This window comes from Pseudoalteromonas sp. J2K-J979 (genome assembly GCF_058169715.2).
Map to the genome: position 1 here is coordinate 2,416,028 of NZ_CM200281.1, position 57,671 is coordinate 2,473,698.

59 protein-coding genes and 1 other annotated feature (2 of these 60 running past the window's edge) are annotated in these 57,671 nt (G+C 40.0%); of the genes, 20 read left to right on the plus strand and 39 right to left on the minus strand.

Annotated elements, in window-relative coordinates; translation table 11 throughout:
* On the minus strand, positions 1-265 hold the 5' portion of the coding sequence (locus AC3KVK_RS11185) for a type II toxin-antitoxin system RatA family toxin (RefSeq protein ID WP_490312835.1). Its footprint begins 173 nt before the window's first position; the window shows 265 of its 438 coding nt (coding positions 1-265); its start codon is at positions 263-265; its stop codon lies beyond the left edge, outside the window.
* 117 nt (positions 266-382) lie between these two features.
* Here AC3KVK_RS11185 and smpB point away from each other — a divergent pair, with 117 nt between their 5' ends.
* Entirely contained in the window at positions 383-862 is a 480-nt protein-coding gene (smpB, locus tag AC3KVK_RS11190) for an SsrA-binding protein SmpB (protein WP_490312890.1), read from the plus strand.
* A gap of 268 nt (positions 863-1,130) precedes the next feature.
* On the plus strand, positions 1,131-3,749 hold the full coding sequence (locus tag AC3KVK_RS11195; RefSeq protein WP_490312836.1) for a TonB-dependent receptor plug domain-containing protein: 2,619 nt from the start codon (positions 1,131-1,133) through the stop codon (positions 3,747-3,749).
* Between the two features lie 91 nt (positions 3,750-3,840).
* Here AC3KVK_RS11195 and AC3KVK_RS11200 read toward each other — a convergent pair whose 3' ends face one another.
* A complete protein-coding gene (locus tag AC3KVK_RS11200) occupies positions 3,841-4,446 on the minus strand; it encodes a peroxiredoxin C (protein WP_490312837.1) in 606 nt (201 codons plus the stop codon).
* Between the two features lie 352 nt (positions 4,447-4,798).
* Positions 4,799-5,512, minus strand: coding sequence for a fatty acid metabolism transcriptional regulator FadR (gene fadR / locus AC3KVK_RS11205; protein WP_490312838.1), 714 nt, complete (start codon positions 5,510-5,512; stop codon positions 4,799-4,801).
* Between the two features lie 451 nt (positions 5,513-5,963).
* On the opposite strand from fadR, the gene dsbB reads away from it, so the two are divergent.
* Positions 5,964-6,479 (plus strand): disulfide bond formation protein DsbB, encoded by a 516-nt coding sequence (gene dsbB, locus AC3KVK_RS11210; RefSeq protein ID WP_490312839.1) that lies wholly within the window; start codon positions 5,964-5,966, stop codon positions 6,477-6,479.
* A gap of 9 nt (positions 6,480-6,488) precedes the next feature.
* Positions 6,489-6,794: a DUF6170 family protein gene (locus AC3KVK_RS11215; RefSeq protein WP_490312840.1), complete on the plus strand. Its 306-nt coding sequence runs from the start codon at positions 6,489-6,491 to the stop codon at positions 6,792-6,794.
* Between the two features lie 36 nt (positions 6,795-6,830).
* On the opposite strand, the gene AC3KVK_RS11220 is transcribed toward AC3KVK_RS11215, so the two are convergent.
* Positions 6,831-7,136: a ComEA family DNA-binding protein gene (locus AC3KVK_RS11220; RefSeq protein ID WP_490312841.1), complete on the minus strand. Its 306-nt coding sequence runs from the start codon at positions 7,134-7,136 to the stop codon at positions 6,831-6,833.
* Positions 7,137-7,351: 215 nt separating this feature from the next.
* Here AC3KVK_RS11220 and AC3KVK_RS11225 point away from each other — a divergent pair, with 215 nt between their 5' ends.
* Positions 7,352-7,654 (plus strand): YebG family protein, encoded by a 303-nt coding sequence (locus tag AC3KVK_RS11225; RefSeq protein ID WP_490312842.1) that lies wholly within the window; start codon positions 7,352-7,354, stop codon positions 7,652-7,654.
* 29 nt (positions 7,655-7,683) lie between these two features.
* On the opposite strand, the gene AC3KVK_RS11230 is transcribed toward AC3KVK_RS11225, so the two are convergent.
* The 4 genes from AC3KVK_RS11230 to AC3KVK_RS11245 all read right to left on the minus strand — a co-directional run bounded on the left by AC3KVK_RS11230 (position 7,684) and on the right by AC3KVK_RS11245 (position 11,692).
* The gene (locus AC3KVK_RS11230; protein ID WP_490312843.1) at positions 7,684-8,871 is read right to left on the minus strand and encodes an amino acid aminotransferase; all 1,188 of its coding nucleotides are present in this window, start codon (positions 8,869-8,871) and stop codon (positions 7,684-7,686) included.
* A 113-nt stretch (positions 8,872-8,984) separates the two neighbouring features.
* Positions 8,985-9,653 carry a GAF domain-containing protein gene (locus tag AC3KVK_RS11235; RefSeq protein WP_490312844.1) on the minus strand — a complete coding sequence of 223 codons (669 nt, stop codon included), beginning with the start codon at positions 9,651-9,653 and terminating at the stop codon, positions 8,985-8,987.
* 75 nt (positions 9,654-9,728) lie between these two features.
* Positions 9,729-11,384, minus strand: a complete 1,656-nt coding sequence (locus AC3KVK_RS11240; RefSeq protein ID WP_490312845.1) for an ATP-binding SpoIIE family protein phosphatase — start codon at positions 11,382-11,384, stop codon at positions 9,729-9,731.
* A 2-nt stretch (positions 11,385-11,386) separates the two neighbouring features.
* Entirely contained in the window at positions 11,387-11,692 is a 306-nt protein-coding gene (locus AC3KVK_RS11245) for an STAS domain-containing protein (RefSeq protein ID WP_490312846.1), read from the minus strand.
* A 240-nt stretch (positions 11,693-11,932) separates the two neighbouring features.
* Here AC3KVK_RS11245 and AC3KVK_RS11250 point away from each other — a divergent pair, with 240 nt between their 5' ends.
* Both AC3KVK_RS11250 and AC3KVK_RS11255 read left to right on the plus strand, forming a co-directional pair.
* Entirely contained in the window at positions 11,933-12,262 is a 330-nt protein-coding gene (locus AC3KVK_RS11250) for an SUI1 family translation initiation factor (RefSeq protein ID WP_490312847.1), read from the plus strand.
* A gap of 1 nt (position 12,263) precedes the next feature.
* A complete protein-coding gene (locus tag AC3KVK_RS11255; protein WP_490312848.1) occupies positions 12,264-13,064 on the plus strand; it encodes a response regulator in 801 nt (266 codons plus the stop codon).
* Here the strand turns inward: AC3KVK_RS11255 and AC3KVK_RS11260 are convergent.
* Positions 13,061-16,060 (minus strand): bifunctional diguanylate cyclase/phosphodiesterase, encoded by a 3,000-nt coding sequence (locus AC3KVK_RS11260; RefSeq protein ID WP_490312849.1) that lies wholly within the window; start codon positions 16,058-16,060, stop codon positions 13,061-13,063. The genes AC3KVK_RS11255 and AC3KVK_RS11260 overlap by 4 nt on opposite strands.
* A gap of 201 nt (positions 16,061-16,261) precedes the next feature.
* Positions 16,262-16,382, plus strand: a sequence feature (Phe leader region).
* 26 nt (positions 16,383-16,408) lie between these two features.
* Here AC3KVK_RS11260 and pheA point away from each other — a divergent pair.
* Complete coding sequence (pheA, locus tag AC3KVK_RS11265) at positions 16,409-17,590, plus strand: prephenate dehydratase (protein ID WP_490312850.1); 1,182 nt, start codon at positions 16,409-16,411, stop codon at positions 17,588-17,590.
* 66 nt (positions 17,591-17,656) lie between these two features.
* On the opposite strand, the gene tyrA is transcribed toward pheA, so the two are convergent.
* The 6 genes from tyrA to ffh form a co-directional block, all read right to left on the minus strand.
* Positions 17,657-18,796: a bifunctional chorismate mutase/prephenate dehydrogenase gene (tyrA, locus tag AC3KVK_RS11270; RefSeq protein WP_490312851.1), complete on the minus strand. Its 1,140-nt coding sequence runs from the start codon at positions 18,794-18,796 to the stop codon at positions 17,657-17,659.
* A gap of 253 nt (positions 18,797-19,049) precedes the next feature.
* Positions 19,050-19,409: a 50S ribosomal protein L19 gene (gene rplS, locus AC3KVK_RS11275; RefSeq protein WP_086742822.1), complete on the minus strand. Its 360-nt coding sequence runs from the start codon at positions 19,407-19,409 to the stop codon at positions 19,050-19,052.
* Between the two features lie 33 nt (positions 19,410-19,442).
* Positions 19,443-20,210, minus strand: coding sequence for a tRNA (guanosine(37)-N1)-methyltransferase TrmD (gene trmD, locus AC3KVK_RS11280; protein WP_490312852.1), 768 nt, complete (start codon positions 20,208-20,210; stop codon positions 19,443-19,445).
* Positions 20,210-20,740: a ribosome maturation factor RimM gene (gene rimM / locus AC3KVK_RS11285; protein WP_490312853.1), complete on the minus strand. Its 531-nt coding sequence runs from the start codon at positions 20,738-20,740 to the stop codon at positions 20,210-20,212. The genes trmD and rimM overlap by 1 nt, the downstream gene beginning before the upstream one ends.
* 17 nt (positions 20,741-20,757) lie before the next feature.
* The gene (gene rpsP, locus AC3KVK_RS11290) at positions 20,758-21,006 is read right to left on the minus strand and encodes a 30S ribosomal protein S16 (RefSeq protein ID WP_009838798.1); all 249 of its coding nucleotides are present in this window, start codon (positions 21,004-21,006) and stop codon (positions 20,758-20,760) included.
* A 236-nt stretch (positions 21,007-21,242) separates the two neighbouring features.
* Positions 21,243-22,616: a signal recognition particle protein gene (gene ffh, locus AC3KVK_RS11295; RefSeq protein WP_490312854.1), complete on the minus strand. Its 1,374-nt coding sequence runs from the start codon at positions 22,614-22,616 to the stop codon at positions 21,243-21,245.
* 195 nt (positions 22,617-22,811) lie between these two features.
* Here ffh and AC3KVK_RS11300 point away from each other — a divergent pair, with 195 nt between their 5' ends.
* The gene (locus AC3KVK_RS11300; RefSeq protein WP_490312855.1) at positions 22,812-23,618 is read left to right on the plus strand and encodes a cytochrome C assembly family protein; all 807 of its coding nucleotides are present in this window, start codon (positions 22,812-22,814) and stop codon (positions 23,616-23,618) included.
* Positions 23,619-23,680: 62 nt separating this feature from the next.
* Positions 23,681-24,949: an HlyC/CorC family transporter gene (locus AC3KVK_RS11305; protein ID WP_490312856.1), complete on the plus strand. Its 1,269-nt coding sequence runs from the start codon at positions 23,681-23,683 to the stop codon at positions 24,947-24,949.
* Positions 24,950-25,046: 97 nt separating this feature from the next.
* Here the strand turns inward: AC3KVK_RS11305 and AC3KVK_RS11310 are convergent, their stop codons facing one another.
* From AC3KVK_RS11310 to AC3KVK_RS11320, 3 genes are all read right to left on the minus strand, one after another.
* The gene (locus AC3KVK_RS11310) at positions 25,047-25,655 is read right to left on the minus strand and encodes a transglycosylase SLT domain-containing protein (RefSeq protein WP_490312857.1); all 609 of its coding nucleotides are present in this window, start codon (positions 25,653-25,655) and stop codon (positions 25,047-25,049) included.
* A 107-nt stretch (positions 25,656-25,762) separates the two neighbouring features.
* The gene (gene gshA, locus AC3KVK_RS11315; RefSeq protein ID WP_490312858.1) at positions 25,763-27,337 is read right to left on the minus strand and encodes a glutamate--cysteine ligase; all 1,575 of its coding nucleotides are present in this window, start codon (positions 27,335-27,337) and stop codon (positions 25,763-25,765) included.
* A 70-nt stretch (positions 27,338-27,407) separates the two neighbouring features.
* The gene (locus AC3KVK_RS11320) at positions 27,408-28,376 is read right to left on the minus strand and encodes an NADP-dependent oxidoreductase (protein ID WP_490312859.1); all 969 of its coding nucleotides are present in this window, start codon (positions 28,374-28,376) and stop codon (positions 27,408-27,410) included.
* Positions 28,377-28,538: 162 nt separating this feature from the next.
* Between AC3KVK_RS11320 and AC3KVK_RS11325 the strand changes: the two genes are divergently transcribed.
* The gene (locus AC3KVK_RS11325; RefSeq protein ID WP_490312860.1) at positions 28,539-28,958 is read left to right on the plus strand and encodes a DUF4124 domain-containing protein; all 420 of its coding nucleotides are present in this window, start codon (positions 28,539-28,541) and stop codon (positions 28,956-28,958) included.
* A 67-nt stretch (positions 28,959-29,025) separates the two neighbouring features.
* Here AC3KVK_RS11325 and clpB read toward each other — a convergent pair whose 3' ends face one another.
* The 3 genes from clpB to rluD form a co-directional block, all read right to left on the minus strand.
* Entirely contained in the window at positions 29,026-31,602 is a 2,577-nt protein-coding gene (gene clpB / locus AC3KVK_RS11330; protein WP_490312861.1) for an ATP-dependent chaperone ClpB, read from the minus strand.
* A gap of 91 nt (positions 31,603-31,693) precedes the next feature.
* Positions 31,694-32,434, minus strand: coding sequence for a peptidoglycan editing factor PgeF (gene pgeF / locus AC3KVK_RS11335; RefSeq protein ID WP_490312862.1), 741 nt, complete (start codon positions 32,432-32,434; stop codon positions 31,694-31,696).
* A complete protein-coding gene (rluD, locus tag AC3KVK_RS11340; protein WP_490312863.1) occupies positions 32,424-33,401 on the minus strand; it encodes a 23S rRNA pseudouridine(1911/1915/1917) synthase RluD in 978 nt (325 codons plus the stop codon). The genes pgeF and rluD overlap by 11 nt, the downstream gene beginning before the upstream one ends.
* A gap of 124 nt (positions 33,402-33,525) precedes the next feature.
* On the opposite strand from rluD, the gene AC3KVK_RS11345 reads away from it, so the two are divergent.
* A complete protein-coding gene (locus AC3KVK_RS11345; protein WP_490312864.1) occupies positions 33,526-34,278 on the plus strand; it encodes an outer membrane protein assembly factor BamD in 753 nt (250 codons plus the stop codon).
* 38 nt (positions 34,279-34,316) lie between these two features.
* On the opposite strand, the gene glnB is transcribed toward AC3KVK_RS11345, so the two are convergent.
* Entirely contained in the window at positions 34,317-34,655 is a 339-nt protein-coding gene (glnB, locus tag AC3KVK_RS11350; protein ID WP_490312865.1) for a nitrogen regulatory protein P-II, read from the minus strand.
* 176 nt (positions 34,656-34,831) lie between these two features.
* Between glnB and AC3KVK_RS11355 the strand changes: the two genes are divergently transcribed.
* Together AC3KVK_RS11355 and AC3KVK_RS11360 are read left to right on the plus strand one after the other, a co-directional pair.
* Entirely contained in the window at positions 34,832-35,353 is a 522-nt protein-coding gene (locus AC3KVK_RS11355) for a GspH/FimT family pseudopilin (protein WP_490312866.1), read from the plus strand.
* A 47-nt stretch (positions 35,354-35,400) separates the two neighbouring features.
* Positions 35,401-35,913: a GspH/FimT family pseudopilin gene (locus AC3KVK_RS11360; protein WP_490312868.1), complete on the plus strand. Its 513-nt coding sequence runs from the start codon at positions 35,401-35,403 to the stop codon at positions 35,911-35,913.
* Positions 35,914-35,950: 37 nt separating this feature from the next.
* Here the strand turns inward: AC3KVK_RS11360 and AC3KVK_RS11365 are convergent, their stop codons facing one another.
* The 13 genes from AC3KVK_RS11365 to murJ all read right to left on the minus strand — a co-directional run bounded on the left by AC3KVK_RS11365 (position 35,951) and on the right by murJ (position 50,498).
* The gene (locus tag AC3KVK_RS11365; protein WP_490312869.1) at positions 35,951-36,343 is read right to left on the minus strand and encodes a type IV pilin protein; all 393 of its coding nucleotides are present in this window, start codon (positions 36,341-36,343) and stop codon (positions 35,951-35,953) included.
* Between the two features lie 9 nt (positions 36,344-36,352).
* Positions 36,353-39,349, minus strand: coding sequence for a PilC/PilY family type IV pilus protein (locus AC3KVK_RS11370; protein ID WP_490312870.1), 2,997 nt, complete (start codon positions 39,347-39,349; stop codon positions 36,353-36,355).
* 47 nt (positions 39,350-39,396) lie between these two features.
* Positions 39,397-39,882 carry a pilus assembly PilX family protein gene (locus AC3KVK_RS11375; protein ID WP_490312871.1) on the minus strand — a complete coding sequence of 162 codons (486 nt, stop codon included), beginning with the start codon at positions 39,880-39,882 and terminating at the stop codon, positions 39,397-39,399.
* On the minus strand, positions 39,870-40,850 hold the full coding sequence (locus AC3KVK_RS11380) for a PilW family protein (RefSeq protein ID WP_490312872.1): 981 nt from the start codon (positions 40,848-40,850) through the stop codon (positions 39,870-39,872). Before AC3KVK_RS11380 ends, AC3KVK_RS11375 begins: the two co-directional genes overlap by 13 nt.
* Positions 40,847-41,395, minus strand: coding sequence for a type IV pilus modification protein PilV (gene pilV / locus AC3KVK_RS11385; protein WP_490312873.1), 549 nt, complete (start codon positions 41,393-41,395; stop codon positions 40,847-40,849). Before pilV ends, AC3KVK_RS11380 begins: the two co-directional genes overlap by 4 nt.
* A 105-nt stretch (positions 41,396-41,500) precedes the next feature.
* Positions 41,501-42,208 carry a LytR/AlgR family response regulator transcription factor gene (locus AC3KVK_RS11390; protein ID WP_490312874.1) on the minus strand — a complete coding sequence of 236 codons (708 nt, stop codon included), beginning with the start codon at positions 42,206-42,208 and terminating at the stop codon, positions 41,501-41,503.
* Entirely contained in the window at positions 42,205-43,224 is a 1,020-nt protein-coding gene (locus tag AC3KVK_RS11395; RefSeq protein ID WP_490312875.1) for a sensor histidine kinase, read from the minus strand. The genes AC3KVK_RS11390 and AC3KVK_RS11395 overlap by 4 nt, the downstream gene beginning before the upstream one ends.
* Before the next feature lie 24 nt (positions 43,225-43,248).
* Positions 43,249-44,178, minus strand: a complete 930-nt coding sequence (gene ispH / locus AC3KVK_RS11400; protein WP_490312876.1) for a 4-hydroxy-3-methylbut-2-enyl diphosphate reductase — start codon at positions 44,176-44,178, stop codon at positions 43,249-43,251.
* On the minus strand, positions 44,178-44,618 hold the full coding sequence (gene fkpB, locus AC3KVK_RS11405; RefSeq protein WP_490312877.1) for an FKBP-type peptidyl-prolyl cis-trans isomerase: 441 nt from the start codon (positions 44,616-44,618) through the stop codon (positions 44,178-44,180). Before fkpB ends, ispH begins: the two co-directional genes overlap by 1 nt.
* Positions 44,611-45,108 (minus strand): signal peptidase II, encoded by a 498-nt coding sequence (gene lspA / locus AC3KVK_RS11410; RefSeq protein ID WP_490312878.1) that lies wholly within the window; start codon positions 45,106-45,108, stop codon positions 44,611-44,613. The genes fkpB and lspA overlap by 8 nt, the downstream gene beginning before the upstream one ends.
* A 9-nt stretch (positions 45,109-45,117) precedes the next feature.
* A complete protein-coding gene (gene ileS, locus AC3KVK_RS11415) occupies positions 45,118-47,946 on the minus strand; it encodes an isoleucine--tRNA ligase (protein WP_490312879.1) in 2,829 nt (942 codons plus the stop codon).
* Positions 47,947-47,976: 30 nt separating this feature from the next.
* On the minus strand, positions 47,977-48,897 hold the full coding sequence (gene ribF, locus AC3KVK_RS11420; RefSeq protein WP_490312880.1) for a bifunctional riboflavin kinase/FAD synthetase: 921 nt from the start codon (positions 48,895-48,897) through the stop codon (positions 47,977-47,979).
* Between the two features lie 65 nt (positions 48,898-48,962).
* Positions 48,963-50,498, minus strand: a complete 1,536-nt coding sequence (gene murJ / locus AC3KVK_RS11425) for a murein biosynthesis integral membrane protein MurJ (protein ID WP_490312891.1) — start codon at positions 50,496-50,498, stop codon at positions 48,963-48,965.
* A gap of 326 nt (positions 50,499-50,824) precedes the next feature.
* Between murJ and rpsT the strand changes: the two genes are divergently transcribed.
* Positions 50,825-51,085 (plus strand): 30S ribosomal protein S20, encoded by a 261-nt coding sequence (rpsT, locus tag AC3KVK_RS11430; protein ID WP_086742793.1) that lies wholly within the window; start codon positions 50,825-50,827, stop codon positions 51,083-51,085.
* 63 nt (positions 51,086-51,148) lie between these two features.
* On the opposite strand, the gene AC3KVK_RS11435 is transcribed toward rpsT, so the two are convergent.
* A complete protein-coding gene (locus AC3KVK_RS11435) occupies positions 51,149-51,544 on the minus strand; it encodes a response regulator (RefSeq protein WP_490312881.1) in 396 nt (131 codons plus the stop codon).
* A gap of 116 nt (positions 51,545-51,660) precedes the next feature.
* Between AC3KVK_RS11435 and AC3KVK_RS11440 the strand changes: the two genes are divergently transcribed.
* The 3 genes from AC3KVK_RS11440 to smrA all read left to right on the plus strand — a co-directional run bounded on the left by AC3KVK_RS11440 (position 51,661) and on the right by smrA (position 53,124).
* Positions 51,661-52,116 (plus strand): hypothetical protein, encoded by a 456-nt coding sequence (locus AC3KVK_RS11440; RefSeq protein ID WP_490312882.1) that lies wholly within the window; start codon positions 51,661-51,663, stop codon positions 52,114-52,116.
* An 87-nt stretch (positions 52,117-52,203) separates the two neighbouring features.
* The gene (locus tag AC3KVK_RS11445) at positions 52,204-52,443 is read left to right on the plus strand and encodes a hypothetical protein (protein ID WP_227009348.1); all 240 of its coding nucleotides are present in this window, start codon (positions 52,204-52,206) and stop codon (positions 52,441-52,443) included.
* Positions 52,444-52,542: 99 nt separating this feature from the next.
* Positions 52,543-53,124, plus strand: coding sequence for a DNA endonuclease SmrA (gene smrA, locus AC3KVK_RS11450; RefSeq protein ID WP_490312883.1), 582 nt, complete (start codon positions 52,543-52,545; stop codon positions 53,122-53,124).
* A gap of 14 nt (positions 53,125-53,138) precedes the next feature.
* Here smrA and AC3KVK_RS11455 read toward each other — a convergent pair whose 3' ends face one another.
* A complete protein-coding gene (locus AC3KVK_RS11455) occupies positions 53,139-53,276 on the minus strand; it encodes a hypothetical protein (RefSeq protein ID WP_490312884.1) in 138 nt (45 codons plus the stop codon).
* A gap of 122 nt (positions 53,277-53,398) precedes the next feature.
* Complete coding sequence (locus AC3KVK_RS11460) at positions 53,399-54,316, minus strand: 2-hydroxyacid dehydrogenase (protein WP_490312885.1); 918 nt, start codon at positions 54,314-54,316, stop codon at positions 53,399-53,401.
* 101 nt (positions 54,317-54,417) lie between these two features.
* Here AC3KVK_RS11460 and AC3KVK_RS11465 point away from each other — a divergent pair, with 101 nt between their 5' ends.
* Both AC3KVK_RS11465 and olsF read left to right on the plus strand, forming a co-directional pair.
* Positions 54,418-55,206, plus strand: a complete 789-nt coding sequence (locus AC3KVK_RS11465; protein WP_490312886.1) for a UDP-2,3-diacylglucosamine diphosphatase — start codon at positions 54,418-54,420, stop codon at positions 55,204-55,206.
* Between the two features lie 93 nt (positions 55,207-55,299).
* Positions 55,300-57,018, plus strand: a complete 1,719-nt coding sequence (gene olsF, locus AC3KVK_RS11470) for a bifunctional ornithine lipid synthase OlsF (protein ID WP_490312887.1) — start codon at positions 55,300-55,302, stop codon at positions 57,016-57,018.
* Between the two features lie 36 nt (positions 57,019-57,054).
* Here olsF and AC3KVK_RS11475 read toward each other — a convergent pair whose 3' ends face one another.
* On the minus strand, positions 57,055-57,671 hold the end of the coding sequence (locus tag AC3KVK_RS11475; protein ID WP_518526909.1) for an IS4 family transposase. The gene runs 712 nt beyond the window's last position; only the last 617 of its 1,329 coding nucleotides appear in the window; its start codon lies beyond the right edge, outside the window; its stop codon occupies positions 57,055-57,057.

Consider the following 57,671-nt stretch of genomic DNA (forward strand, 5'->3'; position numbering starts at 1 on the left):
CGCCACTTAAACTTTTAAAGGGTCCATTGAGTAATTGCATTTGCACAGATTGATTTTCGATAAGGATATTTTTAGTGGTAAACCACTTTTTTAAACCTGCTTTGGAAATCTCAAGGGCAGCAGTCATTTCACCAGCTGATTGAGCAATAATTTTTGCGTCTGAACAATGAGGTAAAAACTCGGCATACGCACTGACATCATTCACCAAGTGATACATTTCTTGGGCACTGTACATCACCAGCGCATTTCTACTGATTTGAGGCATAACATCTCCAATTTAATGCGGGGATTCTAGCAAGGTTTACCACTAAAAAAAATACGTTCTCGAAGCACTAAAAAAATGGATGTAAATATTAAAACATTCCGTATAATAATCGCCACTATGGCAAATAAAAAATCAAAACCAGGTAGCAATACCATAGCGCTTAACAAAAAAGCGCGTCACGAGTACTCGCTCACAGATAAAATTGAAGCTGGCCTTGAATTACAAGGCTGGGAAGTAAAAAGCATTCGTGCGGGTAAAGTTAATATTTCTGATACCTATATTCACCTTAAAAATGGTGAAGCATTTTTATTGGGTGCTCAGATTCAACCTTTAAACAGCGCATCAACGCATGTTGTCTGTGACCCTTATCGTTATCGTAAGTTATTGTTAAAAAAACGAGAGATAGACCGTTTAGTCGGTTCAACCGAGCGTGACGGGTTTACTCTTGTAGCAACTGCTATGTATTGGAAGAAATGCTGGGTTAAGCTTGAGTTTCACTTAGCCAAAGGTAAAAAACTCCATGACAAACGCGCGGATGGTAAAGATAAAGATTGGGCACGCGAAAAAGAGCGCACTATGAAGCATTCTGCAAGATAAAAACACTGTCAATAAAAGCCGCTTTACACAGGCGGCTTTTTTATTTGTTGGCCTCACCAATATTCCCCCAGAGCCATATTACTTACTGCCCCACTTTTTTGCTTGCACTCTCTCCCTCTAAACCACCGTTAGTTTACTTACTTGTTTCTATTTTAAAATGAACCGACAACTTGTAACAAAACAGTTAATTGCAACAGGTTATTTTACATGGTATTAATATAATTGAGTTTTTTACTCACATTATTATAAAGTAATAAGGATATCTATCATGTCACGCGCTACTCAATTTAGTCTCAGTAAACTGGCTATTGCAATTTCATCTTGCTCTTTACTTCTCACTGCCAATACGCATGCCCAAGAAGAAGAAATCGAAAAAATTGAAATCACAGGCTCACACATCAAAAGAACCGATCTCGCAGGGCCGTCACCGGTCACCACCCTCTCTGCTGCGGATATCGCCAATACAGGAGCCACAGATTTAATTGCACTCTTTGCTAAGTTACCAATTTCTGGGCAAGGTACTTTCTCAACCCAAGCCAACAGCAGTGATGATACTGCCAATGGTGGTTCGAGTGTCTCACTTCGTGGTTTAGGAGCCGATTCAACCCTCATTCTAGTGAATGGCCGACGAGTTTCTGTTAGCCCATTTGCTAAAGGGATCGACACTGCATTTGTAGACATTAATAATATCCCTGTATCAGCGATTAAACGTGTCGATATCTTAAAAGATGGTGCTTCAGCAACTTATGGTTCTGACGCTGTTGCTGGTGTAATTAATATAGTGCTAAGAGACGATATTGATGGCGCTGAAATTTCAGGAAAAATAGGGGGTACATCTGATGGTGGTGGCGCTGAAGACAACTTAAGTATTGTTTGGGGTAACACAACTGATAAGAGTAATCACACCTTTATTTTAGACTACTTTAGCCGTGATGAAGTTTTATATGCAGATCGTGATTATGCTAAATCATCCAACCAAACAGCACTAAACCCGAATGACCCGTTTGCCACTGATTTTAGAAGTTCTTCAGGTATTCCTGGCACTATCGCATTAAAATCAGATCCAACCAATCGCATCCCCGACACATTCGGTGACGATGTCTGTCCTGCGGAAGATATCGTCGGTACGCTTTGTCGCTACGATTATGCGCCACATATGACGATGGTTCCTTCCACAGAACGCTTTAGTTTTAACTATCTGGGCAAGTATGAAATAAACGACTCATTCCGTGCGTTTGCAGAATTAAATGGCCAAAATTCAAAAGTCACCATCAAAGGTGCCGGTAGCCCAAGCTTTAATGAATTATTTATGGATGGCGATAATGTTAACCACCCTTTTGCCAACATGCCTGACCATGAATTCTTTGGCCAAGATCTAACTATGAGACGTCGTATGGTTGATATTGGTAACCGTAAAAAAGAAGTCGATTCTGATTACCTGCGCACTGTATTAGGCCTTAAAGGTGAAATCGGTGACTGGAACTGGGAGGCTGCTTACAGTTACATAAAAAGTAAATCTGTTGAGCGTGGTGTTGATGGTTTCCCTAACTCACGCCGTGTTCAAGAAGCCATTGATAATGGTTCATGGGACCCGTTTGAGCCTTCAAAAAACTCACAGCAAGCTCTTGATTTTATTGAAACAACGACAACTCGCGTTGGTAAGTCAACCAATAGAATTTGGGATGCAAAAATTTCAGGCCCGCTAATGGAAATATCCACAGGTGAAGTCATGGTTGCTGTGGGTGTAGAACACAGAAAAGAGACCATCAGTGATAATCCTGATGACCAGTTCTTACGAGGAGAAGTATTTGGTACGGAAGCCACGCAAGCAAATGGCGAACGTGACAACACAGCTGTGTTTGCTGAGCTTGCCGTTCCAATTATGGATAATTTCGAAATGCAATTTGCAATTCGACATGAAGATTATAGTGACTTTGGTACAACAACTGATCCAAAAGTTTCTTTCTTATGGAGTGCGACAGAAGATGTATCACTTCGTGGCTCTTGGGGTACCGCATTCCGCGCACCTTCATTAGCACAATTAGGGCTCGGTCGTACGGATGAATCGCCAAATTTAGTTGATAAACTTCGTTGTGATGCGATTGGCAACATAGGTAAGGCATGTGAACCGCAAGAATACACGGCTATTTTTGAGGGTAACCCTGATTTAGGACCTGAAGAGTCACAAAGCTATAATCTTGGCCTTATTTATAATGTAACCGAAAACTTAGACTTCTCAGTTGATTACTACAGCTATGATATCGAAAACATTATTGATTCTGACACCCAGCACCTACTCAATACTAAAGGGCTTGATTCCACTGTAGTACAGCGTATTCCGACCGGAATTGCCGGTGATCCTGGTGAAATAGTACAGATTTTTGACCGTTTCCAAAACATTGGTGATTTATCGACGACTGGTCTTGACCTTGATTTGAAATACCGCTTACCAACGGAAATGGGCGATTTTAAATTCTCGTATATTTTAAACTACGTTCTCGACTTTAAAGATGAGCGTCCTGATGGGCAAGGTGGTAAACGTACCAACATCGCTGAAGGTGATTTTGAACAGCCACAATATCGTTGGACCGCAGGTGTTGACTGGTCTCAAAATGATATGAGTGCATACCTAGGGATTAACTTTATTGATTCATTTGAACAACAAGCAGCCGTTCAAAAAGAGGGAATGAGTGACGTTGATTCAATGATGACCGTTGACACATCATTTAATTATCACGGTATCGAAAATACAGTCTTTACTGTCGGTGTGACCAATTTACTCAATGAAGAACCTCCTTTTGCATACCATGATTTTATGGGCTTTGCGGTGAATGTTCATAGTGGCCAAGGTCGTTTTGCTTATTTGCAAGCAAGCTATAAGTTTTAATATCAATAGCAAGCCATACTGGTATGGCTGATATAAAAAAACCGCTTAACAGCGGTTTTTTTATATCTTAACGAAAACAAATGCTAAATAATTATAGCTCGCCTTCATTTTGAGATAGGTAAGCCGCAACACCTGCAGGGCTTGCGTCCATACCTTTTTTACCTTCAGTCCAACCAGCAGGACAAACTTCACCGTGCTCACTATGGAATGCTAGTGCATCAACCATACGTAGCATTTCGTCGATGTTACGACCAAGAGGTAAGTCGTTAACTACTTGATGACGCACGTTACCTGCTTCATCGATTAGGAAAGAACCACGGAATGCAACGCCTGCTTCTGGATGCTCCACGTCATATGCTTGACAGATTTCGTGTTTAACGTCAGCAACAAGTGCATATTTAACTGGACCAATACCACCTTCGTTAACAGGCGTGTTACGCCATGCATTATGAGAGAATTGTGAATCGATAGAAACACCAATAACTTCAACACCACGTTTTTGGAATTCTTCAAAACGCTTGTCAAAAGCAATTAGTTCAGATGGACAAACAAAAGTGAAATCTAGCGGGTAAAAGAAAATAACTGCTTTTTTACCTTTAATTGTTTCGTGAAGGTTATAGCTATCAACGATTTCGCCATTACCTAGTACTGCTGCAGCTGTAAAATCAGGAGCCTGACGGCCAACTAATACACCCATTGTATTCTCCAATAAATTGAAATGATTATCGATTAAGAGCTAAGCTCTTGTTGCTGTCATTATTATTGTGGCAAAAAAACAAAACCCAACCCCGATTTTAAAATTAAAACCAGTTAATAAGTTTTTAGACCAAACAATACCAACCATTCAGTGGTTTGATGCCGTTTAATTCATTTTATATCAAACGAATAACCAAGCACACAACTGAGGCAGTATCCTACTGAGCTAGTTACTTAAAAGACAATCGGATTTTACGATGGGTATGATTGAAAAAATAGAAGGAAAAAAGATAACTCCGTGTATAAACGAAAAAACCCTGCAATGCAGGGCTTTATAATGAAGCGTTAATTCGTTAGTCCATGATATTTTCAGGGATTGAATTGCGTAACTCGTGCCAAATTTGGCCCGAATTCAAACCATATTTACGCATTAAGAAAATCGCTTCATCAAATTTATTTTGCTCAGCTAATGCCATAAGATCTTTATAAAATTGGCGTGCTAAGTCACGAGTGCGAACGTCTGAAAAGTAATGCTGCGCAATTTTAGAATACAATCCGCGAAAGCCATTCAGTGTTAACACATAAATCGGGTTACCACACGCTGATGCCAACTCGTGATGCATACGGTAGTCGTACTCTGCTAGTGCTTGTGGTGTATCTTCAATCTCTTCACTACGCTTTAGGATTTCAATGACTTTTTCAGGATTGTTTTTAATCGCTGCACGAGTATAAATAGCACTTATGTTTGTTCGTGCAGACAAAAGCTGATCAATCAGGTCTGGCATTTTATCTTCATCTAGTCGAGCTAATGTTTCGAGAATATTAAGGCCAGAGGTTTCCCAGAAGTCATTGACTCGTGTTGGCTTACCATGCTGAATTGTTAACCAGCCATCCCTCGCTAGACGCTGTAAAACTTCTCTTAAAGTGGTACGTGTGACGCCGATTAATTCTGAAAGCTCCCTCTCTGCTGGCAAAATAGAACCAGGAGGAAACTCACCATTCCAAATTGATTCAACTATGTATTCTTCAGCAAATCCGGCAGGGCTTTTCGCTTTGAAAATTCTCATCAACATCCCACTTTTAATAATTATATGCTACTTCATCAAAGACTGATTGTACCAGATGAGGCGTAACTAACAAGAAAATGTATCAAGATATCGTGACTCTGAATCTTTTAATAAAAGTAGATAAGTGTTCACTTTTGTTTAAGCACATAGTTTTAATTGACTTCACTCGCACTTGCTAGCAGATTTTATCTGCTCACATAAAATCAGTGATTAAACACAGCTACTTTTTTCATTATAAGGTCTCAATATTCCTTCAATTTATGTTGAATTGTAGCCCTTTCATACATGTTGGTTCTTTTAACTCTTTAGTTTACGTCGTGGCTTTTACACATCTTATCTGAAACACACTTCCACTATCTGTTATAAGTATGGTTTAATCAGCAGATTAAATTAATAGACATCGGATGGGTTTGCCCCACCCTTAAAAACTCTTTCTACAAACAGGTTATAAATGAATTTTATTGCATCTCTTCCAACTTCTCGGGCTGCATGGTTGTCACTGGCCGCGACCGCTTTTATACTCGAAATATCAGCATTATTTTTCCAGTATTTCTTGAATCTAGCTCCCTGTATCATGTGTATTTACCAACGCACCGCAGTGCTAGGGTTAGTGTTCTGCGCGATAACAGCAATTAACCCTCATAATCTCTTGCTGCGCGTGTTTGGGTACCTGTGCTGGGCTATTTCAGCTTTTTGGGGATGGAGTATTGCCAATGAGCATATCGCCATGCAAGAAAATACTAACCCGTTTGCTTTTAGCTGCGAGATAGTGCCTAACTTCCCAAGCTTTATGCCTCTACATCAATGGATACCAAGCTTTTTTGAAGCGACAGGTGACTGCGGTGAAATTAGCTGGTCTTTTTTAGGGATGAGTATGCCTGGATGGATGCAAATAATTTTTGGCCTTTATAGTAGCGCGTTTGTTTTGGTGCTAATGACTCGATTTTTTATTAAAAAATCAGTTTAAGGAGAAGAAATGATTTTTTTCACATCTCGGAATATTCCTGAACTCAAAGGGTTGAGATATACAGAACGCGCTGAAATTATCAAACTCGCGCAAGGAAATTTAACCACACCTCAAAAGACGGTGTTAAATATTATTAAATTACTATTTCTAACACCTTTGTTTTTATTGTTAGCAAATATAGAGAGTTGGTGGCTATTACTTTATTTGTTTATTTTAGTGATTAGCTACCCAATCGTGACCAATCCTATAACCTTTTATTTTATTAGACACACCCTCGAGGGTGCAAAAGATGAGTATTTCAAACTGACTCAATAAATTTAAGAAAAGGGCTGGAGACAGCCCTTTTATCCATTAAAACTTCACTTTCCCTTCTAATTTTGCAATCGCTTTATCACCAATCCCTTTCACATTTTTCAACTCTGTAAGAGATGTAAATTCACCAAATTGATCGCGATAAGCAATAATAGCTGCAGCTTTAGATTTACCAACTCCAGGTAACACTTCAAGTTCCTTCGCGCTGGCTTTATTTACATTAATTAAACCTTCTTGGCTGATTGCCGTATCAGGATTAATCACAATTTCCTCACCTGCAATCACGACAGGGCTCAACATTGCGAATGTAAATATAACTAAGAATAAAGATGTCATTAACTTCATTGTATTTCCTCCTTGATGTCCACCATGGACTGACTGTCAGCTCATTTAGCTAACATATTAACTAAAGAACATGGTCATAAATTTGTCAAAAGGAAGTGATATGGAGAAATTGCTCACGCAAGTGTACAATTAAATGAAGCTGTTAAAATTTTACACTTGAAAAAAAACACCAATAAAGTTACTGTATAAAAAAACAGTACTCTTAGGAGAGAATCATGGCCGTTGTTGTCAAATATGTTGTAGAAAGAAATGGAGTAGAGCGGATGACTTTTACAAGTAAAAAAGATGCTGATGCTTATGACAAAATGCTTGATATTGCAGAGTCTTTAGAATCAATTCTTTCAACAATCGATGTCCCCTTAAGTGAACAACAAGTGGAGTCTCTTGCACTCGAAATGGCCAAAGATAAAGATAATATTATTAATGCCCTAAAAGGTATTAGCAAAACTGCAACTAAAACGACTAAAGGCAAAAGTGAGTCTTCAGGGAAAATTGCAGAGATAAAACAAGCAGGATAAAGCGGGTTACCCCGCTTTTACAATCACACTCATTTTAAAACTTCGGCTACAGCCTTCGAGAAGTAATCGATATTTGTTTGGCTTATTCCTGCCACATTGACTCGGCTTGAACCCACAATATAAATACCAAACTCCTTTTGTAAACGGTCAATTTGTTCTTTATTAATACCTAAGAAAGAAAACATACCATGCTGGTGTTTGATAAATGAAAAATCTTGATCTGTCTGTTTATTTAAAGAATCAACAATTAAGTTACGTAGACCATTTATACGATCACGCATTTCGGCTAACTCTTCATGCCAAAGTGAGGTTAATTCTGTACTACCTAAAATAGTATCAACTATCGCTGCGCCATGTGCAGGTGGCATCGAATAAATACTGCGTACAACGCTCAACAAAACAGAATTAGCAATATCTGCAATAGCCGGAGTTTGTGAAATAATTGAACAGGCACCAATACGCTCTCTGTATAAGCCAAAGTTTTTCGAACAAGATGAACAAATAATCAACTCATCAACTTTATCAGCTAATAATCGAAGGCCAGCAGCGTCATCATCAAGACCTGTGCCAAATCCTTGGTATGCAATATCAACCAAAGGTGTAAAGCCTACTTCTGCAGCAATATCAGCAACAATTTCCCACTGCGCCTGATTTAAGTCCATTCCACTTGGGTTATGGCAGCAAGCATGTAATAAAACGACATCACCCTTAGGGATTTGCTTTAAGGTTTCAACCATTTCATCAAACAATAACCCTTTATTCTCATAATCGTAATAAGGATACTCTTTGACTGTTAAACCTGCAGCTTCAAATAAGCTAATATGATTGGCCCAAGTAGGAGTGGTAACCCACACTGTCGCTTTTGGATTACAACGAACAATAAATTCTGCTGCAACACGTAATGCCCCCGTGCCACCAGGTGCTTGCGCTGTTCTTACACGATTCGCTAGTAATGCACGATGCTCGCCTAAAAGTTGCTGTTCAATTTTACTACAAAAACCAAGATCACCCGCTAAGCCGATATATGACTTCGACGTTTCATTTTCTAAACGAAATGCTTCTGCTTTTTTCACAGCTTTTAGAACAGGTGTATTCCCTAGTTCATCTTTATACACGCCTACACCCAAATCAATTTTGTTTGGATTTGTATCTTGGCGATAAGCGGCCATTAAACCTAAAATAGGATCGGTTGGTAACGGTTTCAAAATCGAAAACATTGCTGGTATCTCTTTACTCGGGGTTAATAAAATACTAGCTTAACATAAACTCATCTTTTGTAAGCTAGCTTTAAATGGATATTTATTCTCTACTACTTTCAATCACTTTACTGCTAATTAAGTAGATATTTTGGGATAATAAGACATGCAGCAATTAACAATGCACGCTGCTCATCATCAAAAAAGTGTAATTTGAATGCTTCGGCATCAATAATCCCTAGTAATTGATTATCTTCATTGAGTATTGGTAAACAAGACTCAGCCAGTACTTTAGGATCACATGTATAATACTCCCCCCCCTCAGATAGATAGGCAGGAATATCGTTGATTACGCGGGCTTGTTTCGACAGCCCTACTTTGACGTTATTGCTCAAAGCGGCAAATACTGAATTCAAAGGAAAACAAGCTCGACTTTCTGCGCCAAAATAAGCTAGCTTGACTAACTGCTCTTGTTCATCATGCGTAACTTTTTGATAAATTCCAAACCAATCAACCTGCGACTCCTTCACAACGCAATCTACGATTGTTTGCAAACTATTAAGGCGTTTAAGATTCAGACTATCTGCAATATTGACTATTGAACTCAACTCAAACGGCTCAGCTTGTAAGTGCCCGAATAGACTACAACTCCCACCTTCTCCCAATTCAGGAACGTAAAAACTAAGTGGGGCTTGAGTATCTTGTGCATGTTCACTCAGATATGTTTGAATAAGCTCGATTTTGCTTTCGATTAATGAAACCGGGCATTCAAGCCCTGAAATTGTTAAATATGAAGAAATCATTTAGCCATCAATACATCTAAAAATAGAGAATTGATACTATCATGGCAAAATAGGAAAAAGTAGCAAACAGATCGCTTAATTATTAATTAACTGATAACGAATCGTTATGGTATTTCCAATCTCGTTATAAGTGACTTCTTTGGCAATTTCAGCCATCAACCCTACCCCCCTACCATGTTCATGTTCATTATCAGTGCTGGTCAACTGGGTTGCTTTTTTAAAGCCTTTACCTGAGTCTGTAACAATTAATTTGATTTCTTTTTCTTGTGGTTCATAGATAGCGTTTAAGCTGATTTCACCACTACTTAACGCTTCTAATCGCTGTGCTCTCAACTCATAAAACAGTATAAAACCATCATCTTGATTTTTTAAGTTTGAATCTAACTCTAATAAACCATGATCAACGGCATTATTATAAGCCTCAGAAAGTAAAAGAAATAAATTTGAGCGATGCTCAGATGCCCCTTCAATACTTGATATTAAATTAACCATTTGAATCACAGGATCAGTGGTTTTTAGTAAACTCGCATCAAGGCTTAATGAAAATGATACTGGAATATCACAATAGATTTGTTCTTTTGGCTTTGAAAGAGGACTCGGCTTGCAATGCAATAAAGCTAAGCTCAAATCATCTTGTTGAGCGACATCTCCACTAAACTCCTTGACTGCATCAACAATTTCTAAAATACCCGCTTGCTCAGAACTAGCGATGACGTCAAGCACTCGGTCTTCACCAAAGTAATCATCATTTCGATCTGCAGCCTCAATGATGCCATCAGTAAACACTAAAATACGATCTGTATTTTCAACCTCAAAATGGACGATATCTCGCTCAAACTCATGATCATCTAATATACCCAATGCCATGTGTTGTGACTCAAGTACGCGTTTAACTAGACCACTTTGATTAAGAACATAACAGTCTGGCAACCCACCTAACCACGCTGAAAAGCTCCGCCCACTGCTACTCAATTCAATAATCGTTGCTGCACAAAACATATGCTCAGGCAACAACTGTGTAAGTACTGTATTGAGTTCTGCTGCGATATCACCGACAGATAGACCTTTATGCGCCATCGTATAGAAGACTTTCGAAGTCGGGAGTGCGCCAATGGCAGCTGCGAGTCCATGTCCAGTAAAATCACCTAACAGCATATAAATACCACCAACTGGACTCGGTGCAACTAAAAATAAGTCCCCGTTAAACATCGAGGCAGGTGACATGTGGTAATCAATAAGATCTGGAACAACAAGCCGATCTTGCAGGGCATTTGCAAAAATATGCTCAACAATTTCATGCTCTCTTTCTGTTTCATTTTGATGATATTCAAGCAATTGATTTTGTTGATAGGACTTTTTACTTAACTCTCTTGTCCGACTATGCGCTTTGATTTTGGCCGATAGAATGACTTTATCAAACGGTTTATTTAAGAAGTCATCTCCTCCTACTTCTAAACAACGCTGTAGACTGTTTTGATCATCAAGGGCAGTAATAAAAATAATCGGAAGATACACATCCTTCGATAACTCTTTGATAAGTGGCGCGGTCTCATAACCATCCATTACTGGCATCAACACATCGAGCAATACTATATCCGGTTGATAAATCGGTATTTTTTCTAGTGCAAGTTGGCCATTTTCAGCTGTTTCTACATCATAACCTTCCGCATTGAGCATAAAAGTTAACAGCTTTCGGTTTAGCTGCTGATCGTCAACGACTAATATTCTCATAATCAGTCGATATCAAACTTTTTATCAAAACGCGATATCTGTAATATTTTCTTAATTTGGGGGCGACAGTTTGCGATTTGGATAGCAGAAACACTCTCTCCAAGCGATTTTTTCATATTTAACAGCATGCCTAACGCAGAACTGTCCATGTAATCTGTTTCACGTAAATCAACTATTACTTTAGGTGTTTCATTACCAACTTCTGCATAAGCGGAGCGGAAAGATTGAACTAGGTTAAAATCAAACTTCCCTTTTATTTGAATTGTGAAAACTTTACCGTCAGATGAAAGACTTTTATTTAAGCTCATCCACTTCTCCTTATTATCAAAGCATTTTGGCATTTAACCTGATTAATGTCCTTATTAACTAAAGTCGCTAATGGCAAAATTATCAATACAATTGTTCGGATTTCTTTAGCTTTTTTTCAATTATTCCAGCTAACTAGCGACCGAAACTATTATTCATCTATGTTTGCACCTATTCTTCTATGGTATTAATATCCATTAATTAAAATCAAAGATCTGAACTGAGTGATAAAAGGTAGTAATATGAGCGACTCTAATCTAGTTTATTCAACCGATGGTGGGCGAATAGCGCAACCAGCAGAAAAAGCGCCACTTGAAGTGAAACTTTTTTCTGATGGCTTTATTCGTATAGAGCGTCAGACTAAAGGTCGAAAAGGAAAAGGGGTCATGCTTGTTGTCGGTATCGATCCTGAAATACACGATTTGAAGGCTTTGGCTAAAATATTAAAAACTAAAATGGGTCAAGGTGGATCACTTAAAGAAGGCGTCATTGAGATTCAGGGTGATGACCGAGAAAAGCTCAAAACACTTCTGCAAGCAGCAGGATTTAAAGTTAAACTAGCTGGAGGTTAACATGATTGAACTCTCCCCATCAGATTTACATATATTACTTGTTGAACCATCATCAACACAGCGTAAAGTCATTGCAAAAGAATTAAGTTTAGAAGGCATTACCAATATTGATTTTGCCGATACTATAATCTCTTGTCTCGAACAAATTAAACAAAGTACCCCCGATTTAGTAATCAGCGCACTCCATCTGGCCGATGGGAGTGCACTGCAATTACTCGAGGATATCAAAAATCACACCACCTTGGCTGGCTTACCTTTTATGCTTATTTCGAGCGAGACAAGAAAAGAACAACTTGAACAATTTAAGCAATCTGGCGTCATTGCTATTTTGCCAAAGCCATTCACAAGAGAAAACTTAGGTAGAGCCATCAATGCAACACTTGATGTATTAAGTCCACAAGAGCTCGAGCTAGATTTTTACGATGTGCATGATATACGGGTGTTGGTTGTCGATGATTCACGTTTGGCACGAAATCATATTCGTCGCGTTTTAACAAATTTGGGCGTTCAACATTTTGTCGAAGCTGAAGATGGTCAAGAGGCGATTGATATATTGCAATCGCAAATGTTTGATTTATTGGTGACTGACTTCAACATGCCACAAATTAATGGTAAAGAACTAACTGAGTATATACGCAACAGCTCAGAGCATTCTCACCTTCCGGTTTTAATGGTTACATCTGAGGCAAACGATACTCACTTATCGAACATTGCCCAATCAGGTGTCAATGCAATGTGCGATAAGCCTTTCGAGCCTCAAACCGTCAAGCAACTGCTTTATCAACTATTAGATCAAGGTTAGTGCTGTTTTAATGCCAGTTGCTGGTATAAGCCAGCAACATCCCCTTCAGCCAAAGGTGGACTAAAGAAATAACCTTGTACAATAAAACAATTATTATTCTTCAAAAAGTCAATTTGTTCTTTTGTTTCAACGCCCTCTGCCACTACGTTTAAATTCAACTTTTGTGCCATAGCAATAATCGCAGCGGTGATTTCCATATCATTACTATCTTGAGGGATATCTTTTACAAATGAGCGGTCAACTTTAAGAATATCAACAGGAAAACGCTTTAAATAACTCAAGGAGGAGTAACCCGTGCCGAAATCATCAATAGACAATGAAACTCCTAGAGTCTTAAGTTCATGCAACTGGTTTATCGCAATCTCAACATCCCCCATCAGCATACTTTCAGTTAATTCAAGATGAAGGCTTCGAGGACTAATCCCCGTTTTAATAATAATTGTCGATAATAAAGCTTTCAGATTTGAGTCTTTAAACTGCCTAGCTGATAAATTAATTGAAATATTATTGCCTTTACCTTGTTCATCTAGACGTTTTGCAAACCGGCAAGCCTCCCACAACACCCACTCACCAAGTTCCACAATCAAACCTGTTGACTCTGCAATAGGAATAAATTTAACTGGTGATATCATCCCTTGCGTTGGATGAAACCATCGAATTAATGCTTCAAAACCAACGACCTCAAGAGTCTGGCAATCAACTTGTGGTTGATAAAACAGTTCAAATTGCTGCTCTTTGATGGCAATACGCAGCTCATTCTCAATCATCAACCGCTCTTTTGCCGCAGCATTGAGTTCTTGATTATAAAAATGGTAGGTATTGCGCCCTTTTGCTTTTGCTTCGTACATCGCTAAATCAGCATGCTTAAGTAATTGATCTTCTTCCGGGCTGTCATCCGGCGCCATTGTTATCCCAATACTGGCGCTGATAATTACTTCGTTACTACCTAGTTTAATGGGTTGGCAAATTGTTTCTTGAATTGTCATCGCTACTTCAGCGGCTTTATCTTTATCATCAATTCCACTGAGTAATACAGCAAATTCATCACCGCCTAAACGGGCAACGGTATCTTCGGCACGAAGCCGCTGCTTTAAACGATTTGCAACTTGCAATAACAGCTGATCACCCGCATCGTGTCCCAATGTATCGTTGATCCGTTTAAACTCATCTAAGTCAAAATAAAATAACGCGAAGGCATAATGCCCTCGCTCAGCTAAAGCCATTGACTTTCGCAACTGCATGCGAAAAAAAGCACGGTTTGCAAGCCCTGTTAATGTATCAAAGTAAGCAAGTTGCTCCATTTTACGCTGGCTTTCTTTGACAAAAGAGATGTCTTGAGCCGAAGCAACATAACTTGAAATACTGTTATCTGCTTCTCTAATTGGAGAAACACTTAACGATACCCAAATTGGGTGATCATCAATGCTCTTTAAAACCGTATCGCCACGCCAATGATGACGAGAACGAATATCCATATCAATGTCATCCAACAAAACTTGCATATCGTTAGAAATAATACTGAGAAGAGGAGAGCCTAAGAAGTCCTCTTTTTCAAAACCACTCATCTCAATCAACTTTGGATTAACATATTCGATTTCGAAGTTCGCGTTGGCAATCACCACGCCGCTTCCTGAAAACTCCACCGCTTTTGATAATCGATTTGCAGCTTTTTCTGCTTGCTCTTTTTCTTCAATCCGCTGATTTAATCCATCAACCAACTTATTTATATCCAGTGCCATCACTTGAAATGCACTGTTGAGTGAGCCGATCTCATCTTTATTAACTGCAGGGAATTGCGTGTTGAATTGGCCTTTACCAAAGCTCGAAACAGATTGAACCAGCGTATAAATACGCTTCAATACGAGCTGAAATAAAGCTTGATGCAATAATAATGCGACTAAAACAGCGTATAAAAGAAAGAGTCCAAAAAATTTGATTTCTAACTCATCTAAGGCAGATAGTGCACGAGAACGTTGTTTATACACGCCTACGTACCAATTAAGAGACTCTATTTTTCGAATATTAACTAAATGAACTTCACCATCTTCAATAAAATCATCCGACAAATCCTTAAAATCCATAGCGACAACACTTTTTATTAAGCCATTTAGCTCGTCAGCTATCTTACTTGATGTTTCAAGCAACTCATTCATTTTTCCTTCTTGCTGAAAAATCTGATGATTCAGCTTTGGATGGGCAAGCACTTCTCCTCTTTCGTCAAAAACAAAAAACTGCTGCTCCCGGTCTGATAGAGGAAAATTCTTGATTAAATTACTGAGCTCCAAATCACTACCGGTAACCCCGATGAATTCACCTTTCACATAGAGAGGCACTATTAAACTGGTGACCCACTTATGCCAAATATCATCATAATAAACAGGGGTCCATACTGCATCTCGAGATGGGTTATTTTCACTTGATGCGATGGTGAAAAAAATATCATCCGAAAACTGATGTTCGGCTTCAACCTGCAAAGCCCAATTTGGAGGAGATATTCGTATAAAATTATTGGTCGAAATGAAATAAAAATTGAAAAATTCTTCTGTTAATGTCGGTGATATTTGCTGCCAAAGAACTTCACTATTATGAAATAAATTTTTGTAATGATCATTGTAAACTGAGCGAGGTAAGAATGCGGCCGATAAACCATCAGGAGCAGCACTGCGCACACTGCCATCACCTACGAATGAAAGAGGGGTCTTAGGAGTTTCAGCATTGGTTAGCCCTAAATCAAAGAGCTGTTTTTTAACAACTTGATTCGCCTTTTGTGCAATCGCTTCTTTATTATGAATAACCCTATTGAATTGATTAATAAAGCTTTCACTGGAATGTTTTAATGCGTCATGCTCTTCAAAAATCAATTGTTTACGTTCAGATTTAAGCATTAACACCGCAGCACTGATCCCCGCAATCAAACAAATCGCAGAAATTAAAATTGATAATTTAATACTTAACGAATGAATGCCAAAACGCGAAGGCAACCGACTGTATCCCAAAACAAAACCTTCCAAAAATTTGTGCGTGATTGCTTTATTTAACTCTGTGAATATAAAAGAATATCACATTTAGTCATACCTTTTTTTACTATTTTATTGCTTCGATTGATCAGTAGGTTAAAACCTTAATTAATATATCAGCAACTGAAAAGAAGTGTTGACATTTTCAGTAAGTATTTTTACATTGAAGTCTATGAAACAAATTACGCGTATTTACTTTTTTAGCTTTTTTATGCACCACCAAAATATTGGAGGCGATTCAGTCACGGCATAAAAAAGTCAAATACGAATTCAAGCCTCCCAACTGGGAGGCTTTTTTTTTGCAACATTGGGAATGAGGAAAAAACCATGGCAAATGATGTGCTCGACGCATTAAGAAAAGACATCAATGAAATAGATGCAGAATTATTGGTGCTTTTAGCTAAAAGACGCAGGATCAGCCATTCGGTGGTTGAGTATAAAATCGCCAACAATAAGCCGATCCGCGATGAAGAGCGCGAATTAATTGTTTTAGAGAAATTAATCTCTTATGGCAAATCACTTGGTTTGGACGGATATTATGTCAACAATGTCTTTCAAACGATTATTGAAGATTCAGTACTGCACCAGCAGGCTATGCTCCAACAAAACCTTAACCCTGAAAGCCTAAACGAAACAAATCGTGTTGCTTACTTAGGTGGTCAAGGTTCATATAGCCAATTAGCATGCCACAAGTATTTTAGTCGTCGTCCAGGACAAGTCATCGAACTTGGATGTGATAGCTTCCAAAAAATTACTCAACTGGTAGAGACTGGTCAAGCTGATTACGGCCTACTGCCAATAGAAAACACCTGCTCTGGTAGTATCAATGAGGTGTACGATTTACTGCAGCATGCACAAGTTTCAATTGTGGGTGAACTTACCCAATCTGTTGAGCATTGTTTAATTGCACAGCCCGGTGTTGAATTGAGTCAAATAACCAAAGTTTTTGGACACCCCCAGCCTTTTGCCCAATGTAGCCAGTTTATTCAAGGTTTAGGCAACATGCAGTTGTCATACTGTGATTCAACCTCAAGTGCAATTCAAGAAGCCTTAAATACCGAAAACAGTGCCGCGATTGCATCAGCTCAAGCAGGAAAAAATGCTGGCTTGGAGGTCGTCAAATCGGCCGTCGCAAACCAACCTGACAACCACAGTCGTTTTATTGTTGTCGCTCGTAAAACCATGCAAGTGTCGAAACAAATTCCGACCAAAACAACACTGATTATGGCTACCGCTCAAAGTGCCGGGGCGTTAGCTGATGCATTAATGATTTTCAAACAACAACAGATTAATCTGGTTAAACTTGAATCTCGCCCCGTGCCTGGTAACCCTTGGGAAGAAGTATTCTATGTTGATTTAGAAGCCAATCTCGCGCAGAGCAACGTAAAACGAGCTTTGGAAGAATTAAAAGAAGTGACTGAATATATTAGAATTCTTGGCTGTTACCCTAGTGAGTCAATGAAAGCCGTTGAAGTTAAAGCACAGCCGTCACAAGCGGTCGAAGTTTAATATTTTTGGGGTTAAAAAAATAAAACCGCAGTGGAGCACAACTCCATTGCGGTTTTATTTTATCCGCTAATCAAGCACTTTGGCATCATTTGCTTTATTAAGTAATGCTTTACTTTGTTTTAAGAAGTGCTTCGCTGAATCTGAAAAAAAGTCTTTCGCTTGACTAAATGATTCTATCAATGCTGTTTTATCACCCGCTTGTAATTTTGCTAAAGTTGTTTGATATGTTTCTTGGTAAGAATCTAAAAGAGGCGCCACATTATCAAACTGGGCTAGCATAATATCTGCGTACAATTCTGGTGATTGTGCAAACAAACGGCCAACCATCATTAGCTCTAATTGATAAATCGGTGACGAGCATGCTTTGATTTCTTCTAAGCTATGAGGTTGTTTAGCCAAAAACTGTCCATAAACAAACGTAGTTAAATGTCGCATAACTTGCACAATTTGCATTGCTTCATCATGTTTATCTGCTGGCATATCTACTAACTGGCTGCCCCACACCGCTAACTGAGCCAATAACTGTGCAGACTTCTCACCTTGTCTGCCCTGACAAACAACGATCGTTTGTTTTACCCAATGTTCGATATCTGGGCCGAACATTGGATGTAACCCTAAAACTTCACCACTATGAGCGCTTAGCATTGCTTGTAGGGGTTTGGCCTTGACACTGGTTATATCCACTAACAAGCAACCAGGATCTAAAGCAGGTAATGATGACACGACTTGACTGACTGCATTAATTGGGACTGAGACTAACACTAATTTAGCCCCAAACAATATCTGTTTTTGGTCAACCTGCTCGGTTTTATCTAAAATTCTGACTTCAATCCCCGATCGTTGCAGCTGTTTAGCAAACAGTCGCCCCATCGCCCCATTTCCACCCACAATCACAGCGGGAGATAAGTCGGGCGCGACACAGGCAAGTCCAGACTGTTGATTTTGATATGATTCACGCATCATACGTCGTAGAATATCTTCAACCAAATCAGGGTTGACCCCTTGCTTTTGTGCTTGATCACGACGCGCTTCAATCAACTGAGCTTCTCTGCTTGGAACGTAAACTGGTGCTCCAAATTCTTTTTTCAGTAATCCGACTTGTTCCGTCAAGCGATTACGTTTTGCCAACATTGCGACTAGTTCGGTATCACATAGATCAATTTCTTCTCGAAGAAGAGTCAATTGCGATTGAAGATCATTATTCATGTAAATTAATCAGTACAGCAGTAAATAATATATTACAGATACTAACAAGATTCTGATTTAAGTAAAACCCTAAAAGCAGAACCAGAACCAGTTATGGAAAGTAAAATGGTTAATTAAGAACAAGCTTAAGAAAGTGTATGATCGTTAGAACCACAGAATATAAGAAGTTTGCTTGAGAGTCTTGTATTACCAAAACGAAACAGGCCGATGTTTTGCAACATCGGCCTGTTTTTGCATCTGAAAATCAGACGTATTAGTTAAGTTTTTCTCTAATACGTGCAGACTTACCAGAACGCTCACGTAGGTAATAAAGCTTAGCACGACGAACTGCACCGCGACGCTTCACTTCTACGCTATCAACTAAAGGGCTGTGTGTTTGGAATACACGCTCAACACCTTCACCGTTCGAAATTTTACGAACTGTGAAAGATGAGTGTAGACCACGGTTACGCTTAGCGATTACCACACCTTCAAACGCCTGTAGACGCTCTTTAGCACCTTCTTTAACTCGTACTTTTACGTTAACCGTGTCACCAGGGCCAAACGCAGGTACGTCAGTTTTTAGTTGCTCATCTTCGAGCACTTTGATCAAATTTTGGTTTACTTTTGCCATTATATTTCTCACTTTCCTAGGTGTAACTGTCTTCTAGCCACAAACAGAGTTATGTTCTTGCTGAAACTCAGCAAGTAGCTCAGTCTGCTCCTCAGTCAGAGCTAGGTTATACAACAAGTCTGGACGTCTTAACCAAGTTCTCCCTAATGACTGCTTTAGCCGCCATTTCGCGATTGCTTGGTGGTTACCACTGAGTAAAACAGTAGGAACTTGTTTACCATCCAATATTTCCGGCCGAGTATAATGAGGACAATCTAACAAGCCATCCGAAAATGAATCTTGTTCTGCTGACTGATTGTGTCCTAACACTCCAGGCACTAATCGAGCGACTGTGTCGATTAATGTCATTGCAGGTAGTTCACCACCACTCATTATAAAATCACCTATTGACCATTCTTCGTCAACGTATGACTCTATAATTCGCTCATCTATACCTTCATAGCGACCCGCTACGAGGATCAGCTTTTCTTGCTTGGCAAGTTCTGCCGCGCCTTGCTGATCTAGTTTACGCCCTTGAGGGGACATATAAATTACTTTTGCACCGTCACCTGCTGCCGCTTTTGCTTGCGCAATTGCTTTTTGCAGTGGTTCAACCATCATTAACATTCCAGGTCCCCCCCCATAAGGGCGGTCATCAACAGTACGATGCTTATCTAAAGCATAATCCCGAGGATTCCAACAATGGAAATCAATTAAACCTTGTTTCACTGCTCGACCAGTCACGCCTTGTTTAGTAATTGCATCAAACATTTCTGGGAAAAGGCTTATCACCCCTACCCATAACTGCGAATTATCTACCATTAAAAGCTTGGATCCCAATCGACCGTAATCTCCCTAAGCTCTGCATCCACATTCTTAATAACTGAATCTGTTAAATATGGAATTAAACGCTCAGATTGACCAAAACCGTCGTTACTATTTGCTTTAACAACTAGCACGTCGTTTGATCCTGTCTCCATCAAGTCATCGACAGTCCCTAAGCTGTAACCTTTATCAGTTACAACAGACATACCGATGAGGTCTCGCCAATAGAATTCACCTTGCGGCAATTCTGGTAATTGCGATTCAACGACAGCGATTTCAGCGTTTGTATAAGCAACCGCTTGATCTCTATCATCGATATTCGCAAACTTAGCGATAAATCCTTTACTGTGACGACGCCAGTCGACCACAGCAAGAGATTGCCATTTACCTTGTTGACCTATCAACCATGGGCTGAAATCGAAAATCCCTACGGGATCATCAGTAAATGAATGTACCTTAAGCCAGCCCTTTATACCGTAAGGGGCTCCGAGCTTTCCTACTACTATTGAGGTGTTCTCTTGACTCATGGTTACACTTACGCCTATTAAGCCGCTTTACGAGCGTCTTTAACAATTTTAGCTACGCGATCTGTAAGAGATGCACCTTGACCTACCCAGTGTTCAACACGAGTAAGATCAACACGAATTTTCTCTTCTTGACCTTGAGCAATTGGATTAAAGAAACCTACTTTCTCGATGAAGCGACCGTCACGCGAGAAACGGCTATCCGCAACCACAATTTGATAGAAAGGACGCTTTTTAGCGCCACCACGTTGCAAACGAATAGTTACCATACCGTCCTCTAAATAGATTGACTGTTTTCATTAATATTAAACTCTCCTATTCGGAGAGCTGGAGAATTGTACGAATTTTTACTATTAATGCAAGTAAGAACTGCGTTTTATGACAATTTTTATTGCGAAATTTGAACGAGGTACTGTTTTATATACAGTTTACTCACAGAGTAATATTTATTACTAGACTCAAAAAAGAGGCTTTTAGCCTCTTTTTTGTTTTTAAATGAATTATTTTAAAATTTCGGGCCGCCCATCATGCCTGGAGGCATCATGTTTTTCATTCCGCGCATCATTTTCATCATGCCGCCTTTGCCTTTCATTTTCTTCATCATTTTTTGCATTTGCGTAAACTGTTTAAGTAGCTTATTGACGTCTTGAACTTGAGTCCCTGAACCTGCCGCGATACGTTTTTTGCGCGAGCCTTTAATGATTTCAGGACGAATTCGTTCTTTCACGGTCATTGAGCTAATTATTGCTTCCATTTGTACAAATGATTTATCACCCATTTGATCTTTAACCGAATCTGGCAAGTTAGCCAAGCCCGGTAATTTATCAAGCATCGACATCATGCCGCCCATATTTTTCATTTGCTTTAATTGTTCAGCAAAATCTTCTAGGGTAAAGCCATCGCCTTTAAGCACCTTATTAGCAACCTTGGTTGCTTGTTCCTTATCAACTTTCATTTCGACTTCTTCGATTAATGAAAGTACATCGCCCATGCCTAAAATTCGTGAGGCAATACGATCGGGATGAAATGGCTCAAGTGCATCGGTACGCTCGCCTACCCCCATAAACTTGATAGGTTTGCCTGTAATGTGACGAATAGATAATGCAGCTCCCCCTCGCGCATCGCCATCCGTTTTAGTTAAGATCACGCCAGTAAGAGGCAGAGCCTCATCAAATGCTTTGGCAGTATTGGCAGCATCTTGCCCTGTCATCGAGTCAACAACGAATAGTGTTTCAATCGGTTTTACCGCTTGATGAAGGGCTTTAATTTCATCCATCATATCGCTATCAACATGAAGTCGACCTGCGGTATCGAGAATTACTACATCGATGAATTTGCGTTTAGCATGATCGATTGCAGCGTTTGCAATATCAACTGGCTTTTGAGAAATGTCGCTTGGGAAAAAGTCCACCTTTACTTCTGTCGCAAGCGTTTCAAGCTGTTTAATCGCCGCTGGGCGATACACATCGGCACTGACAACCAAGACTGACTTTTTCTTACGTTCTGTTAAAAATTTCGCTAGTTTTGCAACACTGGTTGTTTTACCAGCACCTTGTAAACCTGCCATCATGATGACTGCAGGAGGCTGAGCATTAAGGTTTAGCTCTTCATTTGCTTCACCCATCGCCTTTTCTAATTCTTGGCGAACAATTTTGACGAATACCTGACCGGGGCTTAGGCTTTTGGTTACTTCAGCACCAACAGCGCGTTCTTTTACTACCTTAACAAAATCACGAACTACGGGTAACGCTACATCAGCTTCAAGCAATGCCATGCGCACTTCACGCAACGTGTCTTTAATATTCTCTTCAGTTAAGCGACCTCGGCCACTAATATTCTTTAGGGTTTTACCTAAACGTTCCTGTAAGTTTTCAAACATGCAAACTTATCCGCTAATGCTACAAAATTAAGGCGATTATACCTAAGAATCACAATTAGAAAACATCCACGATAGAAGATAAAGAGATAATCTTTAACAATTAACGATATACACTATGCAAGTGGGCCCGCTTAAAATACAATAAGGATACAATTTGACTCTGTGGCACGCTTTGGTGTCCTGAAACGATTTAGCATGTTATTACTTAGTTTAACTTTTATCGCGTTTATATTTTACAGTTTAGCCAGCATTCACGTTATGGGACGATTGTTTCATAAAGAAGGTCCTAGCCAGAAGAAAACCATTCTACTGAGTACTGTCGCGATACTGGCGCACATGACACTGTTGGTGAATTCAGTTTTTACTGAAAGTGGTCAAGATCTCAGTTTTACTAATGTTGCGTTGCTCATTTGCTGGATGATTGTGGTTTCTGTGACCACCGTTTCATTGCGTTTTCCTGCGACACTGTTGCTTCCAGTCGTTTATGGCTTTGCCGCCATTTTACTCGTGGTTAGTTTATTTATCCCTCATCACATTGTATTGCAAACAATTGATATTAATGTTGGATTAGTCACCCATGTATCGCTCTCATTTTTAGCTTATTGTGTATTAATCATTGCCACCCTGTACGCAGTTCAGTTTTATTTTATAAATAAAAGACTGAAACAAAAAGATCTCTCCATTGTTTATAGCCACCTTCCACCGCTAATGCTGGTTGAAAAACAGTTATATCAGTTAGTAACGGTCGGGACAGCCTTATTAACTTTCGCTTTAATCTCTGGTTTTGTCTTTTCTGAAAATATGTTTGCAAAAGCATTTATCCATAAGACGACTTTGTCTTTAATTGCTTGGATCATCTTTACAACCGTGGTCTTTGGTCACCACTTTAAAGGGTGGCGTGGGAAAGGGACTGTTATCACCATTATCAGTGCCTCAACCATACTGACTCTCGCATATTTTGGCAGTCGTTTTGTCAAAGAAATTCTTCTCACTCAGTTTTAACTTGACTCGAGCATTAAGCTAAGCCTTAATAACCATCCCTAATCGTTGAAGGAAAATTTTAGTTGGACGACATATCTACCAGTACCTTATTTATTATCTTAACAATCTTGGTGCTTATTTCAGGTTACTTTTCAAGTTCTGAAACTGGCATGATGTCCCTTAATCGTTATCGATTAAAACATCTTGAGAAAGAAAATCATAAAGGTGCGTTGCGTGTCAGCGCCTTACTTAAACGCCCCGATCGTCTTATCGGTTTAATCTTAATCGGTAATAATTTGGTGAATATTGCTGCATCGGCCGTTGCAACCATTATCGGTATGCGCTTATACGGCGATGTAGGTATTGCGATAGCAACATTCGCCTTAACATTTATTATCCTTATCTTTGCGGAAGTGACGCCAAAAACACTGGCTGCTATCTATCCAGAAAAAATTGCCTTTCCCAGTTCAATTATCCTTAAATGGTTATTAAAAATATTATATCCGCTTGTAGTTGTTATTAATTTAATCACTAACGGGCTACTAAAGCTATTTGGAATCAGCCACAAAGATATTGAAGAGCACAGCTTAAGTACAGAAGAACTTCGTACTGTTGTATATGAATCAGGTTCCTTAATTCCTGAGCACCATCAAAATATGTTGATGTCTATTTTAGACCTTGAGCAGGTGACGGTTGAAGACGTCATGATCCCTAGGAATGAAATTATTGCAATTGATATCAATGATGAGTGGAAATCAATCATGAAACAGTTGACTCACGCTCAGCATACCCGCGTGTTACTTTATCGTGATCAAATTGATGATGCCGTTGGATTTATCCACGCCCGCGATGCGTTACGCTTATTAACAAAAGAGCAATTTACCAAAGCAACGTTGTTACGAGCAGTTCGTGAAATTTATTATATCCCTGAAGGTACTTCATTAAATACGCAATTACTGAAATTTCAACAGAGCAAAGAACGTATCGGCTTAGTCGTCGATGAGTATGGCGATATCCAGGGCTTAGTGACTTTAGAAGATATTCTTGAAGAAGTGGTTGGCGACTTTACAACAACCATGGCTCGCTCGGTCAGTGAAGAGGTTCATTTGCAACCTGATGGCACCTATTTAGTGGATGGTGGTGCGAATATTCGTGATATCAATAAGGAAATGAATTGGGAGTTTCCAATTGATGGTCCCAAAACATTTAGCGGATTAATTGTGGAGTTTTTGGAAGAAATACCTCAAGCTAATGTTGGGTTACGTATTGCGGGATACCCAATTGAAATTGTGGAAGTCAAAGAGAACATGATAAAAACAGCGCGAGTGCTTCCTGATCATAAGACAGATTAATCTCACTCGTAACGAAATAAAAAAGCTTCCCTTAGGAAGCTTTTTTATTTCGGCCGTGAAAATACGGCTCGTAATATATCGTGGCAGCATCACTTTATTATGTAAATAACCTCATAAACCAGCCCTTTTCTAGTTCTGCTTCACACTTTTTCAATTGCGCTGAATACTGACTAGCTCGACGCTTCACTTTATGAGATGTATTCATTAACCATTTTTTTGATTTATATGAGCCTCTTTTATACCCACCCCATCCCTCGTGGTAATTGAGGTATTGAGCATATGCATCCCACTTTGAGATACCATTAACTTTATGGGTTTTATAAACAAACCACCCCATGAAATCGACAGCATCATCAAAATCATCTCGGTCAGCCCCACTGTTACCGGATTCGCGAACATAATCTTGCCAGGTGGGTGTTTTGGCTTGCGAATAACCATAAGCTGAGCTAGCTCGCCCAATTGGAATAAAACCTAAAAAATATTCCATGGGTGGTTGTGCATCATGCTTAAATGAACTTTCTTGAAACATCATACTCATTAAAACATGCTTTGGCGCCCCCCATTTTTCTTGTGAATCTTTTGCCGCATAATACCAATCTCTTTTTTCGGTAAAAATATCACAGATATCATGAGGGTTTTCTGGCGGTGCTGTCGCACAAGCACTCAGTAAACTGGCTAACGAAATAATTAAAATTTTTTTCTTCATTTTATGAACTTTTTAAAAAACCGGTAGTCAGAGTTTATGAATGCTTTAATTAGCGTTGTTTTCATCCCTGAAGAATCCCTTTACGCAGCTCTCTGAGCTGCGTTTTTTTATGCCTTGAAATAATTTGCCAAAAATTCCGTAAAGTCGAGCGTATCGCTTTGCTCTATTTGATTACGTTGTTGATCAGAAATTTTTGCCATTTGCTCAAACTCCGCCTCTGAATAAACACTATAATCAGACTGTGCAAAATAAGATTTGTATTGCTTGGCAAGCTCAAAGGCATAATGCCCGTTATCTAACCCAGAATTGAGCACCTGTTGCATATATTTGCCAGAGTAGGTTTGTTCGGGATCAGCGATGGTTTTTTGTAGAGATTCAATCACCGCCACATAATGCGTTTCATTATGTGCGGCATCTAAATAGTGTGCGACCGCAAGCAAGTCGGTAAATACTGTTTGCCCCCATTGCTGCAGCGAAATAGACTGCCCATCTTCGACTAAACAAAGCTCAAGATCGCGCCCTTCATTTACAACTGCTTTTAAATTTTCTTGAGTTTCTTGTTGTTGTTGCGCGGACATCTCAGGAGAAGGCATCAACGCACAATAAGTTAAAAAGACATCAAGGAAATAAACTTGCTCTAGGTTAATACCAACTGGTGAAAATGGGTTCACGTCTAAGGCTCGTACTTCTATATATTCAATCCCTCCACGCGCTAATGCTTCGGTCGGTTTTTCACCCGGGTGGGTATTTCTTTTCGGTCGAATTGGTGAATAAAACTCGTTCTCAATCTGTAAAATATTATGATTAAGCTGTTTTAATCGTCCATCGGGATAAGTACCAATATTACGATAAAGTGCAGATTCAGTCGTAATGGCACTTTTTAAGCCACTTATATATTGGTCTAAATTATTATAAGTCACATTCAACGCCGATTGCGCGCTATTCGTATAGCCTAAATCACCTAAACGTAATGCAGTACCATACGGTAAATAAAGGCTACCTTTACCAAATGACTCAAAAGCTAGTTTTGTGTCACGTCCTTGTAAAAAAGAACTACATAAAGCCGGAGAAGCACCAAATAAATAACTAATTAACCACAAATTTCGCTTAAAGTTTCTGATCACACCTAAATATGAATCAGATATAAATGCTTGCTTTGACTGGGTGTCGTTTTGAATTTCCTGTAAAATTTTCCAAAATGATTCAGGAAATGAAATATTAAAGTGCACGCCTGCAATAGCTTGCATCATGCTCCCGTAACGATTCTTCAAGCCTTCACGATAAAGCGTTTTCATTTTAGCTGTATTTGAAGTGCCATACTGAGCAAGGGCAATGTCATCTTGATGTTTGATAAAACAAGGCATGCTGATTGGCCATAAAATTTCGTCACCAATTTGAGCTAAAGTAAACTTATGAATATCTTCTAACTGCTTAATTGTTAACTCGGCATTGGTTTGCGCAGGAGTAATAAACTCGAGTAATGCTTCAGAAAAGTCAGTGGTAATCGAAGGATGTGTCAATGGACTACCTAATGCTGCTGCATGAGGTTTTGCTGATAAACGGCCTTGCTCGGTGATCCTGAGGGTTTCTCGTTCAATACCGCGCTTAATGCCAACAATGGCCGAACGATTTGCAGGCAAACTAAGCGCCTGCAATGTAGATTTAAATTGCTGATTCGTCAAAATTGATCCTCAAAGCATCACGCTTTTCTAATTGTCAGTTAACTATGGGGGCGCGTTTGTAATTCTCAAGCTAATAATTGGAATTGACCAACATCACTTTACCTTGCGTTAATCCACTTTCCACTCTTGCATGGGCCTGAGCAGTATCATTGATAGTAAACTGGCTATCTATCTGTAATTTTAATCGACCTTCTTGATACCAAACTAATAACTGCATTAGATCTGCTGTATTAGATGATACTAACATGCCTTGGCAATCGATTTTCATGCTGTTTGCTAAATTGATACACTCTTGTGCTGTCACTGTTGGCACGGTCACTACCTGACACCCTGTGTTCAAAGCTGCAATACATTTTAAGCCTCGCTCGCCTCCCGCGACATCAAATAATGCGTGCGCGTTATTCTTATTTATAAATTCATCATAGCTCACCACATCAGCGACGAAGCGACTAATAAAGTTATTGATAGGAGTGCTGACTACCGCTGTGACTTCAAACCCTAAATTTTGCGCAATTTGTACCGCTAAGTGTCCGACGCCGCCGCCTGCCGCATTAATATAAACACGATCCCCAGCTTTGAGTTTTTTAGTTAAAAGCATCAGCCCTTGCAAAGCGGTCAAGCCAGATAAACATAGACCTGACAAAGAGGAAAAATCTTGCACTGATTGCACTGAAATAATCTCACAACTGCTTGCCAGACGATATTCTTGGTAGCAACCTGGGTTCAGTGGAAAACCCACCATCCCTATCACCATTTCACCGATAGAGAATTCGCTCACCGCGCTCCCAATCGCTTCGATTTTTCCACATACGTCATACCCGAGCCCAATAGGTAAATTATCTTTATTCTGTGCTGCAGCAAAACCAATACCAGCGCGTGTTTTAACATCAATAGGATTTATCGCCGCATTATGGACTTTAATAAGTACTTGATTGTCATTAGGTGCTATCACAGGTAAACAGGATTGTTTAAGGTGGGTCGCATCGCCAAACTGTTTTATAACAATGGCTTTATTTTGAGTCGCTATTTGTTCAAGCACTGAATCATTTCTCTATTGATAGATAGTCTGGATGACCTAGATTATGCGTTGGCTGAAAAATTTTGTCGATTGATATGGTTATTTTCACTAAAAATCATTCACTCATTCGTTTTTTGCTTTAAACTTAAGCAGTAATCCTCTCACAGGGCTAGGACTGGCTTTATGATCAAACAATTTGCATTTGGTTTTTTAATTTGCATCGGCTATCTGCAAACCTGCGAAGCTAAAACCAGAACCATTTATACGTGGCAAGACGCCAATGGTGTCATGCACTACTCGCAGATGATGCCCAAAGGTATTGACTATACGACTATGGATATCCGAGAGCCTCCCCCTTCTGCAATCGTGAAAGCCGTTTTACCAACCAAAGAACAAGCCCCGTCACTCTTAACTGATTTAGACAAGCAAACTCTAGATAACTGTAAAAAATCACAAGAAAACTTACGAGTATTAGCTGAGTTTGATGAAATTAAACTCATTGATGAGCAAGGAAACGAAACCTTATTAAGCGAAGCCGATAAAGCCTTACACCAACAGCTAGCTGAAAAAAAAGTAAAAATATATTGCCAAGCAACCTTGTAAATCACCAAATAGGTACCAACAAAAAAGGCTAAGAGATTCACTTAGCCTTTTTTGATCATTGTCATGTTTACTTAACAGTAATGTCAAACTCCCCCTCTTTGACATCTATATGAAATTCACTCCCCATTGTAAAATCGCCTTCTAACAACTTTTGCGCTAACGGATTTTCAATATACTGCTGAATTGCACGCTTGAGTGGCCTTGCGCCAAATACTGGGTCAAACCCTGCGGCTGCAAGTTGGCTCATTGCTTCATCAGTTAACAATAATTGATAACCTCGTACCTGAAGGCGTTGCTTGAGCTTAGCCAACTGAATATCTGCAATGTGCTTGATATCATCTCCCGATAGCGGATGGAAAACAACGGTGTCATCGATACGGTTGATGAACTCTGGTCTAAATTGTGTTGCTAAAACATCCATTAACATGGCTTTTAAGCGATCATAATCACTATTAATAGCGTGCTCTTGAATGACGTCTGAACCAAGGTTCGATGTCATGATTATCACTGTATTTTTAAAATCGACCGTACGGCCTTGACCGTCAGTAAGTCGGCCATCATCTAATACTTGCAATAAAATGTTAAACACATCTGGATGCGCTTTTTCGACTTCATCAAGTAAAATTACACTATATGGCTTGCGACGAACGGCTTCAGTTAAATACCCGCCCTCTTCATATCCGACATATCCTGGAGGAGCCCCAACTAAGCGTGCCACAGAGTGTTTTTCCATAAATTCAGACATATCAATGCGTACCATGGCATCTTCTGTGTCAAACATAAACGTGGCTAACGCTTTTGTTAGCTCAGTTTTACCCACCCCTGTTGGACCTAAAAACAAAAATGAACCAATCGGTCGATTCGGATCAGCAAGCCCTGCTCGTGAGCGCCGAATCGCATTGGCAACTGCGGTGACCGCCTCATGTTGGCCGATCACTTTTGTATGTAAATTATCTTCCATTTGTAACAGCTTGCTGCGTTCGCCTTGCAGCATTTTAGTGACAGGGATCCCTGTCCAGCGCGATAAAATTTCTGCAATTTCGTTTTCACCGACTTTATTTCTCAATAAACGCATATCTTGCATTTCGACTTGCGATGCTAAATCGAGTTTGCGCTCAAGCTCAGGGATACGGCCATACTGTAACTCTGACATTCGTTGTAAATCACTGGCTCGGCGCGCAACATCCAAATCTAAACGCGCTTGTTCTAGCTCAGTTTTAATCACTTGTGTACCTTGCAGTGACGCCTTTTCTGCAGACCACACTTCATCTAATTCATTGTATTGTTTATCTAAAGTCTGAATTTGCTGTTTTATATCATGTAATCGTTGCTGACTCGCTTCGTCTTTTTCTTTTGATAACGCGTTATCCTCAAGCTTGAGCTGAATGATTTTACGCTCAAGTTTATCGAGCACCTCTGGTTTAGAATCTATTTGCAATCGTAGCGATGAACCCGCTTCATCTATTAAATCAATGGCTTTATCAGGTAATTGACGATCACTGATATACCTATGTGACAAGGTCGCTGCTGCTACTATTGCCGGATCGGTGATTTCAACACTGTGATGTAATTCATATCGCTCTTTTAAGCCACGTAAAATCGCAATGGTATCTTCAACGTTAGGTTGCTCAACAAGCACTTTTTGAAAGCGTCGTTCAAGCGCCGCATCTTTTTCAATATATTGACGGTATTCATCTAGTGTCGTCGCACCGACACAGTGCAGCTCGCCACGGGATAAAGCTGGCTTAAGCATATTACCCGCATCCATCGCACCATCACTTTTTCCGGCTCCAACTATGGTATGGATTTCATCAATAAATAAAATAACTCGGCCTTCTTCTTTGGCTAACTCATTGAGTACAGCTTTAAGTCGCTCTTCAAACTCGCCTCGATATTTGGCTCCTGCAACCAATGCGCCTAAATCTAAAGACAACACACGTTTATCTTTAAGTCCTTCAGGTACTTCGCCATTAATAATTCGTTGTGCGAGCCCTTCTGCAATAGCCGTTTTCCCTACACCCGGCTCACCAATTAATACAGGGTTATTTTTTGTTCTGCGTTGCAAAACTTGTATGGTACGGCGGATTTCATCATCTCGACCGATTACCGGGTCAAGTTTACCGAGCTCAGCTCTTTCGGTTAAATCAACGGTGTACTTTTCAAGGGCTTGACGAGAATCTTCTGCATTTGGATCATCGACTTTTTGCCCACCGCGAATGGCTTGAATCGCGGTTTCAACCTTAGAGGCATTCAAACCAAAAGATTTAAATATTTCACCTAAAGGACCTTTATCTTCACAGGCTGCGAGGATAAATATCTCACTTGAAATGAACTTATCTTTACGTTTTTGCGCATATTTATCACATAAGTTTAGTAGGTTTGCCATATTGGGAGATAACTGAACATCCCCACCAATCCCTTCGACTTTAAATAGTTTTTCAATCGCTTGCGATACTTTACTATTCATTTCGGTGGTACTGACACCTGCTTGAGCAAGCAGTGCCCGCACACTTGAGCCTGTTTGCTGTAACAAAGCATACATTAAATGTACGGGTTCAATAAATTGATGATCACGACCGAGTGCTAACGATTGTGCATCTGACAAGGCCGCTTGAAATTTGCTCGTGAGTCTATCTAAACGCATCAGGGATTACCTTCAAAACATATCAACTCACTATGTAATGGGTGCAACCTCGAAAATGTTCAAGTAGATAAGGTATTTTATTTGATTTAAATCACGATTTTTCAAGCCAAATCACATGAGCTAAGCGCCCTGTTTGCCCCTCTCGTCGGTAGGAAAAAAAACGTTTTGAATCTAAGTAAGTGCAGACGTTTTCGGTAAAAATATGTTCGATCTGTAGCGCATTGAGTTGTGCTGTAGCTATAGCAAAAATATCAGCCAAAAACTGTCCGTTTGCTTGTTTCGTAAAACATTGCTCAAATTCACAACCCACAAAGGAGTCAACAACATCGCTCCCAACTTCAAATACAGCAGGGCCGATCGCCGGACCTAAATAAGCAATGACATCAGTTCGGTTACCGCTGAATAATGCTATTGCGTTTTCAATAATCCCCTGAGCAAGGCCTCGCCAGCCTCCGTGGAGTATGGCTATTTGCGTTCCTTGTTTATCAGCTAAAAAAATAGGTAAGCAATCTGCTGTCATGATTGCTAAAGGGACGTTATATAAGCGGGTATAAAAGCCATCTGCTTGAGAGGTGTTGTAGGTTAAGTAGTTTGCCTCATCGAGAGTCACTATGTAAGCACTGTGAACTTGCTCTAACCATTTAGGTGCTTGCGGGAGGGATTGAGTAAGTAGCGCTCGGTTTTTTTTCACATTTTGCTGATGATCACCGACATGAAACCCTAAGTTGAAACTATCAAATGGAGGTTTAGAAAAGCCTCCGGAGCGGATTGTACTTAGCGCTTTGACCTGCTTTGGTGCAGGCCACTTTAAAAACAATAAATTAGAACTCATCACTGCCATGTAATTGCGTATCAGCACGCAACATTTCAGTCAAATATTGCATATCAGCTGGAATAGGCGCATGCCATGTCATCACTTCACCTGTGATCGGATGCTCAATCGTTAACATCACGGCATGGAGCGCTTGACGGCGAAATTTTTGTAAACAATCAAACAACTCTGGTGTCGCCTTTTTAGGCGGGCGAGGACGGCCATTATAAGACTGATCACCGACTAACGGATGAGTCAAATAGGACATATGTACACGAATCTGATGAGTTCGACCAGTCTCTAAGCGTAAACGCAGCCGAGTGTGAGCGCGAAATTTTTCAGCGACACGAAAATGCGTCACTGCAGGCTTTCCAGTCGGAGTTACATCCATATGAGTGCGTTTTGTAGCATGGCGACCAATTGGTTTATCAATCATGCCACCGGCTGTCATTGTCCCCGTACAAATTGCTTCATATTCACGAGTAAAATTACGACGAGCTTGTAAATTCGCTACAAGTTTTGTTTGCGCTGGAATCGTTTTAGCTACCACCATTAGTCCGGTCGTATCTTTATCAAGACGATGAACAATGCCCGCTCGTGGCACATTGGCAATATCGGGGCAATGGTGTAAAAGTGCATTTAACACTGTACCATCAGGGTTACCCGCACCAGGATGTACGACCAACCCTTCAGGCTTGTTAATCACCAGAATATCATCATCTTCATACACAATATCCAGTTCAATATTTTGTGCTTCATACTCTCTTTGAACTTCAATAGTGGCACTGATTACGACTTGCTCTTCACCAAACAGTTTCTCTTTGGGAATATTTTTAATTTCGCCGTTTATTTGTACCATATCATCTAAAATCCACGTTTTTATACGTGAACGAGAATATTCAGGGAACAATTCGGCCAGAATTTGGTCTAGACGTTTGCCACCAAGTTCTAGTGGGACTTCGGCAGATAAAGAAATTTGCTCAGACATTTAACATGTTTACCTAATTTACCAGTGCAAGCTAATGCTGACTGGGGTAGAATCGCTTAATTAGGTATAGTTTACTCGGTTTTACCGACTTGGCCTAGCTCAAGACAACGAAGGTAGTTAATTAATGATAAATATAAAAGGAAAACGTGTATTTGGCACCGCTTTAATCTTGCTAGTGCTCAGTGCATGTTCGTCAAAACCAGAACAAGAAGAAATTGAACGTGTTCCTAATAAATCAGCGCAAGCCCTATATGCTGATGCAAAACAAACCCTCGATTCAGGCCTATATATTCGCGCTATTGAACTGCTCAGTGCGATTGACTCTCGCTACCCATTTGGGCCCATGTCTAAACAAGTGCAGATGGATCTCGTGTATGCCAATTACCAATCCAACAACACTGATAACGCTCTTGCGACAATCGACCGTTTTATTCGCCTCAATCCTAATCATAAAGATCTCGATTACATGTATTACATGCGTGGTTTAACCAATATCAAAGCGGATGAAAATGCATTTCAAGAATACTTTGGGGTTGATAGAGCGGACCGCGATCCAATTAAAACCCGTGAAGCATTTAAGGATTTAAGTACACTGGTCAAGCAGTACCCTAGCAGCCCATATGCCGAAGAAGGTAAAAAACGCCTTGTTTGGCTATTAAATAAAATGGCTCGCTATGAAATAAAAGTTGCCACCTATTATTTTGAACGCCAAGCCTATTTAGCCGCTGCTAATCGCGGTAAATATGTCGTCGAGAACTATTCTCAAAGTAGTTATGTTAAAGAAGCACTTGAGATAATGATTAAAAGTTACGATAAGTTAGGATTAACTGACTTAAGTAAGCATTCGAAACAAATATTGCAAACTAATGCAAAATAAAAAAGGCGCGAAAGCGCCTTTTTTATTTCAACAAACGGTTAGATAGCCGCTTCATCTTCTTCACCCGTTCGGATCCGAACAACTCGTTCAATGTCAGTAACAAAAATTTTGCCGTCGCCTATTTTCCCTGTTTGCGCAGTTTTAAGAATCACATCAATAGCACGATCAACATCTTCATCAGCGAGTACAATATCTAGCTTCACTTTTGGAAGAAAGTCAACCATATACTCAGCACCACGATACAATTCAGTATGGCCTTTTTGGCGCCCAAACCCTTTAACCTCACACACAGTCATACCTGTGATTTCAATTTCAGATAGTGCCTCGCGCACATCATCCAGTTTAAAAGGTTTAATGATGGCTTCAATTTTTTTCATTTTATATGCCTGTTAAATCGCAAAGTGGGTTGATTTTAGACAATCGGGTCGACTGTCGCAAACACTGTTTTATCACCAGGTTAAATCAAAAGTAAAAAATAAGTAAAAAGGCCGATGAAATAAGGCTTAGCAGCACGAAAAATAAGCGTTATACTAAGCTAAAAAGGAGACTCATTATGCAGTTAAAAAATAGAGGTTTTACTCTTTTAGAACTTATGGTTGGAATAGTGATCATGGGGATTATTGGCAGTATTGCAATGATGAACTTTGGCTCAATGCTAGAAGGGGACCGAGCACAGAGTTTCGTCACTGAATTTACTAAAAATCTGAAATTCGCCCGTGCAAAGGCTTCATCTGTAGACGAAATTGTGATTGTTTGTCCACTAAATACTAGCAATACTTGCGACTCTGATTGGATAAGCCATCAGGTTGTCGTATTTGTCGATAGTAATAATGACGGAAAAAGAGATGCTGCAGAGCAAATACTCCGCACTATGGATAAGTTACATAGCACTGATAAGTTTCTTCACACTTCAGGGTCTGGTGCGATAAGTTATAACGGACAAGGGCGGGTATCGAGTGCGCATACTTTTGTTTACTGCCCAAATGGCAAAGCTGACAATAATGCCGTATTTGAAATAACAGCTTCTGGTAAAACGTGGAATGCCGGCCGCAGTTCAGTTTCTTGCGCATCTTAAAAAATCAACTAAGTTAAAATAATAAGGAATTTATAGAGACTTCAAGGATGAAGAAAACTCAGCTAGCATTTACCTTAATAGAATTAATGGTATCCATGCTTATTTTATCAACACTGCTCATGATCACAACGCCTTCATTCGGCAATCTACTGGCTGAAAATCGCCAATCTAACCGTATCAATTTAATCAAAACGACATTAGCCGTTGCACGAGGTACAGCTATCAGCCACGATACCTCTGTTACCATTTGCCCTTTAAATGGACCACAATGTACAACTGATTGGCACAAAGAAATTTATGTATTTATAGATGCTAATCAAAATAAATTTTTTGATGGCAACGATTTTATAATCAGCATGATTGAGCCAACTCCTGAGAGTGATTCGCTCACTTATCCAAGAAATGCAATCACCTATCGAGCGGATGCAAGTATTGCGGGGTTCCAATCAGGTAGTTTTGTTTATTGTATAAAAGATAAACCAGAAGTATTAGGCAAACGCATAACGGTAAGCCAAGCTGGCCGCTATCGTATTCGTGATACGAATTGTCAGGGTAAATAAAGCAAACATTAATTGCAATTCACCCTGACACTTTACGCTACCAACATGGACCAGAGCCTGTAAAACCTTTTGCACCTGTTTGAGTAATAGTGAATGTTTTACATTCATCGTCTTTCAAAGCAATACCGCTTGCAGGAGTTGCAGTAATAGTAAACTCCGTATCACTCGATGTGGTGGCAACTGAAATGCTATATAAGCCCGTTTCAGAGGTAGCTGCAGCCCCCAAGTTACTTAGGGTCGCCGTATACTCATGGTTGTCCACATAAAATTGCTCTTGTTTATTAGCAATGTCTAACAAGGCTGTTTTGGCTTCTGTTCTGGCCCCTCTCTTAACATAATCACTATAATTTGGAATAGCGATTGCAAGTAAGATTCCTACTATCACCACAGAAACCATCACTTCTATCAGGGTAAAACCACGCTGTTTCATACATTCACCTTAAAAGTTAGATTCTCGATATTGGTAATTTCTGTGAGTTTTAAATCCAGCAAATTCTCCAACCAAATCAGGTACGCACCCTTGACCATCACAATCAGGTACAATGCTCGAAGCGATTGATCTAGCTTTGATAACACCTGATCCATTTTCACCACTACCCACGCCAATTAATAGAAACTCACTGTTTTGATTGGTATCTTTATCAAAGATTAGTTGCGGGGTCGCTGGAACTCGATTGCCCACATCAAATTTTAAATTATTGTAAATTTTTGTCCCATAGTGCAAATGAAAAGCGTAAAGTGAGCCGTCTCCAGTATTGACACTACATTGATTCACATTCGAATTAGTGTTAGCTGAAAATTTATATGAGGTAAAATACGCCACGCCGCCAATCACTTTTGGCTCAGACAGCGATTTTTCTCCTGCTGTCATTGGGTAGCGCCAGCCGACAAAACTCTCAGAGTATTTAGTTTCCAGCTCTCTGAAGTCGTCAAGTTGTTTATTTTCAAACGAATCCGTTTTAATGTCCATCAATTGATCCACAGATATCACTGGCAATGACTTACTCGCAAGATTTTCTGTCCGTACATTTTTATCACGAATCATGAAGAGTTGGTCATCGATAGTGCCATCTTTAGGTGAAGTCCGATTACCACTTCCCAGCAAAATCGCTTCATAAGGTGTTTGTCTTCTAGAGTATTGAACTGATATCACTCCATTATTATCAACCTCAGTACGAGTCAACTCACTAAAGTAAGTTCTGGCTACTTCTGGTTGATAAAAGAACATGCGATTATTTGCGCCTGTACCACCTAGGCTCGCCAACTTAACCGCCCCCCAACTTTCGCTCTGGGGTAAGTCGAAACGCCAAACAAAGCCTCCCGTATCGCCCGCATACAGACGGTCAGTATATCCGTCATAATCTGAATCAAGAACTGCAACACTCGATGGAATACTGTGATCACCAGAATCCAAATGGTGTAACAACTTACCAGTGAATGCTTCAACAATGTAAACGCCTTTACCTAAACTATCGATACTTGTCGGGTCTGTGTCTTTGCTTGCATCGTAACCGCCACCAAAGATTAAAACAGGTGTATCTTCACCGTATTTTTTCAAAAACGTAACTTTAGGCTGAGACCAAGATTGACCTAAATCTGCAAAATCACCTTCTCCGCCTTTAATGGTCCATTTTAACGTAGGTGAGCTTGGGTTAGTGATATCAAAACCATAATAGTTTCTGCCTCCTCGACGCATACCAAAAAAAGCCCAAACTTTATCACCCGCTTCTGCATCAACAATGCCATTATCATTTTTATCATCAATATAGACGGTGGGTGTTAGGTCCATTCCATATACTTTGCCTTCACTTAACGTAGCCGAGAATTGATTATTTTTGATCGCTGGTAAAATTGGATATAGATCGCTGGGAATAAATGCCCACTCTTCTTTAATATCGTCTTGACCACCTAAGTCATTAAACATATGAATGAAACCAGCGTTAGTACCAACAAGTATATGGATGTCATTATTTTTACCATAGTTAATTGCGACAGGTTTTGAGTGTAAGGGATCTCCCATAATTGCAGCACGAAGGTCAGTGGTACTATTATCACCATCTTCGTCATCAACATCTAAACCTGCACTCCAATCAATTAGGTTTTTTAATGTGGTATTGCTATACCCAGTAACTTTAATCGCGCTATTACTTGATGAAAATGCTGGAAGACTATATCCATTGGCGTTAACCCCAACATCAGTAAAAATTTTACGAGATGCCATAGCGCTTAACCTTGCCGACGCGCCTCCTTTTCCCACAACGTTGCCATCGGCCTGACCACTTTTTAACCAATAAGTGGCAGCATCAGAAATAATATTACCATCAGAATCTATTGCTGCTTTGTCATTTGTGTCAACTAACTTATCGCCTACTATCTTTAATTTCTTGAGATTCCCTTCCCAACGAGGGCCTTTTTCAGGATAAAACATAGCAAAATAAACAGCATCTAGCGTTTGAGTACGATCGCTTTGACTACTTGCAACTGAAGGAGATGTAAATGAATCATTGACTTGCCTAATTTTTGTAATTGCTAAGTTGAGGGCTTTAGTCAAATCTGCCGCATTACTTGCTGGGTAGTATTTTCCTCCACCATTAAGCGCTGTCGTTTGTAATAATGTCACTGCATTGGGACTCATCCCATCACCAAATCCCACAGTAAAGGTAGTCACATTATCTTTAACGGTCGGGGTGGTCGGATAAAGGTCAAGCTTATTCATAGAAGCAGAAAGTGCATGTAACAAACTAGAGGAACCATTCACTGGCAACCCAGTTGGCGATTCATTTGAAAAGGCATAACGATACAAACTCGATATGGCTGAATTTGCACTTGTATCAGAGCTAGAAGGATCGCCATCTGTCATGATAATTACATTGATACTATTGTCACATCGCAATATATCAAAACCATTCTCATCTTTTTTAGCTTTAAACGGCGAATAATAAGAGGTTCCATTGTCTAGTGACATATCCCTACTAGACTGACCATAACCAAACCAGAGATTACCGCCACTCAAATAACGATACGACTCGTAAAATGTTTGTGAAAGAGGCGTACCACCAGATGGAACAAAACTATCTATTTTATTTGATAATGTCGCGGCATCAGAGCCAATCCCTGCGACCATATAACCATCAAATCTCATCAGTCCAAAGTCGATATCAGAGTTATTATTAATTAAATCTTTAATCGCCTTTTTCGCAACTTTCATCCTAGAATTAGGACACTCATCTCGTCCTCTATATCCACAACCATTGCCGGTGTCCGCGTCCCACATCATACTTCCTGAAGTATCAAAGACAATTAACACTCTTGGTCTTTCCGTTGTCTTAACATTGTGTGTTACATACAGCTCAATATCTTCAGCCATCACAGGGCTGCTGACTAAGACAGTCAAAGCGATACATGCGCTTTGCCAACACTGCTTTAACTTAATCATTTTCATTTCCTTTTATTTAAACCTTTTAATGAAACCAATGAGTTCACTTATTGGCTTGCGCTGCCTAACTCTTGTAAAATACCTGACTGTACGACCGCTTCATGTTTATGACCTACACCGTATTTAATACTGGCTCGGATCCGAAGCGGGTTGCAAACAATACCAGGGGTAGGTGCAAAGCGTCGTGGACAGGGGATTTCTTCAGGGCCGACCTGTTCATTAAATAACGTAATTGTAGATTTCGGGTCTGCATTTTGATGCTTAATATCTATTCCGGCGTTAGTAAATTGACCATCACCTTTAATTAATGGACTATTTGCAGCAAGATCCATTGCATTTCTAAGCGATAATTCTGCATCTCCCTTAATAGTCATTTCTGCAGTTTCACTCTCTTGCGCTGCATTAACCATTTTTAAATCTAAAGTGCTAGAGCTCATTAGGCTTACCGCAATCCCTGTGACAGCAATAATCATGACTAAAGCAGCAACTAAAACAACACCATTTTGTTTTGATTTTTGCCTTACCATTTCCATGAATCATCTCCTCCATTATCTAATCGAACGGTGGACACAAATAGCATCCGACGATATTTATCATTAAACGTTAACTCTTTAACCGCGGTACCTGACCCACCCAACGTATAAGTACGAGTTGTTGAGGATAAATCATAATCAGTATCCATTGAGCGGACTAAAATGAACATTTGCACGGTTAAAATTTGTCCAACCTGTTGTTCCCAATCAGTTTGCGTCATTTGTTCGGCAGTCTTGTATGTGTCAACACGGCTATCACCATCAAAGTCCATCCCATAAATAAAACGCATATTTTCAACACCTTCCATAATAGTTTCTGTAATGATGCCTGTTTTGGTTAAGCGTTTTCGCTTCAAGGTAGGAACTGATAAACTTTTGTTGTTTACGGTATAAGTATCAGTCGCGATGTAATAAACATGATGATTGTATGCCCAAAGAGAGTTTGCGGGATCAACAGGTAATACTCCACCTGTGCCATCAAGAATATTCGCAAAATCATAATTTGTTTCTAAGTAATACTGATTAGCTTGAGAAGCTGCCCCTGACCTATTGTTGCCTGAGACCCCTTTTAATTGAATGACATCACTGTTAGAGATACTGTCTTTAATACAGTTTAAAACGACAGCACTGTTGGTTTGCGTACCATAGATAAATTTAAACTGGCTCGTATCAGCGATCGGGAAGCTACGGTTATTAGCCCCTTCAAAACAATCATTACTTGGGTTTGCTTTGGCAAAGTTCACCTCATTGGGCATGCCTGAAAAGTTGCCCCAAAAGCCTGCCAGTTCAATGTCTCTGCGCAGCACATCCATAGCGATTCGACCTGATTCTTGTAAATCACCAATTTCAAGAGTATCGCGATTACTGGTTTTCATTGCTAAATAAGTGAACATAACCCCTGCAAGAATGAATGCCCCCACAAGCAAAGAAATCATCAGCTCGATAATGGTAAATCCGCGTTGCTTCATAATGTGCCATCCCGAAGATTAATATCTGTATTCATCACAACCATCCTGCGATTACCTGCATTGCCACAAGTAATAGCTTTATTCGCTGAGGACTGAACGATTTCTTGGCGCCCTTGCCACGATACAATCACCTGCAAGCTAACCGTACCATCGGCATTATCGGTAGGATCGATACAAACAAATGCATCAGATAATGCACCAGTTCGCTCGCGAGCTTGAGTGGCTCTGATCCACTGCGCTATATCGTAAGCAGCCATTTGAGAAGCTGTACAGCGAACATTTAGGCAAGCAGATGCGGAACTCGTACTTGTACTCCCAAAACTGACGTCGTAATCAGTTGCCACACTTGGACTATCGTTAGTACGCACCCGCTGGATGATATCATTCGCCAAAGCAAGCGCTGCGGCGCGCTGAACAGAGTCATAGCTAGCTTGTTTCGCTTTTGCCTGTAAAGCAACTGTACCTAGTAAACCAATCGTCAGTACAATGAAAGCGATGAGTACTTCAAGCAAGGTAAAACCTCGTTGCTGTCTGTGATTGTTCATCTGAACCACTCTATAAAAAATTAATCTATTTTACAGAGTAACAAGTGTTTGAGAGATCACAATTGAATAAGGAGCAAACGGTCGTTATTTGCAGATAAGTGGTGATTAAGAAAGATTTAATAATTCGCGGACTTTTTTACTTTCACGGCGACTGACTTCAAGATGATGCTCAACGCCATCTAGAGCAACACTATATGTATTGCCAGAGCAAAAAAATGCTTCGAGTTTATCAGGGTTGATCAGGTATTTACGGTGAATTTTAACTAAATTTAGTGGAAATCTTAATGCGAGTTGTTTCAAGCTAGTTTCTAATAAAGCCTGTCCGGTAACATGATGGGCCACCACATACTTGTCTTGAGCTTCCATATATAAAATATCATCTAACTTTAGTTTTCTCGTTACACCGGCCACTTGATAACTGATCGCGGCTTCTTTTGTTGCTTCAAGCTGAGCACGATTGAGCTTACCGATCTGGCTGATCACATCAGCAAGAGACTTGCTATCGACCGGTTTTAATAAATACCCAACGGCTGCACATTGAATCGCATCTAACGCATGTTGCGGGTAAGCTGTGACAAAAATAACCGCTGGCGCAATTGAAAAATCCTTTAATTGTGCTGCCACATCGAGTCCATTGCAATGTGGCATTTCAATATCTAAAAATACCACTTCAGGCTGATACTTTTTCGCTAATTCAATGGCACTGTGACCATCTTCAGCTTCACCAATAAGGTTATAATCTGGATGTTCTAACAGTAAACGTTTTAACCGTGAACGAGCAAGCGGCTCATCATCAACAACTAATACTTTCATTGTTCACCTCTCGGTAAGACTAGTTTACTGCGATAAAAGTTGTCACTTTGGTGAAAAGTTAAGCTCGCTCGGTGGCTAAAAGCTAACTCTAAACGCTGTTTGATATTATTGATTGCCACACCATTGCGCTCGCGTGAATTTTTACGCTCAGGACACAGTGGGTTAATTACAACTAAACTCACCGATTTATCAGTTACGTGCAATTCAATTTCCAAATTACCACTCCCGAGCAAAGGTTCAATACCGTGGCACACACCATTTTCTAGCAAAGGCTGAATAGTTAAACTTGGCAAATGTAAGTTTGGTAAGGTACCTGGTAATCGCCAAATTACATTTAAGCGCTGACCTAAACGCCATTGTTCAATTTGCAGATATTGCTTTGCCAGTTCAATTTCGTGTTCCAAAGTAACACTTTGCCCCGCATTCATTGAGGCTCTTGCTAGCGCGGCAATGGCAAGGATAATTTTTTCTGCTTCATTAGGATCATGGTGAACAAGTTCAGCGGCCGTATTTAAGCTGTTGAATAAAAAATGCGGCCGTATCCGAGCCTGAAGTGCATCAAGCTGAGCACGATCGTATGCTGAGTTTGTTTGCGTATTTTGCTGATGCATAACATTAAATTGGACGAACAATAAACTGATGATCGTGGCAATTAATGTATTTTTTAAATAGAGACTAATAACCTGCTCATCTGCAATCAACCCAATACTAATCACGAGTGTCGAAGCGCCAAAAACAACCAGATTGACCACAAACAAAATCACAAGTAACTGGGGCATTAAATGGGTGGTTTTAAACCGAGGTTTAATAAAAGCAAGAACACTTAAACTAATTAAACTACAAACATGAATAAACAGGCTGACTAAACCAAACTTTAACCACGGATCGTCATTATTTAGCGGCGAAAAGGTCAGTAAAATTGCTAAGAACTGACCAACAACAAGCGTTGCAAGTGTTGCTCTATCACCAAATAGGCTAGGTAATAAATGCCCTTTAAATTGAGCGTATTGTTCCATTATCTAGCCTCTTTTTCGGCTGAATTATCTCAACTCAACGGGCACAGCAAAAATGATATTTTCAATTTCGCCAGGGTTTTCAATCGCTTCTTCTGCACCCCATTCTTTTAGTTGCGCAACAACTTGCTTAACTAATATTTCTGGAGCAGAGGCTCCCGCAGTGACACCGACCGCTGTCGCATGTTCAAACCAAGATTCATCCATTGAACTTGCATCATCAATTAAATATGCGGTTGTACCCATTTTTTCAGAAAGTTCTCGCAAACGGTTTGAGTTAGAGCTATTTTTAGCCCCAACAACCAACAATATATCCGCTTTTTCAGCCAATTCGCGCACCGCATCTTGCCGATTTTGTGTTGCGTAACAGATATCATCTTTACGTGGGCCGTCAATTGCAGGAAATTTATCGCGCAATGCATCAATCACATCAGCAGTATCATCGACAGAAAGCGTTGTTTGGCTACAATAAAACAAGTTATCTGGATTTTTGACTGTTAAGTTAGTCACATCTTCGACTGTTTCAACTAAGTAAATCCCGCCTTCTTGGTTGTCGTACTGACCCATGGTACCTTCAACTTCAGGATGACCATGATGCCCTATTAAAATACATTCCGTACCGCGGCGGCTCGCTCGCGTCACTTCCATATGTACCTTTGTCACTAAAGGGCATGTTGCATCAAACACTCTTAATTCTCTGCGTTTAGCCTCTTCTCTAACGGCCTGAGACACACCATGAGCACTGAAGATCACAATATTATCATCCGGCACTTGATCCAACTCATCAACGAAAACAGCACCTCGTTGTTTTAAGCTGTCAACCACATATTTGTTATGCACCACTTCATGTCTCACATAAATAGGGGCTGTAAAAATATCAAGTGCACGCTCAACAATACTAATAGCACGATCAACACCCGCACAAAAACCTCGCGGATTGGCTAACAATACTTTCATTAGTTTGTAACCTCTATGATTTCAACATCAAACGTTAAATCTTGACCCGCTAATGGGTGGTTAAAATCAACGGTGACGGAATCACCCGCCACCTCACGAATTAAACCAGGTAATTCAGTGCCATCTTGTTGAGTAAAAGCGACGATAGTGCCAACTTCTGGCGGTACATCCACGCCAAATTTAGAACGATCGAGATAGTAAATATTATCAGGGTTAGGTTGACCAAACGCATCTTCAGGAGCCAGTTCAAAAGACTTATTATCGCCAGCTTTGAGCCCAAATAAACACTTTTCAAAGTTTTCTGTTAGGCTTCCATCACCCATCATTAATTTTGCAGGCTTGTTATGCACTTTGCTCGAGTCAGCAGCAGAGCCATCAGATAGCTTGATCGAAAAATGAAATACCACTTCTGAATTTGAACCAATTACTTGTTCAGTCATTTTTTATATCCTCTGACTTTTGATCTCTAAAGGCATCGAGCAACAATAACGCCGCGCCAATACAAATTGCACTATCAGCAATATTGAATGCGGGAAAGTGCCAAGTGTCATAATAAACATGGATAAAATCGATTACATAGCCATAGGTTAAACGGTCGTATAAATTTCCCAATGCCCCTGCAAGGACCAGCGAATACGCACCGCATAGAACTAAATTTTTAGCCGGTAGCTTTTTGAGCCACCAAGTTAATAAAACACTAATACTGATTGCTATAATACTGAAAAACCAACGTTGCCAACCGCCAGCCTCACTCAAAAAGCTAAACGCAGCGCCGTAGTTATGCACATAAGTTAAATTAAACACAGGTAACAACTCTATCGACTGATAGAGTTGCATTTGCGTGCTAACGACATACTTTGTTACTTGATCTAGGATTAGCAATATTGCTGTCACCCATAACCAAATTAAACCACTTTTGTTATCTAGCACACTTAACTCCTAAGCAAATTGGCGATGCTCGCCTTCACCATCTACGTTTGTGACACAACGACCACAAATATCAGTATGCTCTGAATGTGTACCAACATCGTCGGTATAATGCCAACAACGTTCACATTTTTTGCCTTCCGTTGCCATCACTTGAATCTTCAGGCCTTCAATCTCAGTTGAACTAACATCTGCAGGAGCTTCTGTTAATGTCGCAACTGTGACTTTAGAGCACAGCAAAACAAAACGAAGTTCTGATGAAATACGCGCTAATTTTTCAGCAAGGTTTTCTTCGGCAAAAAGCGTGACTTCTGCTTGTAATGTTGCGCCAATCAATTCAGCTTTTCGAGCAGATTCAAGCACTTTGTTAACTTGGTCACGGACAGTCAGGATAGATTGCCAATATTCATTAGATTCGTCGGCATTCTCAGCTTTAACGAGCCCTTGATACCATTGACCAGTGAAGACAAACTGCTCACGTTCACCTGGTAATATTTGCCAAATCTCTTGCGCTGTGAAGCTCATTATCGGTGCCATCCAACGAGTCATAGCTTCAGCAATATGGTAAAGCGCGGTTTGGCACGAGCGGCGAGCTAACCCTTCCGTTTTAGCTGTATATTGACGGTCTTTAATGACATCTAAATAGAAAGAGCCCAATTCAACCGTACAGAAATTCATCAGTTTTTGTGTCACAACCAACATTTGATAATCATCATAGGCTGCGATGATTTCTTCTTGCAGTACGGCCGCACGGTCTAAAATCCAGCGATCTAGCTCAACCATATCTTCGATTGCAACTAAGTCAGTAGCCGGATTAAAGCCATTCAGATTCGATAACAAATAACGACTGGTGTTGCGAATACGGCGATAACGATCGGCTGCACGATTAAAGATTTCGTCAGATACCGTCATTTCAGCGGTGTAGTCTGTTGATGCAACCCATAAACGAAGAATGTCTGCACCGAGCTTATTCATTACATCTTGTGGTGAAATCACGTTACCTAGTGATTTCGACATTTTTCGGCCGTTTTCATCTACAGTGAAACCATGAGTCAACACTTGACGATAAGGGGCATGACCATTAATCGCGACTGATGTCATCATTGACGACATAAACCAGCCTCGATGTTGATCTGAACCTTCAAGGTACAAATCAGCTGGCCCGACTAATTCCTCACGCGCATCAACGACACATGCATGAGTCACACCCGAATCAAACCAGACATCCAACGTATCAGATACTTTCATGTATTGTTCAGCATCTTCAGCTGACAACAACTCAGTGATTTCTAAGTCATACCAAGCTTGGATGCCCTTTTGTTCGATCCGTTCAGCAACCTGCTCAATCAAAGCTTGTGTATTAGGGTGAATTTCGCCCGTATCTTTATGCGCAAACAAGGCAATTGGCACACCCCAGGTACGCTGACGAGAAATACACCAATCAGGGCGGCCTTCAACCATTTTTTCTATGCGGCTTTCGCCCCATTCAGGCAACCATTGAGTTTTTTTAATTTCACGAATTGAGTCTTCGCGTAAATTAGCTTGATCCATGCTAACAAACCATTGAGGTGTCGCGCGGAAAATAATTGGAGTTTTATGACGCCAACAATGCGGATAACTATGTTGCAGCGCTTGGTGATGCATTAATGTGCCTTTTTCAGTCAGAACATCAATCACACTCGCATTCGCTTTAAATACATGCTGACCAGCAAATAATGGTGTATCTGGTAAGTAAACACCGTTTGCTCCTACAGGATTCGCCACTTCAAGATCATAAAGTTTACCGACCACGAAATCTTCTTGACCATGTCCAGGTGCAGTATGTACAGCGCCCGTACCCGAATCAGTTGTCACGTGTTCACCTAAAATCACAGGCACAGTAAAATCATAAAATGGGTGCTGAACCTGTAAATTCTCTAACGCAGCACCTTTGCAGTAACCTAATGCATGATATTTTGTGAAACCATAACGGTCCATGGTATCTTTTACTAAGTCAGACGCAATCACTAGGCGTTGGACACCGTGTTCTGCTTCCACTTGAATAAGGCTATATTCTAATTTTTCATGAATAGCAACCGCTCGGTTTGCCGGTAATGTCCAAGGCGTTGTGGTCCAAATAACCACTTTTGCAGCACCTTCTCCCTGTTGACCATCGACCAGATTAAATTGAGAAACAAGCTGCGCTTCATCAACAAAATGAAAGCTCACATCAATGGCTGGTGATTGTTTATCTTGATACTCGACTTCAGCTTCTGCAAGCGCTGAACCACAGTCAGTACACCAATGCACAGGTTTGGAACCTTTGTGCAAGTGACCATTTTTAATAATACGACCTAAAACACGCACTGCATTCGCTTCAAAGTCATAATTCATGGTCAGATATGGGCGATCCCAATCACCCAAAACACCTAAGCGGATAAAATCAGTTTTTTGACCATCAACTTGTTTTTTAGCGTAGGCACGGCATTTTTCACGGAATTCTGCTGCCGTGACTTTTTGGCCTGGTTTGCCCACTTTCTTCTCTACTTGCAATTCAATCGGCAGACCATGACAGTCCCAACCAGGCACATAAGGCGCATCAAAATCAGATAGCGTCTTTGCTTTGATAATAATGTCTTTTAAAATTTTATTGACTGAGTGACCTAAGTGAATATTACCATTCGCATATGGAGGGCCATCGTGCAAAATAAAGGTTTTTTTACCTTTTTTTGCATTACGAATTTGACCATACAAATCCTGTTCATACCATGTTTTGAGCATGCCTGGTTCGCGGTTGGCTAAGTTGCCACGCATTGGAAACTGAGTTTCCGGTAGATTCAAAGTATGTTTGTAGTCGCTCATTAATCCTACTTTCCGTATCGGCTACTGAAATTAAACGAAACACTGTTTGGCATTATTCACATCGATTCCGATTTGTGAAATAAGCTGAGCCAGAGTGTCGAACTTTTGTTCATTACGTAGTTTTTTTACGATCTCTACGCTAATAAATTTACCGTACAAATTTCCTGAAAAATCGAAAAGATGCACTTCTAATAAGGTTGTTTTACCATTGAGTGTTGGTTTGCAGCCAATATTTGCTACACCCCGGAGAATCCCATCAGTGGTTACGACACTCACCGCAAACACACCATGTAATGGACTTACTTGTCTCTTTAAGGCCACATTGGCTGTTGGGAACCCCAGTTCCCGGCCTTTTTTCCAACCATGAATCACACGCCCAGAAATTGTATAAGAATGCCCGAGCATCTGCTGTGCAGCAGAAAAATCACCATTTTGTAAAGATGTACGTATTGCCGTACTGCTTACCCGACAATTTTGCTGGCGAAAACTTGCCGTATTTTTTACTTCGATTTCAAGCTTATGCCCCATTTCTTGCAGCAACTTAAAATCACCCGCTCGATTTGCACCAAACTTAAAATCGTCGCCAACAGTTAACGCTTTGACACCCAGTTGTTGATGCAAAATACCTTCTACAAAAAATTCAGGGTCGAGCTTGGCAAAAGTTGCGTTAAACGCAATACAAATTACTCGGTCAATACCGATTTTAGTGAGCAAGGTTAGCTTATCACGTAAGCGAGTTAAACGTGCTGGTGCTTTATCCTTTGCAAAAAACTCTTGTGGTTGTGGTTCAAACAACATCACCGTACTGGGTAGTGACAGTCTTTTTGCGTCAGAGATCAAGCCATTAAGTACCTCTACATGGCCTAAATGTACCCCATCAAAATTACCAATAGTCAGCACACAACCTCGGTGTCGATCCCTGATATTATGAACACCCCTGACTAATTCCATCGAGTTATAAACCTTGCTTTTGTTACCACTAAAACCACCAAAGAGCGATTATAAACTTTTTTTTGTTAGGATTCAGCAGTCGAGACATTTTTTATCATCGAAGCTCTGACGCCAAGAAGCAATAATACCAACACATAACTAATCAAAGCGATGCCTATTAACATAAATAATACGAATATTTGCTGCTCACGCCCAGCTTGTTGCCAATTAAACCATTGCTCAGCGTGATAGACTGCCCCTGTCATCACTGCTGATGCAAACAAACATTTCACACTAAAATACAGGCTCGTTAAGGAAAAAGTATAGATACCTTGTTTCGATAAAAAATAAAACAACAATAATGCATTACATGTTGCAGATAGCGACGTTGCCAACGCCAAGCCGACATATCCCCAAAAAGGGGCAAATGCAAGGTTAAACACCATATTCAACACCAAAGCAATAATCCCAATTTTCACTGGTGTTTTAGTATCTTGCTTTGCATAAAAACCGGGAGCTAATACTTTAATTAGCATAAAACTGACCAGCCCAACCGCATAAGCTGTCACGCCATTGGCCACCTGTGCAACATTGTTTTTGTCACTGGCCATAAACTCACCATGCCCAAACAAAACTGTGATGATAATTGGACTAATCACAATCAAACCAAGTAGTGCGGGTAAACCTAGCCAAATAACAAAACGCACTCCCCAATCAAGGGTGGCTTGAAACAGATGTCCCTCCTGCTGTGCATGCAATTTAGACAACGCGGGTAAAATAACGGTTGCGATGCCAATTCCAAATAACCCAAGAGGAAATTCGATTAAACGATCAGAATAATACAGCCAAGCAATTGAGCCAGTCGTCAGCGCAGCAGCAATAATGGTATCGAGTAATAAGTTAATTTGACTTACAGATACACCAAAAATCGCTGGCAACATTAACTTTCTGACTTTTTTCACATTTTCATCTTGCCAAGCCCACTGAGGTTTGGCCAACATACGAGCACGATATAAAAATGGCAATTGAAATAACAATTGTGCAAGGCCACCTATAAATACTCCAAGTGCAAGTGCAAACCCTGGATTTGAAAATGAATCATGAAAAAATAGCGCACAACTAATGAGTGACACATTGAGTAACACCGGTGTGAATGCTGCAGCAGCAAATTTATTATAAACGTTCAGGACTGCACCAGATAAGGCAACCAAACTGACAAAAAACAGGTAAGGAAACGTAAGTTTTAGCATCATGGCAGCCAACTCAAACTTTTCACCTGCCGGCTCGCCATCTAACCAAGCAAGAAACCAAGTAGTCCCAAATAGAGCCGCGATTACAGGAGAGCCGATCACCCCCAGGATGGTAACAATTAATAAGATCGTACCGAGCGTGCCACTTGCCTGAGCCACAAAAAGCCGCACCCGGTCATCATCATGCTGGGTTTTAATTTCACTCAGCACAGGGACAAATGCCTGTGCAAATGCTCCTTCAGCAAATAAACGTCTAAGAAAATTCGGTATCCGATTTGCGAATAGAAAGACATCTGCAACCACACCCGCACCAAGAAGATTCGCCACGACAGAGTCTCGAATCAGTCCCAAAATACGCGATATCATTGTCATTGCACTTACAATCATACCTGAGCGGAACAACCCTTTACTCACTGCTCACCCCAAAATAGTACCAAAAGAATGCCATTATGCCATAAAAGCTCGTCTATCCAATATTTTGGTTTTCTTGCCTTTTCTATTTTTTTTTTAAAACTTTTCGATAACACTAGTACAGGCTTATCCGACTTTGTTACAATGACCGGATTAACTGCTAGAGCGGCCAACAGATGTTCGTTAAGAAGTAGTTTTTATGAAAAGATAATTGACATTATCACGAAAAAAAGGCATATTCCTCGGCCTTTAAATTAAGCTTTATTTAAGATTGTTAGGAGCAAACCTTGGCTAACATCAAGTCTGCAAAGAAACGCGCTTTAACTAGCGAAAAACGCCGTCAACACAACGCAAGTCGTCGTTCAATGATGCGTACTTTTTTCAAAAAAGTAATCGCTGCTATTGAAGCTGGCAACAAAGAAGCTGCACAAGAAGCATTCTCAGCAGCTGTACCTGTATTAGATCGTTACGCAACTAAAGGTCTAATTCACAAAAACAAAGCTGCTCGTCATAAGAGCCGTTTAGCTGCTAAAATCAAAGCGCTATAATTTGTTTTTGTACAAAAAAACCGGCTTAGGCCGGTTTTTTTATATCTAGATTTTATCAAATTACTAGTCTGGCAATTTAATCTGTGGCGCATCTGGTGCAAATTTTTTCAAAATAGCGGCAATCTTCTTCGGAGAGAAAGGTTTTACTACAAACCCTTTTGCACCTTTGTCTATTGCGTCTTTAACATTTTCTACTGTTGAGTGAGCTGAAACCATCACTACATTACTAGAAGGTGAGATTTCATTTAACTTTTCAATTATTTCTTTGCCATTGCCATCTGGTAATTCAATATCTAAAAAAATGATTGAATATTGATTATCTTCGCTCATTTGTAAGCACTGACCAGCCGTTGATGCTTGAGAAATATTATCAATTCCTAAATGCACCAATGTTTGATGCAAAAAATTACGCACCGTCCCAACATCATCCACGATTAATACAGAAAAATCTGCACCCATAATTCATCCTATCAATTTTATTGCGCTTACATGAGCTATTATAGACGTTAACTCATAACTAGTGTGTTAAATTACCAATTTGCACATATAAACAAAGTTTAAGTAAAAATACCATTATGTCTAAGAAGATAAAACAACAAAAATTACTTTCCCCAGAGCAATTAAAGAAACAGCAAGCACAGCGAAAACAACAAAAACTTAAACTAATAGATCAATCACAAACAAATGCCTCACAATCAAATAATCAACTCAAAGCAAAAAAACGGAACTGGTTACCAACACTAATCATTTGCGCCCTTATCGGTCTAGGCCTTTTAATTGCCCCTAAACCCTCTTTATTAACCTATCAAAAGGCAGGAGTCACGACTCAAAGCATTTATTGGCCTGGAATATTTAATACAGATCCACTTTTACTCGATAGCGATCTTTTAGCAACGCTCGACAACCAAGAGAAAAACCTATTTATTTGTCATAATCAAACCGACATCTCAGGATGTCAGAAATATCAAGTGATCGAAAAAGCGGGCCCAATCTCCACCGCGATTTATTACATTTCACATAAAAAAAACTAATAACAAAATTTTAATTATTCTCATTTGTCGCTTGGATAAAAGATCACCATAATAGCGCTCCAATTTATCATATCGGAACAAGGAATAATGGATCTTTTAGCCACATCATCAATCAATTTACTCGGTTTAGCCCTGTGTATTGGTGCTTTTTTTATTAACAATGTTACTTGGTTAAGAGTCGCGGCCTTAGGTGGTTGTATTATTCTATTTATTTGCCATCGCTTTGATACGATACCGACAGGCAATATCTCAAATATCACTTTAGTACTGATAAATGCATTCTATCTATTCAAAGTGTATACCTACAGTCAATTAGACTTAGATTAATCTGTTTAATAGCGTGACATAAACGTTGCGCTAAATCTAAAACACCTCCCAATTTCTGTTGACCCAGTTATAATCAAGCAAAAATATAAGAGGTGTTTTATGAGCAATTCCGAAAGTACTTTATTTTCTCAATTGATGAGTGATGTTGATGCATTCGAGCCCACAGCATTTATTCGACCTAAAAAACCCCTCCAAGCTAGCGACGCACAACGAGAAAAGCAACTTGCCGCCATAGCTGAGATTAATTCAACTCAAGATTACCTAAGCTTGGAGGCTGTCGATTTTATTGATCCGTATGAAGTTATCAGCTTTAAAAAAAGCGGTGTGCAAGCGGGTGTATTTAAAAATTTGAGGATGGGGAAGTATCAATTCGATGCCAGTTTAGAGCTGCATGAGTTTAAGCTCCACAGAGCCAAAGCTGTGCTATTTGATTTTCTCGATGATTGTCAGCAACGCAATATTCGCGTGGTCTTAATTCACCACGGATTAGGACTAAAAAACTCCCCTGCTCCCGCTATTTTAAAAAGCTATAGCTATAAATGGTTAACTCAACATGAGCAGGTTCTTGCTTTACATAGTGCGATGAAACCTCATGGTGGCCCAGGAGCAATGTATGTTTTGCTGACAAAAAGCGCCGTAAAAAAATTAGAAAATAAAGAATTGAATCGTAGAAATAAATAAAGCCCATTCGGGCTTTATTTTACTTGATAGCTCAATACATCTGGCTCTATATTTTGTGCTGCTGCTTGGTTAAACCAAGCCGATACAGCCAAAACCGCAACCGCAAAAGCAACTGAACTCAGTTTAATACCTCGGCTTGCAGAACGATGCATAACTCCCCCAAATTTTATTTTATTATTCGTATTGTTGGATTAATTAATATTTATTGTGCGCATTTAACGTACAAAACCTAGTCTACCCAAATATATTTTCTTTAACAATACGTTTACAGCAATTAGTAACCTTTTTTTGCATCAATACAGTTCAACATTGGCTCTGAGTTTTTGACTCTGAGATAATTCTCTGCGATTTGTTTTACAACCGTTTTCATATCCGTCAAAGCGGATACATGCGGTGTGATTGTCAGATTAGGTTGTTTCCAAAAAGGATGCTCCGCCTCCAAAGGCTCAGTCTGAAAGACATCTAAGATCGCATGGGCAATTTGTTTAGTCTGCAAAGCCTCTAATAAATCAGACTCAATCAAATGTTTACCTCTGCCAACATTTATCAACACGCTGTGATTTGGCATAGCTGAAAATAGGTCATGATTTAGAATGCCAATTGTTTCCTCAGTCAATGGTAAAAGGCAGATCATAAAATCGCAATTGGCTGCCATTTGATACATACCGGCTTCACCTGAGTAAAAATCAATACCATCGGCTTGCTTTTCGCTGCGACACCATGCATTAACCACAAACCCATTAAGTTTAAGTTGACGTGCCGTTTCTTCCCCTAACTGACCATATCCTAAAATACCAACAGTGATGTTTGGGTGAGCTCGCTGAGGATACCAATGACATTCAGTTTGTTGCTGATGATATTGCATGATACGTAATTTCCAGGCCAAAATGTGCCCTAAGAGATACTGCCCCATATCAAACGCCAACTTAGGGTCGACAATTCTAGCAATTGGTACATCCGGTAAAGCGGGCGAAATTAAGCCATCCACACCGGCTCCAAATGAGGAAACGCCTTCTAGATTAGGTAAGTGTCGCCACACATCATCAGGGGGAAGCCATGCTAAAACAAAGTTCACTTTTTCTGGCTCTTCGACGTCAGGCCAGACTTCAATCACCTCATTGGGTAACGCCTCGGACAACCTTTCTTGTAACGGCTGAGTATTTCGGTTAGGAATAACGATTAATAAGCTCATTGAGTAACCTGTCATTAAAGCATCATTGATTGATCATCGCTTTGTCATTGTGATTTCTTAGTTTATTTGTAGAACAATTAGACTCTTGAGGTACGTGATCGATGGATAAAACACTGAACGTTAAAAGCCTATTTATATCCGATCTACACTTAGGATATAAAGATTGTAAAGCGACCTATTTACTCGATATGTTAAAGCATATTCAACCTGAAGTCCTCTATCTTGTTGGTGATATCATTGACTTTCAAGCACTTAAACAAAGGTTGTTTTGGCCAAATTCACACTATTTAGTTATCCAACAATTGATCCACATGCAACAAAGTGGCTGCAAAGTAATTTATATTCCGGGTAATCACGATGCATCTGTTCGTCGTTATGCAAATCACTTCTTTGCCGGTATTGAAATCAAACAGCACGTTATTTTTCGCAGTCTTTCAGGAAAGCGCTTTTTAGTCTGCCATGGGGATATTTTTGATGGTGAAGTGTGTTTAGGAAAATGGCAAGCTCGATTAGGAGATGCCTTGTATGATTTGCTCCTCTTTACAAACCGTTGGTATAACAAGGGTCGTAGATCTTTGGGCTTGAGCTATTTATCGTTAGCAGCGTATGTCAAATCACGAATATCTGGCGCAACACAAGCTATCAGCCGTTATCAAGATGCCGCATTAAAACATGCCAAAAAACTCAACTTAGATGGGGTAATTTGTGGTCATATCCACAGTGCAGAAATAATTTATAAACACCAGATGATTTACGTCAATGATGGCGATTGGATCGAAAGCTGTACTGCATTTGTGGAGCATCATGATGCCAGTATGGAACTCATTTACTGGACTGAACAGCAAAAAACACTCGAGAAAGTCCCTTCTCATATTTTAGAAGTGGCGTAATAAACAACAAGTCGTAAAACTGTCATCTCGGTGACGCTTTTTTGTCATCGAGCCTTTTTACTCTAAAGCCAAATTAGTTAGAGTGAGTCTGTTATGATTAGTGCCGAACGCGTCGTGGAAAGCAACCTTCCACAATTAAAAAACTCCCCAAAACTTAAAAACATCGTCACAAGAGGGCTTGGGTACTTATTGCATGAACAAGAGTTCATCAGCTTTGCTGCCCAATACCCTCACTTACAAGGCATTGAATTTGTCGAGCAAGTTCTCGAAGAACTGGAGTTTAATAGTCGGTTTAACCCACAGCAGGTTGAAAATATTCCCACTGACGGAAAGCTAGTGATTGTATGCAACCACCCTATAGGCTCTCTCGACGCATTAGCACTAATCAGCCTATTATATAAAATACGAAAAGATATCAAAGTCGTAGCCAATCGTATGTTAATGGCTATCGAGCCTATGCATAATCTACTTTTACCCGTTGATAATTTATCTGGTAACAGTAAAAAACGTGAATTGGCCAACATACAGCAACACTTGAAATCAGAAGGAGCTTTGCTGATATTTCCTGCCGGTGAAGTATCTCGTCTCAGTCCTACAGGCATTAAAGATGGGCAATGGCACACAGGCTTTTTACGCTTTGCACTCAAAGCGCACGCCCCTATCTTACCCATCCAAATAATGGCAAAAAATAGTCCCCTCTTTTATGGGACATCACTCGTCTATAAACCTTTAGCTAGCTTACTTTTAGTCAAAGAAATGTTTAAACAGCGTCATAAGTCCCTAGAATTTGAAATCGGTTCGCCGATAGCCCCTTCCGCCTATCATTTAGAAAATGTTAGCGATAAAGTGGTCAGCGAGTTAATAAAAAAACAGCTTTATCGCCTTGGGAGTAAAAAACAGCTCCCCTTTAAAACCGAAAACCCTATTGCGCAACCTGAGTGCCGCAAAAGTCTTAAACAAGCTATCGCACAGACTGAGCTGCTTGGCCACACCCAAGACAATATGCTAATTCACCTTTATCGTTATAAAGGTAGTTCACCCATTTTTCGTGAATTAGGCCGCTTGAGAGAAGTCGCCTTTCGTGCCGTCGGTGAAGGAACAGGAAAACGGCGCGATATTGATAAATACGATATGAGCTACCAGCACTTAGTGTTGTGGGATGCTGACCAACTTGAAATTGTCGGAGCCTATCGTTTAGCTGACGCAAATAACATCATTCAGCAATCCGGTCATGCCGGTTTATATACAGACTCATTATTTCATTACCAACCTAACATTGAACCCTATTTTGAGCAGGGTTTAGAACTCGGACGCAGCTTTGTTCAACCTAAATACTGGGGTAAACGCAGCTTAGATTATTTGTGGTATGGCATTGGCGCTTTTATTACCCGCTACCCACAGTTTCGCTATTTATTTGGTCCAGTCAGTATTTCAAACAGCCTGCCAAAGAAAGCGCAAAACCTGTTAGTGCATTATTATCAGCACTATTTTTCCAGCCAAGTAATGTTGGCTCAACCTAAATGCCAACTCCAATTAACAAGTTCAGAGCAAACCGAGTTCAAAACCGTATTTGTTGGAAATGATGCTAAAGCGGATTTTGTTACGCTCAAACATCAACTCGCAAATATGGGAGTACAAGTCCCTACTCTATTGAAGCAATATGCCGATTTGTGCGACGCCAAAGGCGTTCAGTTTTTGAGCTTTAGTGTTGACCCTGATTTCAATTACTGCATTGATGGACTAGTGATGGTTGACTTAACCAAACTCAAAGAACAAAAAATAAAACGCTATTTAAACGTTCATCAACAATGATCGCTTCCTAAAAAGGCATCTATCGATTAATGCCAGTCAGTTAAGCTGACTGGCATTTTTCTTTTTATTAGGATACTTCGATGGCTTCGGTTTTATGCACCGTGGGTATCGCCTATCTTCCCTCCTTGCGGGCAATCTGAATAGGGCGAGAGTTTTAAGTAAATGTTCCCAATGCATGGGAATATTCCCAGGGCTCATAATTGATATTGAGGAGAAGTATTGGATTACTGCCATAGAGCAGCTCGAAAAACTCAGCTCGTTAGGCCATAACCCTTGAGGCGTTGCAGCCATCGTCATCAGCCGTCGAATTAAATTGTACGCTAAAAGTACGCCCCATATTTCTTGTCTAACCATGTCAGGGCGTTTACTTCTCAAGTGGTATGAACTATCTAGCATCGTTTGTTTTATTTCTCGATAACCAAGTTCGATTTCCCATCTATGGCAATATAAATCTACGATTTCACTATTTGGGAAACGCAACCTATCTGTCATAGAGGTTAATATTCGATAGGTCTTACCCTTGATAGTTTTACTCACTAGTCTCGCTTCAATAACCTCTGGCACATCCGAGAAATTCTTTTGGGCATGCTTAGTGGTTTGAAGCGAAATAAGTTGGTCGTTTTTACCAACAGTTGAGATAACCTCATATTGTA

What these genes read in the sequence shown, in the direction of transcription:
- AC3KVK_RS11230 (WP_490312843.1), bottom strand. Translation starts at nt 8,871, where the DNA reads ATGTTTTCGATTTTGAAACCGTTACCAACCGATCCTATTTTAGGTTTA.
- pheA (WP_490312850.1), top strand. Translation starts at nt 16,409, where the DNA reads ATGGCAAATGATGTGCTCGACGCATTAAGAAAAGACATCAATGAAATA.
- trmD (WP_490312852.1), bottom strand. Translation starts at nt 20,210, where the DNA reads ATGGTAGATAATTCGCAGTTATGGGTAGGGGTGATAAGCCTTTTCCCA.
- ffh (WP_490312854.1), bottom strand. Translation starts at nt 22,616, where the DNA reads ATGTTTGAAAACTTACAGGAACGTTTAGGTAAAACCCTAAAGAATATT.
- olsF (WP_490312887.1), top strand. Translation starts at nt 55,300, where the DNA reads ATGATTAGTGCCGAACGCGTCGTGGAAAGCAACCTTCCACAATTAAAA.
- AC3KVK_RS11360 (WP_490312868.1), top strand. Translation starts at nt 35,401, where the DNA reads ATGAAGAAAACTCAGCTAGCATTTACCTTAATAGAATTAATGGTATCC.
- ileS (WP_490312879.1), bottom strand. Translation starts at nt 47,946, where the DNA reads ATGAGCGACTACAAACATACTTTGAATCTACCGGAAACTCAGTTTCCA.
- AC3KVK_RS11395 (WP_490312875.1), bottom strand. Translation starts at nt 43,224, where the DNA reads ATGGAACAATACGCTCAATTTAAAGGGCATTTATTACCTAGCCTATTT.
- AC3KVK_RS11380 (WP_490312872.1), bottom strand. Translation starts at nt 40,850, where the DNA reads ATGAAGCAACGCGGATTTACCATTATCGAGCTGATGATTTCTTTGCTT.
- tyrA (WP_490312851.1), bottom strand. Translation starts at nt 18,796, where the DNA reads ATGAATAATGATCTTCAATCGCAATTGACTCTTCTTCGAGAAGAAATT.
- AC3KVK_RS11255 (WP_490312848.1), top strand. Translation starts at nt 12,264, where the DNA reads ATGATTGAACTCTCCCCATCAGATTTACATATATTACTTGTTGAACCA.
- AC3KVK_RS11200 (WP_490312837.1), bottom strand. Translation starts at nt 4,446, where the DNA reads ATGGGTGTATTAGTTGGCCGTCAGGCTCCTGATTTTACAGCTGCAGCA.
- AC3KVK_RS11375 (WP_490312871.1), bottom strand. Translation starts at nt 39,882, where the DNA reads ATGGAAATGGTAAGGCAAAAATCAAAACAAAATGGTGTTGTTTTAGTT.
- rpsP (WP_009838798.1), bottom strand. Translation starts at nt 21,006, where the DNA reads ATGGTAACTATTCGTTTGCAACGTGGTGGCGCTAAAAAGCGTCCTTTC.
- pgeF (WP_490312862.1), bottom strand. Translation starts at nt 32,434, where the DNA reads ATGAGTTCTAATTTATTGTTTTTAAAGTGGCCTGCACCAAAGCAGGTC.
- AC3KVK_RS11345 (WP_490312864.1), top strand. Translation starts at nt 33,526, where the DNA reads ATGATAAATATAAAAGGAAAACGTGTATTTGGCACCGCTTTAATCTTG.
- dsbB (WP_490312839.1), top strand. Translation starts at nt 5,964, where the DNA reads ATGAATTTTATTGCATCTCTTCCAACTTCTCGGGCTGCATGGTTGTCA.
- AC3KVK_RS11460 (WP_490312885.1), bottom strand. Translation starts at nt 54,316, where the DNA reads ATGAGCTTATTAATCGTTATTCCTAACCGAAATACTCAGCCGTTACAA.
- clpB (WP_490312861.1), bottom strand. Translation starts at nt 31,602, where the DNA reads ATGCGTTTAGATAGACTCACGAGCAAATTTCAAGCGGCCTTGTCAGAT.
- rimM (WP_490312853.1), bottom strand. Translation starts at nt 20,740, where the DNA reads ATGAGTCAAGAGAACACCTCAATAGTAGTAGGAAAGCTCGGAGCCCCT.
- AC3KVK_RS11235 (WP_490312844.1), bottom strand. Translation starts at nt 9,653, where the DNA reads ATGATTTCTTCATATTTAACAATTTCAGGGCTTGAATGCCCGGTTTCA.
- rplS (WP_086742822.1), bottom strand. Translation starts at nt 19,409, where the DNA reads ATGGCAAAAGTAAACCAAAATTTGATCAAAGTGCTCGAAGATGAGCAA.
- AC3KVK_RS11240 (WP_490312845.1), bottom strand. Translation starts at nt 11,384, where the DNA reads ATGAGAATATTAGTCGTTGACGATCAGCAGCTAAACCGAAAGCTGTTA.
- AC3KVK_RS11300 (WP_490312855.1), top strand. Translation starts at nt 22,812, where the DNA reads ATGTTATTACTTAGTTTAACTTTTATCGCGTTTATATTTTACAGTTTA.
- smrA (WP_490312883.1), top strand. Translation starts at nt 52,543, where the DNA reads ATGAGCAATTCCGAAAGTACTTTATTTTCTCAATTGATGAGTGATGTT.
- murJ (WP_490312891.1), bottom strand. Translation starts at nt 50,498, where the DNA reads ATGACAATGATATCGCGTATTTTGGGACTGATTCGAGACTCTGTCGTG.
- pilV (WP_490312873.1), bottom strand. Translation starts at nt 41,395, where the DNA reads ATGAACAATCACAGACAGCAACGAGGTTTTACCTTGCTTGAAGTACTC.
- ribF (WP_490312880.1), bottom strand. Translation starts at nt 48,897, where the DNA reads ATGGAATTAGTCAGGGGTGTTCATAATATCAGGGATCGACACCGAGGT.
- fadR (WP_490312838.1), bottom strand. Translation starts at nt 5,512, where the DNA reads ATGAGAATTTTCAAAGCGAAAAGCCCTGCCGGATTTGCTGAAGAATAC.
- AC3KVK_RS11325 (WP_490312860.1), top strand. Translation starts at nt 28,539, where the DNA reads ATGATCAAACAATTTGCATTTGGTTTTTTAATTTGCATCGGCTATCTG.
- glnB (WP_490312865.1), bottom strand. Translation starts at nt 34,655, where the DNA reads ATGAAAAAAATTGAAGCCATCATTAAACCTTTTAAACTGGATGATGTG.
- rluD (WP_490312863.1), bottom strand. Translation starts at nt 33,401, where the DNA reads ATGTCTGAGCAAATTTCTTTATCTGCCGAAGTCCCACTAGAACTTGGT.
- AC3KVK_RS11455 (WP_490312884.1), bottom strand. Translation starts at nt 53,276, where the DNA reads ATGCATCGTTCTGCAAGCCGAGGTATTAAACTGAGTTCAGTTGCTTTT.
- smpB (WP_490312890.1), top strand. Translation starts at nt 383, where the DNA reads ATGGCAAATAAAAAATCAAAACCAGGTAGCAATACCATAGCGCTTAAC.
- AC3KVK_RS11250 (WP_490312847.1), top strand. Translation starts at nt 11,933, where the DNA reads ATGAGCGACTCTAATCTAGTTTATTCAACCGATGGTGGGCGAATAGCG.
- AC3KVK_RS11225 (WP_490312842.1), top strand. Translation starts at nt 7,352, where the DNA reads ATGGCCGTTGTTGTCAAATATGTTGTAGAAAGAAATGGAGTAGAGCGG.
- AC3KVK_RS11370 (WP_490312870.1), bottom strand. Translation starts at nt 39,349, where the DNA reads ATGATTAAGTTAAAGCAGTGTTGGCAAAGCGCATGTATCGCTTTGACT.
- fkpB (WP_490312877.1), bottom strand. Translation starts at nt 44,618, where the DNA reads ATGACTGAACAAGTAATTGGTTCAAATTCAGAAGTGGTATTTCATTTT.
- AC3KVK_RS11445 (WP_227009348.1), top strand. Translation starts at nt 52,204, where the DNA reads ATGGATCTTTTAGCCACATCATCAATCAATTTACTCGGTTTAGCCCTG.
- ispH (WP_490312876.1), bottom strand. Translation starts at nt 44,178, where the DNA reads ATGAAAGTATTGTTAGCCAATCCGCGAGGTTTTTGTGCGGGTGTTGAT.
- AC3KVK_RS11220 (WP_490312841.1), bottom strand. Translation starts at nt 7,136, where the DNA reads ATGAAGTTAATGACATCTTTATTCTTAGTTATATTTACATTCGCAATG.
- AC3KVK_RS11310 (WP_490312857.1), bottom strand. Translation starts at nt 25,655, where the DNA reads ATGAAGAAAAAAATTTTAATTATTTCGTTAGCCAGTTTACTGAGTGCT.
- AC3KVK_RS11435 (WP_490312881.1), bottom strand. Translation starts at nt 51,544, where the DNA reads ATGGGTGCAGATTTTTCTGTATTAATCGTGGATGATGTTGGGACGGTG.
- AC3KVK_RS11440 (WP_490312882.1), top strand. Translation starts at nt 51,661, where the DNA reads ATGTCTAAGAAGATAAAACAACAAAAATTACTTTCCCCAGAGCAATTA.
- AC3KVK_RS11215 (WP_490312840.1), top strand. Translation starts at nt 6,489, where the DNA reads ATGATTTTTTTCACATCTCGGAATATTCCTGAACTCAAAGGGTTGAGA.
- AC3KVK_RS11355 (WP_490312866.1), top strand. Translation starts at nt 34,832, where the DNA reads ATGCAGTTAAAAAATAGAGGTTTTACTCTTTTAGAACTTATGGTTGGA.
- AC3KVK_RS11465 (WP_490312886.1), top strand. Translation starts at nt 54,418, where the DNA reads ATGGATAAAACACTGAACGTTAAAAGCCTATTTATATCCGATCTACAC.
- AC3KVK_RS11390 (WP_490312874.1), bottom strand. Translation starts at nt 42,208, where the DNA reads ATGAAAGTATTAGTTGTTGATGATGAGCCGCTTGCTCGTTCACGGTTA.
- AC3KVK_RS11195 (WP_490312836.1), top strand. Translation starts at nt 1,131, where the DNA reads ATGTCACGCGCTACTCAATTTAGTCTCAGTAAACTGGCTATTGCAATT.
- AC3KVK_RS11365 (WP_490312869.1), bottom strand. Translation starts at nt 36,343, where the DNA reads ATGAAACAGCGTGGTTTTACCCTGATAGAAGTGATGGTTTCTGTGGTG.
- AC3KVK_RS11245 (WP_490312846.1), bottom strand. Translation starts at nt 11,692, where the DNA reads ATGAGCTTAAATAAAAGTCTTTCATCTGACGGTAAAGTTTTCACAATT.